General features: G+C 72.0%; 46 protein-coding genes (1 of these 46 running past the window's edge). 21 read left to right on the top strand and 25 right to left on the bottom strand.

Features of this window, described 5'->3' with window-relative positions; translation table 11 throughout:
• Positions 1-467 precede the first annotated feature (467 nt).
• Entirely contained in the window at positions 468-1394 is a 927-nt protein-coding gene (gene hemC, locus ACFC1T_RS23295) for a hydroxymethylbilane synthase (protein WP_375891476.1), read from the top strand.
• On the opposite strand, the gene ACFC1T_RS23300 is transcribed toward hemC, so the two are convergent.
• The 3 genes from ACFC1T_RS23300 to ACFC1T_RS23310 all read right to left on the bottom strand — a co-directional run bounded on the left by ACFC1T_RS23300 (position 1391) and on the right by ACFC1T_RS23310 (position 3353).
• A complete protein-coding gene (locus tag ACFC1T_RS23300) occupies positions 1391-2359 on the bottom strand; it encodes a hypothetical protein (protein ID WP_375891477.1) in 969 nt (322 codons plus the stop codon). The two genes, hemC and ACFC1T_RS23300, sit on opposite strands and share 4 nt — an antisense overlap.
• A gap of 78 nt (positions 2360-2437) precedes the next feature.
• A complete protein-coding gene (locus ACFC1T_RS23305) occupies positions 2438-3007 on the bottom strand; it encodes a hypothetical protein (protein ID WP_375891478.1) in 570 nt (189 codons plus the stop codon).
• A 13-nt stretch (positions 3008-3020) separates the two neighbouring features.
• Positions 3021-3353, bottom strand: a complete 333-nt coding sequence (locus ACFC1T_RS23310; RefSeq protein ID WP_375891479.1) for an ATP-binding protein — start codon at positions 3351-3353, stop codon at positions 3021-3023.
• A 124-nt stretch (positions 3354-3477) separates the two neighbouring features.
• On the opposite strand from ACFC1T_RS23310, the gene ACFC1T_RS23315 reads away from it, so the two are divergent.
• Positions 3478-4776 (top strand): tetratricopeptide repeat protein, encoded by a 1299-nt coding sequence (locus ACFC1T_RS23315; protein WP_375891554.1) that lies wholly within the window; start codon positions 3478-3480, stop codon positions 4774-4776.
• A 274-nt stretch (positions 4777-5050) separates the two neighbouring features.
• Positions 5051-5719, top strand: a complete 669-nt coding sequence (locus ACFC1T_RS23320; RefSeq protein WP_375891480.1) for a hypothetical protein — start codon at positions 5051-5053, stop codon at positions 5717-5719.
• Between the two features lie 15 nt (positions 5720-5734).
• Here the strand turns inward: ACFC1T_RS23320 and ACFC1T_RS23325 are convergent, their stop codons facing one another.
• The 5 genes from ACFC1T_RS23325 to ACFC1T_RS23345 form a co-directional block, all read right to left on the bottom strand.
• Entirely contained in the window at positions 5735-6250 is a 516-nt protein-coding gene (locus ACFC1T_RS23325; RefSeq protein ID WP_375891481.1) for a MarR family winged helix-turn-helix transcriptional regulator, read from the bottom strand.
• Positions 6251-6290: 40 nt separating this feature from the next.
• Positions 6291-7091, bottom strand: a complete 801-nt coding sequence (locus ACFC1T_RS23330; RefSeq protein WP_375891555.1) for an AIM24 family protein — start codon at positions 7089-7091, stop codon at positions 6291-6293.
• Positions 7092-7300: 209 nt separating this feature from the next.
• On the bottom strand, positions 7301-7951 hold the full coding sequence (locus tag ACFC1T_RS23335; protein WP_375891482.1) for an AIM24 family protein: 651 nt from the start codon (positions 7949-7951) through the stop codon (positions 7301-7303).
• Positions 7951-8589: an AIM24 family protein gene (locus tag ACFC1T_RS23340; RefSeq protein WP_375891483.1), complete on the bottom strand. Its 639-nt coding sequence runs from the start codon at positions 8587-8589 to the stop codon at positions 7951-7953. The genes ACFC1T_RS23335 and ACFC1T_RS23340 overlap by 1 nt, the downstream gene beginning before the upstream one ends.
• An 80-nt stretch (positions 8590-8669) precedes the next feature.
• Complete coding sequence (locus tag ACFC1T_RS23345; protein WP_375891484.1) at positions 8670-9473, bottom strand: DUF2127 domain-containing protein; 804 nt, start codon at positions 9471-9473, stop codon at positions 8670-8672.
• A 247-nt stretch (positions 9474-9720) separates the two neighbouring features.
• Here ACFC1T_RS23345 and ACFC1T_RS23350 point away from each other — a divergent pair, with 247 nt between their 5' ends.
• Positions 9721-10032 carry a DUF3817 domain-containing protein gene (locus tag ACFC1T_RS23350; protein ID WP_375891485.1) on the top strand — a complete coding sequence of 104 codons (312 nt, stop codon included), beginning with the start codon at positions 9721-9723 and terminating at the stop codon, positions 10030-10032.
• 105 nt (positions 10033-10137) lie between these two features.
• Here the strand turns inward: ACFC1T_RS23350 and ACFC1T_RS23355 are convergent, their stop codons facing one another.
• Together ACFC1T_RS23355 and ACFC1T_RS23360 are read right to left on the bottom strand one after the other, a co-directional pair.
• On the bottom strand, positions 10138-11757 hold the full coding sequence (locus tag ACFC1T_RS23355; protein ID WP_375891486.1) for a M4 family metallopeptidase: 1620 nt from the start codon (positions 11755-11757) through the stop codon (positions 10138-10140).
• Between the two features lie 433 nt (positions 11758-12190).
• Complete coding sequence (locus ACFC1T_RS23360; protein ID WP_375891487.1) at positions 12191-13819, bottom strand: M4 family metallopeptidase; 1629 nt, start codon at positions 13817-13819, stop codon at positions 12191-12193.
• 497 nt (positions 13820-14316) lie between these two features.
• On the opposite strand from ACFC1T_RS23360, the gene ACFC1T_RS23365 reads away from it, so the two are divergent.
• The 3 genes from ACFC1T_RS23365 (at position 14317) to ACFC1T_RS23375 (ending at position 17180) form a co-directional block, all read left to right on the top strand.
• Positions 14317-14853, top strand: coding sequence for a MarR family winged helix-turn-helix transcriptional regulator (locus ACFC1T_RS23365; protein ID WP_375891488.1), 537 nt, complete (start codon positions 14317-14319; stop codon positions 14851-14853).
• Positions 14854-14929: 76 nt separating this feature from the next.
• Positions 14930-15268 carry a DUF3817 domain-containing protein gene (locus ACFC1T_RS23370; RefSeq protein ID WP_375891489.1) on the top strand — a complete coding sequence of 113 codons (339 nt, stop codon included), beginning with the start codon at positions 14930-14932 and terminating at the stop codon, positions 15266-15268.
• A 226-nt stretch (positions 15269-15494) separates the two neighbouring features.
• Positions 15495-17180: a methylmalonyl-CoA mutase gene (locus tag ACFC1T_RS23375; RefSeq protein ID WP_375891490.1), complete on the top strand. Its 1686-nt coding sequence runs from the start codon at positions 15495-15497 to the stop codon at positions 17178-17180.
• Between the two features lie 56 nt (positions 17181-17236).
• On the opposite strand, the gene ACFC1T_RS23380 is transcribed toward ACFC1T_RS23375, so the two are convergent.
• A complete protein-coding gene (locus tag ACFC1T_RS23380; protein ID WP_375891556.1) occupies positions 17237-17788 on the bottom strand; it encodes a TetR/AcrR family transcriptional regulator in 552 nt (183 codons plus the stop codon).
• 507 nt (positions 17789-18295) lie between these two features.
• Between ACFC1T_RS23380 and ACFC1T_RS23385 the strand changes: the two genes are divergently transcribed.
• The 4 genes from ACFC1T_RS23385 to ACFC1T_RS23400 all read left to right on the top strand — a co-directional run bounded on the left by ACFC1T_RS23385 (position 18296) and on the right by ACFC1T_RS23400 (position 23013).
• Positions 18296-19288: a tetratricopeptide repeat protein gene (locus tag ACFC1T_RS23385; protein WP_375891491.1), complete on the top strand. Its 993-nt coding sequence runs from the start codon at positions 18296-18298 to the stop codon at positions 19286-19288.
• 755 nt (positions 19289-20043) lie between these two features.
• Complete coding sequence (locus tag ACFC1T_RS23390; RefSeq protein WP_375891492.1) at positions 20044-20715, top strand: DUF6230 family protein; 672 nt, start codon at positions 20044-20046, stop codon at positions 20713-20715.
• 133 nt (positions 20716-20848) lie between these two features.
• Entirely contained in the window at positions 20849-21556 is a 708-nt protein-coding gene (locus ACFC1T_RS23395) for a DUF6114 domain-containing protein (protein ID WP_375891493.1), read from the top strand.
• Positions 21553-23013 (top strand): hypothetical protein, encoded by a 1461-nt coding sequence (locus tag ACFC1T_RS23400; protein ID WP_375891494.1) that lies wholly within the window; start codon positions 21553-21555, stop codon positions 23011-23013. The genes ACFC1T_RS23395 and ACFC1T_RS23400 overlap by 4 nt, the downstream gene beginning before the upstream one ends.
• 107 nt (positions 23014-23120) lie before the next feature.
• Here ACFC1T_RS23400 and pyk read toward each other — a convergent pair whose 3' ends face one another.
• The 3 genes from pyk to pta all read right to left on the bottom strand — a co-directional run bounded on the left by pyk (position 23121) and on the right by pta (position 27992).
• Positions 23121-24548, bottom strand: coding sequence for a pyruvate kinase (pyk, locus tag ACFC1T_RS23405; RefSeq protein WP_375891495.1), 1428 nt, complete (start codon positions 24546-24548; stop codon positions 23121-23123).
• 94 nt (positions 24549-24642) lie between these two features.
• Positions 24643-25866, bottom strand: coding sequence for an acetate kinase (locus ACFC1T_RS23410; RefSeq protein ID WP_375891496.1), 1224 nt, complete (start codon positions 25864-25866; stop codon positions 24643-24645).
• Positions 25863-27992 carry a phosphate acetyltransferase gene (pta, locus tag ACFC1T_RS23415; RefSeq protein WP_375891497.1) on the bottom strand — a complete coding sequence of 710 codons (2130 nt, stop codon included), beginning with the start codon at positions 27990-27992 and terminating at the stop codon, positions 25863-25865. Before pta ends, ACFC1T_RS23410 begins: the two co-directional genes overlap by 4 nt.
• A 178-nt stretch (positions 27993-28170) precedes the next feature.
• On the opposite strand from pta, the gene ACFC1T_RS23420 reads away from it, so the two are divergent.
• Together ACFC1T_RS23420 and ACFC1T_RS23425 are read left to right on the top strand one after the other, a co-directional pair.
• Entirely contained in the window at positions 28171-28452 is a 282-nt protein-coding gene (locus ACFC1T_RS23420; RefSeq protein WP_375891498.1) for a type II toxin-antitoxin system Phd/YefM family antitoxin, read from the top strand.
• A complete protein-coding gene (locus ACFC1T_RS23425) occupies positions 28449-28853 on the top strand; it encodes a type II toxin-antitoxin system VapC family toxin (RefSeq protein ID WP_375891499.1) in 405 nt (134 codons plus the stop codon). Before ACFC1T_RS23420 ends, ACFC1T_RS23425 begins: the two co-directional genes overlap by 4 nt.
• Positions 28854-28868: 15 nt before the next feature.
• On the opposite strand, the gene ACFC1T_RS23430 is transcribed toward ACFC1T_RS23425, so the two are convergent.
• The 5 genes from ACFC1T_RS23430 to ACFC1T_RS23450 form a co-directional block, all read right to left on the bottom strand.
• Positions 28869-29534, bottom strand: a complete 666-nt coding sequence (locus ACFC1T_RS23430) for a hypothetical protein (RefSeq protein WP_375891500.1) — start codon at positions 29532-29534, stop codon at positions 28869-28871.
• A 52-nt stretch (positions 29535-29586) separates the two neighbouring features.
• Positions 29587-32004, bottom strand: coding sequence for a 1,4-alpha-glucan branching protein GlgB (gene glgB / locus ACFC1T_RS23435; RefSeq protein WP_375891501.1), 2418 nt, complete (start codon positions 32002-32004; stop codon positions 29587-29589).
• Between the two features lie 65 nt (positions 32005-32069).
• Positions 32070-33560: a phosphotransferase gene (locus ACFC1T_RS23440; RefSeq protein WP_375891502.1), complete on the bottom strand. Its 1491-nt coding sequence runs from the start codon at positions 33558-33560 to the stop codon at positions 32070-32072.
• A gap of 253 nt (positions 33561-33813) precedes the next feature.
• Positions 33814-35538: a maltose alpha-D-glucosyltransferase gene (gene treS / locus ACFC1T_RS23445; protein WP_375891503.1), complete on the bottom strand. Its 1725-nt coding sequence runs from the start codon at positions 35536-35538 to the stop codon at positions 33814-33816.
• Positions 35535-37490: an alpha-1,4-glucan--maltose-1-phosphate maltosyltransferase gene (locus ACFC1T_RS23450; protein ID WP_375891557.1), complete on the bottom strand. Its 1956-nt coding sequence runs from the start codon at positions 37488-37490 to the stop codon at positions 35535-35537. The genes treS and ACFC1T_RS23450 overlap by 4 nt, the downstream gene beginning before the upstream one ends.
• Positions 37491-38548: 1058 nt before the next feature.
• Here ACFC1T_RS23450 and glgP point away from each other — a divergent pair.
• Together glgP and ACFC1T_RS23460 are read left to right on the top strand one after the other, a co-directional pair.
• Positions 38549-41212, top strand: a complete 2664-nt coding sequence (gene glgP / locus ACFC1T_RS23455) for an alpha-glucan family phosphorylase (protein WP_375891504.1) — start codon at positions 38549-38551, stop codon at positions 41210-41212.
• 90 nt (positions 41213-41302) lie between these two features.
• The gene (locus tag ACFC1T_RS23460) at positions 41303-42202 is read left to right on the top strand and encodes a hypothetical protein (protein ID WP_375891505.1); all 900 of its coding nucleotides are present in this window, start codon (positions 41303-41305) and stop codon (positions 42200-42202) included.
• Positions 42203-42305: 103 nt separating this feature from the next.
• Here ACFC1T_RS23460 and ACFC1T_RS23465 read toward each other — a convergent pair whose 3' ends face one another.
• Together ACFC1T_RS23465 and ACFC1T_RS23470 are read right to left on the bottom strand one after the other, a co-directional pair.
• Positions 42306-44303, bottom strand: coding sequence for an ABC transporter ATP-binding protein (locus tag ACFC1T_RS23465; RefSeq protein ID WP_375891506.1), 1998 nt, complete (start codon positions 44301-44303; stop codon positions 42306-42308).
• Positions 44300-46159, bottom strand: coding sequence for an ABC transporter ATP-binding protein (locus ACFC1T_RS23470; RefSeq protein WP_375891507.1), 1860 nt, complete (start codon positions 46157-46159; stop codon positions 44300-44302). The genes ACFC1T_RS23465 and ACFC1T_RS23470 overlap by 4 nt, the downstream gene beginning before the upstream one ends.
• A 235-nt stretch (positions 46160-46394) precedes the next feature.
• On the opposite strand from ACFC1T_RS23470, the gene ACFC1T_RS23475 reads away from it, so the two are divergent.
• Positions 46395-47822, top strand: coding sequence for a family 2B encapsulin nanocompartment shell protein (locus ACFC1T_RS23475; RefSeq protein WP_375891508.1), 1428 nt, complete (start codon positions 46395-46397; stop codon positions 47820-47822).
• On the opposite strand, the gene glgX is transcribed toward ACFC1T_RS23475, so the two are convergent.
• Positions 47815-50007 carry a glycogen debranching protein GlgX gene (gene glgX, locus ACFC1T_RS23480; RefSeq protein ID WP_375891509.1) on the bottom strand — a complete coding sequence of 731 codons (2193 nt, stop codon included), beginning with the start codon at positions 50005-50007 and terminating at the stop codon, positions 47815-47817. The two genes, ACFC1T_RS23475 and glgX, sit on opposite strands and share 8 nt — an antisense overlap.
• A gap of 252 nt (positions 50008-50259) precedes the next feature.
• Between glgX and ACFC1T_RS23485 the strand changes: the two genes are divergently transcribed.
• The 4 genes from ACFC1T_RS23485 to ACFC1T_RS23500 all read left to right on the top strand — a co-directional run bounded on the left by ACFC1T_RS23485 (position 50260) and on the right by ACFC1T_RS23500 (position 54999).
• Positions 50260-51486 (top strand): Ig-like domain-containing protein, encoded by a 1227-nt coding sequence (locus ACFC1T_RS23485; RefSeq protein WP_375891510.1) that lies wholly within the window; start codon positions 50260-50262, stop codon positions 51484-51486.
• Positions 51487-51704: 218 nt separating this feature from the next.
• The gene (locus tag ACFC1T_RS23490; RefSeq protein WP_375891511.1) at positions 51705-52898 is read left to right on the top strand and encodes an Ig-like domain-containing protein; all 1194 of its coding nucleotides are present in this window, start codon (positions 51705-51707) and stop codon (positions 52896-52898) included.
• Positions 52899-53065: 167 nt separating this feature from the next.
• Complete coding sequence (locus tag ACFC1T_RS23495; protein ID WP_375891512.1) at positions 53066-54292, top strand: Ig-like domain-containing protein; 1227 nt, start codon at positions 53066-53068, stop codon at positions 54290-54292.
• A 200-nt stretch (positions 54293-54492) separates the two neighbouring features.
• On the top strand, positions 54493-54999 hold the full coding sequence (locus tag ACFC1T_RS23500; RefSeq protein WP_375891513.1) for an ATP-binding protein: 507 nt from the start codon (positions 54493-54495) through the stop codon (positions 54997-54999).
• 296 nt (positions 55000-55295) lie between these two features.
• On the opposite strand, the gene ACFC1T_RS23505 is transcribed toward ACFC1T_RS23500, so the two are convergent.
• The 3 genes from ACFC1T_RS23505 to ACFC1T_RS23515 all read right to left on the bottom strand — a co-directional run bounded on the left by ACFC1T_RS23505 (position 55296) and on the right by ACFC1T_RS23515 (position 57354).
• Positions 55296-56141 carry a hypothetical protein gene (locus ACFC1T_RS23505; RefSeq protein ID WP_375891514.1) on the bottom strand — a complete coding sequence of 282 codons (846 nt, stop codon included), beginning with the start codon at positions 56139-56141 and terminating at the stop codon, positions 55296-55298.
• A 212-nt stretch (positions 56142-56353) separates the two neighbouring features.
• On the bottom strand, positions 56354-56545 hold the full coding sequence (locus ACFC1T_RS23510) for a DUF397 domain-containing protein (RefSeq protein ID WP_375891515.1): 192 nt from the start codon (positions 56543-56545) through the stop codon (positions 56354-56356).
• Positions 56542-57354, bottom strand: a complete 813-nt coding sequence (locus ACFC1T_RS23515) for a helix-turn-helix domain-containing protein (RefSeq protein WP_375891516.1) — start codon at positions 57352-57354, stop codon at positions 56542-56544. The genes ACFC1T_RS23510 and ACFC1T_RS23515 overlap by 4 nt, the downstream gene beginning before the upstream one ends.
• Before the next feature lie 162 nt (positions 57355-57516).
• Here ACFC1T_RS23515 and ACFC1T_RS23520 point away from each other — a divergent pair, with 162 nt between their 5' ends.
• Positions 57517-57671: the start of an ATP-binding protein gene (locus ACFC1T_RS23520; protein WP_375891517.1), read on the top strand. The gene runs 301 nt beyond the window's last position; the window shows 155 of its 456 coding nt (coding positions 1-155); its start codon is at positions 57517-57519; its stop codon lies beyond the right edge, outside the window.

Below are 57671 nucleotides of genomic sequence, written 5' to 3' on the forward strand. Positions count from 1 at the left end.
CCCACCCACCCACCCACCCACCCACCCACCCACCCACTTCCAGGGCACGTAAAGGCGACGGCGGCCCCGGCCAAGCATTGGCCGGGGCCGCCGAAACCAGAAGCGAGCCCCGCCTCCTCGTCGTGCATATCTTGTTCTGCATAGGAAGTCGGCGATGCCGACTTCCTATGCAGAACAAGGGGGGACTGTAGAAATGATGGATTTCGTGAGGAGTTGGCGAGTTTCGTTCCGCTGCCCCGTCGGACATGTCCGGCAGGGCAGCGGACAAGGAGCTCCGAGTACCCAGCAGGCCCGGAAAGCTCTGGCGCATGGCGGTGCAGAGGTCGGTGCGGGCGCCGATGCGGATGATCCTGGTGGTGTCCAGCACGGAGGGCTCCTTTCATGATTCCGACATAAGGTCGGAAAATGGGTGTGTTCGATGCAGGTAGCATGCGGTCAACGTCTCGTCAGGCAACGGGAGTTGGCGTATGAGCACACTGGTGGTGGGGTCGCGGGCCAGTCACCTGGCGCGGGCCCAGGTCAGGGAGTTCCTGGCGCCGCTGCGGGAGCGCTTTCCCGACGTGGTCTTCCGGCAGCGGGTGATCACGGAAGCGGGCGACCAGGACCGTAAATCGGCTCTGCGGGACGTGTCGGAGCGAGGCGGCGGCTCGGCATTCTCCGTGAACCAGGTGGACGCGCTGGTGTCCGGCGAGGTCGACGTGATCGTGCACTCGCTCAAGGACCTGCCGACCGCGAACCCGCCGGGCCTGATCCTCCTGCCCCCGCCCACCCGCGCGGACGTGCACGACGCGTTGTGCGGCTCGACGTTGGCCGGCCTTCCGCTCGGCGGCAGGATCGGCACGTCGGCGTCGCGCCGGATCGCCCAGTTGCTGCACCTGCGCCCGGACCTGGTGCCGGTGGAGATCCGGGGGAACGTCCCGACCCGGCTCGGCAAGCTCAGGACTCAGCGGTTGGACGCGGTGGTCCTGGCAGCTGCCGGGATCAAGCGGCTCGGCCGCGGCGAGGAGATCAGCGAGATCCTCCCGATCGAGCAGTTCCCACCGTCACCCGGCCAGGGCGCCCTGGGCATCCAGATCAGGGACGACAACGAGCTGGCCCGCCGGATCCTGGCCGGCTCCGGTGACCCGGTGACCGACGCCGAGGTACGGGCCGAGCGGGCGATGCTGGCCGAGCTGCACGGTGGGTGCTCGGTGCCGGTCGGCGCATTCGGCAGGGCCTTCGGTGACGTGCTGACGCTGCACGGGCAGGTCACCTCCGTGGGCGGCAGGCGGCAGGTGGAGGCCTGGCTCTCCGGCCCGCTGGGCGAGCCGGAGAAGCTGGGCATGCAGGTGGCCGGGCTCCTGCTGGACCAGGGCGCGGAGGGGATCCTGGCGGAGGTCCGGCCCGCCGCTTAGGCGCGAAGGCGGGCCAGGTCCAGTGCCGCGTAGGTGATGATCCGCTCGGCCCCGGCCCGCTTGAGCATGATGAACAGCTCCGCCAGTGGGCGGAGATCCCGCTTCCCGGTGGCCGGGTCGAGCGGCGCGAGGCGCGTGTACTCGCCGGAGACGGAGAACGGCATCAGCGGCGCCGGGGTGCGGCGCTTGAGGGCCGTGAGGATGTCCACCGACAGCATCCCGGGCTCCAGCAACAGCATGTCCGCCCCCTCGTCGAGAAATGCGAGGCCGGTGTCCACGGCGCTGTCGGGGCTGCGGGGGCTGATCTGGAACGGGCGGCGGGCGCCGGAGGCGGGGGTGGCCCGCATGGGGGTGCGGTAGCCCTCGTAGAGGGCGGAGTCGAAGATCAGGTGCGGCATGGTCGCCACGTCGCGGTGGCCGGCTTCGTCCAGGGCCTGGCGCACGGTCCGGGTCGTGCCCCTGGTCATCGCGGCAGGGCCGACGATGTCGGCTCCGGCCTCGGCCTGGATGACGGCCTGGGCGGCGGTCAGCGCGGCCGTCGCGTCCAGGTCGATCCGGCCATCGACGGTCAGGTGGCATTCGCCGGTGTCGGTGTGGCCGCACAGGCAGTTCTCCGTCATCACGGCCATGCCGGGCTCGGTGTCCTTGACGGCTCGGATGGCCCGCACCATCAGGGAGTCCGACGCGACGGCGCCGGAGGCCTGCGGATTCCGCTCCAGGCCGTTGGCGAACACCTTCACCGAGCGGATACCGACGGCGGCCAGGTCCCGTACAGCCTGCGGGATCTCGGCGACGGTGACGGTCGGCATCGGCCGGTCGACCTCCTCACCGTCCTCTCGGACCAGCAGGACCATGCTCAGGTCGGACGCGCTGAGCTCGGGGCCCTCCAGGAAGCTGCGGACGGCCGGGCGGCCGTGGAGTCGGCCGGTGGTGGCATGTGCGGCGGTGTGCTGGGTGGTGGTCATCTCGTCCTCTCGATCCATGGCATGCGGCGTCGGGCGGGTGTTGCTGCGCAGGAAGTCGGCGCGGTCGACTTCTGGTAACTACGGGTGAGCTGCCCGGGTGGCTTGGGTGCGGCAGTGGGTGAGGGCGGGTTTGATGCGGGGGTCGGGGGTGGGGGTGGTGTCGAGGAGGAGTTCGCCGGCGGTGACGAGGGTGGTCCAGTACTGGGTGGGGTCGCCGGTGGTGGGGCGGGGGTGGGCGGCGGTGAGGGAGAGGTAGGCGGCGGTGAGGTTGCCGGTGGTGAACCAGCGGGCGAGGCCGTGTTGGTGGCCGGGGCGGATGCCGCCGAGGGCGTCGATGGCGGTGAGGAAGTGGTCGACGACGGCGAGTTCGGTGGCGGTGAGGTCCTTGGGGACGTCGAAGACGCCGAGGGCTTCGAGGAGTTCGCCGGTGTCGGCCTCGGTGCCGGGGTGGGGGGCGGCGAGGAGGGCGTCGTGGCACTCGTTGAGGCGGATGGTGGTCTCGGCGAGGGGGATGTGGAGGGCGAGGCAGACGGCGCGGGCGGCGGGGAGGGGTTCGCCGGTGCGGCGGGCCAGGAGGGCGTAGGTCTCGGCGGGGGTGTGGCCTCGGTCGAGGGCGTGCCGGGCGAGGGCAGGGAGGGGAGGGAGCATCAGGGACGCGCTTTCAGGCGAGGGTGAAGGCGGGGGCGACCAGGGCCCAGACGAACTTGCCGATGCCGCCGGCGCGGGGGCAGCAACCCCAGCGCTCGGCCAGCTCGTTGACGAGGAAGAGGCCGCGTCCGTGCTCGTCGGAGAGGGCGGGGGTCCGCAGGGAGGGGCGTCCGGTTCCGGCGTCGTGGACTTCGAGGCGGAGGAGGTGGTTGGTGAGGGCGGAGCGGATCTCGATGAGGCGGTCGTCGGGAGCGTCGGAGTGCTGGACGGCGTTGGCGAAGAGCTCGCCGAGGAGGAGCTCGGCGACATCGCCACTGCTGGTGATTGGCCGATGACGAACAGTCAACATTCCTGCCCTGTCGTCGGCTATGGTCGAGCCGAGTCGGGAAGTTGAAACCCTTGAAACTTGCCCGCAAGGGGGAACTGTCGTGCGATCCGACCGTGAACCGAACCGCAAGCTCGCTTCGCTGATGGCCGAATCCGCCTGGGGCAACAGCGAGTTGGCGCGGGCGGTCAATCGCACTGGCACTGAGACCGGGCAGCGACTCAAGTACGACGCCTCGGCCGTCTCGCACTGGCTCGGCGGCACTTCGCCGGCCGCGAAGGCCCTCCCAGTGGTCCTGGAGGCGCTGGCACGGAGACTCAAGCGGCCGATCACCGCCGTCGAGGCGGGATTTCGAAACATGCCTACCACCGTTGACGAGTCGACGGATACGGTGTCAGGGCTGATCGATCTGGGGAGCCTCGATATGGACCCATCCCGGCGCGGAGTTCTCACAGCCAGCTTGTACTCGGTGGCCCTCACCATCCCGGGCTGGCCCGACCTGGTGGGCCGCCTCGAGAAGTTGAGGACCGACCCGCACCTGCGGATCGGCATGGCGGAGGTCCAGTCGGTCGCCGCGATGACCGAACGGATCAGCGACCTGGACGACCAGTTCGGCGGTCGGACGGCCCGCCCGATGGCCGCCTCGTTCCTGGTCAACACGATCGCCCCGTACCTCCAGGCAGAGGCGTCCGAGGGAGTCCGCAAGGCCATGCTGTCGGCCGCCGCCGACCACTGCTACCTGACCGGCTACATGGCCATGGACGAACGCCACGACTCCTTGGCACAGCGTTACTACCTGAAGGCTCTGGAGCTGGCAGGGCACGCGGGCGACCACCTCACGTACTGCACCACCCTGCGGGGCATGAGCGTGCAAGCCGTCGACCTCGGCCATGGCAGCACCGCCCTGCGACTCGCGGACGCCGCCTCGGCCGCCTCCCCGCAGGCCGGTCCCCGCATGAGGGCCTTCCTCGCCGGCCAACAGGCCCACGCAACCGCCCAGACCGGAGGCAAGGCCGGAGCCCTGTATCACCTCCGGATAGCGGAAGTCGCGATGGAGCAGGCCGAGTCCAAGGCCAAGGCGTTCGGCTCCTACGACCCGTCGTCCCTCGCCTACCACGAGGCCAAGGTCCGCTGGGAGCTTGGGGACAAGGCCGGCGCCATTGCCGCGATGGAAGCGTCCGACCGCCTGCGGTACTCGGTGTACGTGCGCAACCGCGTACGGATGACCGGCATGCTCGCAGAGTGGAAGTTGCAGGCCGGACGCCTCGAAGAAGCCTGCGCGTACTGGCATCGGGCCCTGGACGACTACCCGGCAGTCCAGTCCGGCCGTGCCGACGACCGATTCCGCACGATGCTCGCCGCAACCCGGCCGCACCGTCGCAACCCTCACGTGCGCGAACTCCTCGAACGCGCCCGCCCCATGGCGACCGGCCGCTCGATCTGACTGCGGTTTCCCCAATGCTTCGCACTCAGCGTAGTGATTGTGCTACGTTCCGCATCATCAACAGAACATAGAAGACCCCGGCGGTGGTGGAACACCCCGGGGTCTGGCACAGGAGCAGCAACTCCCAATGCAGATTCATCGTAGCGCCCAGACGCGCTGTTTCACCGTTCTTCCAAACGGCCTCCTCCAGGACCGTCGCCTCAGCTACACCGCCCGAGGCCTCCTCGCGGACCTCCTCTCCCGCCCCGACGGGTGGCGCGAGGACGGTCGGCAGATGGCGGACAGCAGTCCGCAGGGGCGGGGTGCCGTTCGGCGGGCGCTCAAGGAGTTGAAGGACGCCGGGTACTACCGGGTCGACACCGTCCGGATGTCCAACGGGACGGTCCGTTCCGAGGCCCATGTCTTCGACACCCCTCAGTCGGCACCGGTTGTCCCGCGTCCGGCTGCCGGTGAACGGGGTATCGGCGGCGCTGTCGCCCCTCCCGTAAAGGACCCGGGGCAAGAACCCACCCTCCCGGATGAACGGACGCGCGCAGCCGTGGCCACGCTGTTCCGGGTGATCCGGCCCGAACCGCGTCTGCGCCTCGGCGAGGTCGAGGCGCAGGCGCTGGCTCCCCTCGTCGCCCGGTGGCTGGAGCGGGGCAGCAGCGAGGCCGAGCTGGCGCTGGCGCTGCTTCCCGGGCTTCCGCAGCCGATGCACTCCCCGGCGGCGATCCTCCGCGATCGCCTGCAACGCAAGCTGCCACCCGTCCGAGCGCCTCAGGCCGTACCCGCAGAGTGCGCCAAGTGCCACGATCCGGTGCCCTGGCCCGGGATCTGCCGTGCGTGTGCGGGCTTGGGTGCGAGAACCGTTGCTGTCGGCACCGGGGCTGTCGTCACGCCCAGCGGCGTTGCCCGCGCCCGCGCGGCCTTGCGCGGGCACGGCCTGGTGGTGGCGACGTAGGGGCCGCCGGTCGGGCTACGAGCGGCCGCGCAGGCCGCGGAGGTGGTCGGCGACCGGGGCCAGGGCCTCGTAGAGGGCGTCGAGCTGCTCCGGGGTGAAGCGGTCGATGAAGTGGGCCCGGACGCTGCGCACGTGGTCGGGGGCGACCCGCTGCATGGTCTCCCAGCCCTGCTCGGTGAGGTGGGCGAAGAGGCCGCGGCGGTCACCGGGACACTCCTGGCGCAGCACCAGCCCGGCGTTCTCCATCCGGGTGATCTGGTGGGAGAGCCGGCTCTTGGACTGGAGGGTGGCGGTGGCGAGGTCCGTCATCCGCATCCGGTGGTCCGGGGCCTCGGAGAGCACGACCAGGATCTCGTAGTCGTTGATCGCCAGGCTGTGGGGCTGGAGCTCGCGGCTGAGCTGGTAGTCCAGCAGCTTGGCGACCTCCAGATGGGCGCGCCACATCCGCTGCTCCCTGGCGGTCAGCCAGGGAGTCTCCTCCTCGGGCTGCGACGGAGGAGTGTCCGCAGTGTCGGTCGTGTGCGTATCCATGGGGTCCAGCATAGCTGATTTAGTTCAATCTTGTACGAGTTTACAGGCCGAAACGCCGCCCGAGTTCGCCCAGGTTACCGAGGCCGGGGGTGTTGGGGTGGTCGCCGGCGTGGCCCGGCTGGTTCGGCACCCCGCCGACCGGGACCCCGGCCTCGGCGTCCACCCGGCCGACCGACCGCTCGGCCAGCAGCGTCTCGCTGGACTGCACCAGCACCTGCCCGGCCCCGATGAACTCGAACTGGTGCTCCTCGCCGGAGGCGCCGCCGATGCCGGTCAGCCGGCGCAGGCCGCCGACCACCCCGTGCAGGTAGTCGTGGTCGTAGTGGTGGCAGGGTGCCGGGCAGTCCGCCCAGCCCACCAGCGCCTGCGGGTCCACCCGGACCGGCGGCTCCACGAAGTGCACCGGCCCGTTGGAGGCGGCGACGAAGCGGCCGGTGCCGATCAGGGTCAGGAAACCCGGGATGATCGACTGCTTGAGCCGCAGCGTCGGGTCGAAGGCGAGCAGGTTGCCGGAGCGGACGGTCAGGTTGCCGTCGTCCAGGTCGTAGGAGTTGAGGTCGAAGGCCCGGTCGGCCAGCAGCAGCCGGCCGGAGCCCTGGGCGACCACCCAGTCCGAGGCGTGCAGCGGCGAGTTGAAGTGCTGGCCGAGCACCCGGTCGACCATCCCGGCGCCGACGCCGCGGAAGGAGATGTCGCCGTAGTAGGCGACCATCTTGCCCTTCTGCAGGAAGTAGGAGCCGTTCAGCTCGACCGCGAAGGCGTACGGGTTGACGTTGTCGTTGGACGGCAGGGTGTGCGCGTCGTACACCACCGGGCCGGAGCCGCCGTGGGCGGTCGGCAGCGGGGCCTGCGCGCCGCCGAACTGCTCCTGGGCGTAGGACTGCTGGGGCTGCTGCGGCTGGGCCTGCGGCTGGTAGGACGGGGGCGGGGGCGGCGGGTACCCGGCGGCGCGGCCGTAGTCCGGCGGCACCGTGAAACCCGGCTGGGTCGGCTGGTCGTGCGGGGAGCCTCCCCCGTACGGCGGCTGCGGAGGCTGCGGCGGGTGGGACATCAGAGCTTCTCCTCGCTCGCCTGGACGTACGCCGTGCCCTGCCCGGACAGCTCCAGCTGGAACGCCTCGCCCGAGCCGCGGCCGATCATCTCGCGCCAGCCGATCGCCGTGGACAGCTTGTTGCGCACCTCGCCGCGGTGCCCCACGTACGCCTGGGGGTCGACGTGCACCGACTGGCCGGGGGTGATCGGCAGTTCGAAGACGCCGCCGTGGGCCATCACCGCGACCGAGCCGTGGCCCTCCAGCCGGGTGGTGAACAGGCCCTGCCCGCTGACCTGGCCGCGGACCATGCCCATCACCCCGCCCTGCGAGCCGAGGAAGACGGTGGACTGGCGCAGGGTGCCCTCGAAGGCGAGCAGCCGGTCCGCCTCGACGAACAGGGTGTCGCCGACCAGGTCGATCACGTGCACGTGGTGGCCGCCGTGGCCGAACATCACCCGGCCGTGGCCCTCGACCGTCATCAGCGGGGTGTCCTCGTTGGCGACCCGCCGGCCGATCATCGACATCACCCCGCCCTGGCCGCCGGTGATGTTCGGGGTGAAGCGGACGTCCCCGGTGTACCCGAGCATCGCCCCGCGCTGGCTGAACAGCCGCTGGCCGGGCACCACCTGGGCCTCGACCATCTTGCCGTTGATCCGGGTGAAGCCCATCAGACGTCACCCCCGAGGGTGACCTTCTCCGAGGGCTGGACGTACACCAGGCCCTCGCCGGTGAACTCGACCTGCACGGCCTCGCCGCCGCCCTCGCCGATCACCGTGGTCCAGCCCGCGCCCGACTTCACGCTGCGGTGCAGGTTGCCGGTGTGCGCGACGTACGCGCCCGGGTCGACCCGCAGCGGCATGTCCTTGCCGACCCGCAGGATGACGGCCGGCCCGTTGGAGGTGACGGCCGCCCAGCCGTGCCCCTCCACCTTGGTGGTGAAGAGGCCGTTGCCCGAGGAGACGCCGTTCAGCCCGGTGAAGCTGGTGCCGGTGTGCAGCCCGGCCTCGGTGCAGAGCAGGTTGTCCGCCTCGACGTAGAGCGTCTCGCCGTCGAGGCGGACCAGGTTGATCTCGGTGGCCCGGTCGGCGAAGTAGCAGGTGCCCTGCCCCTTCACCTCCATGACCGTCATCCGCTCGCCGGTGAGTCTGCGGGCGACCATGCCGCGCAGCCCGTCCCCGCCGCCGGTCAGTTTCTTGAAGGTCATCTGGCCGGTGTACGCGACCATCGAGCCGTGCCGGGCCTTGACGGCGTCCCCGCCCAACTCGACGGCGAGGACCCTTGATCCCTGGAGTCTGAACTGTGCCACGGCCGCAATCTAGCCGCCGCGGGGGCGGCCGGGCGAGAGGGCCGGGGCGGACCGGTACGGACTCGGGACAATCGTTCGCGTCAGGAGCGTGCGTGCGCCCCGTGGCCGTGGCCCGGGTGCGGGACGGTCCCGGCGGCCTCCTCGACCTCCAGCAGCGAGGCCGAGTGGCGCTCCGCCTCGAAGGCCACCACGCCGCCGCGCAGGCCGAACAGCCGCTTGGAAAGCATGATCCAGAGCACCGCGGCGATGTTCAGCAGCAGGGTGCAGACCTTCACGGCGCTGACGTGCTCGTGCAGCTCGTAGCCCTCCAGCGGGAGGAAGGCGGCGGTGGCGACCACGGTCAGGTACTCGGCCCAGCGCCGGCCCAGCCAGAGGCCGACCGCCTCGACGATCTCGATCAGCGCGTAGGCGATCATCGCGCCCGCGACGACCAGCAGGGTCTTCTTCTGGTAGCCGAAGGTCTTGCGGATGGTCTCGACGATCGGGGCGTGGTCGAGGTCCCAGTGGAAGTGGTCGGTGACCGGCTTGAAGATCGTGAGGTCGTCCTCGAAGATCCGCTGCACGGCCTCCTGGCTGTTGGAGAACTTCCAGACGCCCCAGGCCATCAGGATGATGATCACGCCGCGCAGCACCCGCTCGACGGCCAGGAAGCGCAGGATGAAGAGGTCCCGCAGCGCCTTGCCGCGGGGCACCAGCGGGGCGTCCGCCGCCGGGCCGGAGCCGTGCGGGGCGCCGAGCGCGAAGTCGCCGCAGCGCAGGCAGCGCCAGGCGTCGCCGACGACGGTGGCGGTGTGCAGCCGGGCGGCCAGCTCGGGCTCGGTCGGCGCGTAGGTGATGTGGCCGCGCTTGGCGCAGGTCCTGCGGTCCCAGTCACGCTTGAACATGTGGTGCTACCCCCGTGGTGCGATGCCGGTGGCGCCCGGTTCCGTTGGGCGCGCGGGCAGCAGGATAGGGGGTACGGGCGACGCCCTGCTGCGGCCGGCGGGGTTCTGGTGTGTGGCTGTGACATCCGGCACGGTGGCCACCCCCGGCCCGGGGCCCGTACGTGTGCTCGGTGATAATGGCCGGAAGGCTTGTGAGTCGCTTCACAAGCGTGCCCACGCCTCCGACCCCCGTATTGAGGTATCCAACGTGAACAGCAGCGCCGTCCACCGCCTGCGCCTGGTCTCCGCCCCCGAGGCGATCTCCTTCGTCCTGCTGCTGATCTGCTCGGTGCTGAAGCGGACCACGTCCTTCGACGCCGTGCCGGTGATGGGCATGGTCCACGGGGTCCTGTTCGTCCTGTACGTGGTCTTCTGGATCCAGGCCTGGCAGGCGCAGAAGTGGGACGTCAAGCGCGGCGCCCTGCTCTTCGTGCTCTCGGTGCTGCCCTTCGGCGGCTTCTTCGCCGAGCGGATGCTCGGCCGCGAGGAGCGCGGCGAGCTGGAGCCCGCCACCGCCTGATCCCGCTCCGGGTGGACGGCCGACAGGCTGCCACGGCCTCCTCTCCCAAAGGGCCGCGGCAGCCTGTCGCCGTTTCTTACCGGGGATGGCTCGTGCGGGGCGCGGTCAGTTGACGTTGACCCCGCTCCAGGCCGCCGCCACCGCCTTGTACTCGGCGCCGTTGGCGCCGTAGAGGTCGGCCGCGGCCTTGAGGCTCGCGGTGCGGGCGGCCTTGTAGTTGGTGGTGGAGGTGAAGTACACGGTCAGCGAGCGGTACCAGATCGCGGCCGCCTTGTCCCGGCCGATGCCGGTGACCTTCGAGCCGTTGGAGGTCGGGCTGTTGTAGTTGTAGCCGTTGATGCTCTTGGCGCCGCTGCCCTCGGAGAGCAGGTAGAAGAAGTGGTTGGCGATGCCGGACGAGTAGTGGACGTCCAGGTTGCCGACGCCGGAGTACCAGGAGTCCGCGGACTTGCCGTCCAGCGAGGGCTTGTCCATGTAGCGCAGCGGCTTGCCGTTGCCGAAGATGTTGATCTTCTCGCCGATCCAGTAGTTCGGCGGGTTCGCCGGCAGGTTGGCGTACCACTCGACCATGGTGCCGAAGATGTCCGAGGTGGCCTCGTTGAGGCCGCCGGACTCGCCGGAGTAGTTGAGGCCCGCGGTGGCGGAGGTGACGCCGTGGGTCATCTCGTGGCCGGAGACGTCGATCGCGGTGAGCGGGTTGGTGTTGCCGTTGCCGTCGCCGTAGGTCATGCAGAAGCAGGAGTCGTTCCAGAACGCGTTGACGTAGTTCGAGCCGTAGTGCACCCGGCTGAGGGCGCCCACGCCGTTGTTCTTGATGCCGTTGCGGCCGAAGGTCTTCTTGTAGAAGTCCCAGGTGGCCGAGGCGCCGAACTGGGCGTCCACGGCGGCCGACTGGCGGTTGGAGGTGAGGCCGTTGCCCCAGGTGTTGCTGGTGGCGGTGAACAGCGAGCCGTTGCCCGAGGTGCCGCCCTTGAGGTCGGTGGTCGACTGGTTGCCCCGGGTGGCGTCCTTGAGCGAGTAGGTCGAACCGCTCTGGGTGGTGGTCAGCGGGACGGTGCCGACGTGGACGCCCTTGCCGCTGCCGGCCGCGGTCTGGACCTCCTCGTGGGTGGAGAGCAGGTCGCCGGTGGCCGCGTCGGTGACCACCTGCTGGCTGCTCGGGGTGCCGTCGGAGCGCTCGCCGCGCACCACCGTGCGGTGGGCCAGCCGCGGGTTGCCGTCGGCGGCCCAGACCACCAGGTCCGTCCGGTCGGTGCCGTCCACCCGGCTGAGCGCGGCCTCGTCGTCGTCGGCGGCCAGGCCGACGGTCGCCCGCACCGCGTCGGTGGCCCGTGCGGCGGCCTGGTCGGCGGACAGGCCGGGGGCCAGGCCGTTCGGCAGGGCGATCCGGCCGTCGAAGGCGCGGTCCACCGAGGCCACCGAGCCGTTCGGGCGCTGGTGGACGACCAGGTCGCCGCCCAGCACCGGCAGGCCGGCGTAGGTGCGCTCGTACCGGAGGTGGCGGGTGCCGTCGGCGTCCACCACGGCGTCCTTGGCGACCAGCCGCTCCTGGGTGCCCAGGGCGAGCGCGCCGGCGAGCGGGGCGCTCTGGCCGGCGGCGATCGCGAGCGGCGCGGACTGCGACAGGTCGGCGGCCTGGGCGGCGGGGAGGGCGGCGATCTGGACGACGCCGGCCAGCAGTGCGGTGGCGGAGAGCACCGCCGGGAGGGTCAACTTTCGCTTCACGTGGGGCAGTTCCTTCCACGGGACCCGCGCGTGCGTGCGGGTGCGCCGCGTACCGGGGCGCCGGGGGTGGCGCCGTTGGGGCGGTAGGGCGCGAACGTGCTGCTCCCGTGCGGCCGCTGACGGTCCGTCGGTCGGGTGGGGGCGACGGACCGTCGGGCGGGAGCTTGGTCATAAGCATGACAATCCGTGGCAGGAAAGGACAGGGCGCCTCCCGGGATTGGCCAGGAGTCGCCAGGGGCGGTGCGGATGGTTCGGTTGCCGTCCACTGTCCGGAATCGTCGGTTCGTCCCGGCTGGCGGGACTCCGCCAACCGGGACCGCTTGACGCGCCGCGGGGGCGCGGGGGCGCGGCGGGCCGGCGGCGGACATGGACGGACGCCCGGGGCCTGCCCTCCAACGGGGCCCCGGGCGTCCAGCTCACCTTCCGCCGGGCGTCACTTCACGTTGACGGCGGTCCAGGTCGCGGCGACGGCGCTGTACTCGGCGCTGGTGGCGCCGTACAGGTCCGCCGCGGCCTTGAGGGTGCCGGTGCGGGCCGCCGCGTAGTTGGTGGTGGAGGTGAAGTAGGTGGTCAGCGCGCGGTACCAGATCTTCGCCGCCTTGTCCCGGCCGATGCCGGAGAGGCTGGAGCCGTTGTACGTCGGGCTGTTGTAGTTGACGCCGTTGATGGTCTTGGCGCCGCTGCCCTCGGACAGCAGGTAGAAGAAGTGGTTGGCGACGCCGGAGGAGTAGTGGACGTCCTTGTTGCCGACCGTGGAGGACCAGTAGTCCGCCGAGGCGCCGTCCTTGGACGGCTGGTCCATGTAGCGCAGCGGCTTGCCGTCACCGTTGATGTTGATCTGCTCGCCGATGAGGTAGTCCGGCTTGTCGGAGGGCAGGTTGGCGTACCACTCGACCATGGTGCCGAAGATGTCCGAGGTGGCCTCGTTGAGGCCGCCGGACTCACCGGAGTAGTTGAGGCCGGCGGTGGCGGAGGTGACGCCGTGGCTCATCTCGTGGCCGGCCACGTCCAGCGCGGTGAGCGGGTGGGTGTTGCCCGAGCCGTCGCCGTACGTCATGCAGAAGCAGGAGTCGTCCCAGAACGCGTTCACGTAGTTGGAGCCGTAGTGGACCCGGCTGGCGGCGCCGACACCGTTGTTCTTGATGCCGTTGCGGCCGAAGGTGTTCTTGTAGAAGTCCCAGGTGACCGCGGCGCCGTACTGGGCGTCCACGGCGGCGGACTCCGCGTTGGAGGCCAGGCCGTTGCCGAAGCTGTTGGTGGTGTTGGCGACCAGGGTGCCGGAGCCGGAGGTCTTGCCCTTGAGGGTGTAGGTCGCCTGGCCGCCGCGGGTGGCGTCCTTGAGCTGGTAGGAGCTGCCGCTCTGGGTGGTGGTCAGCGGGACGGTGCCGACGAAGACGCCCTTGCCGGTGCCGGCGGCGGTCTGCACCTCCTCGTGGGTGGACAGCACCTGGCCGCTCGCCGCGTCGGTGACCAGCAGCTGGCGGCTCGGGGTGCCGTCGGCGCGCTCGCCCTCGACCGTGGTGCGGTACGCCAGGCGCGGGCTGCCGTCGGTGGCCCAGACCACCAGCTCGGCCTTGCCGGTCTGGTGCACCGCCGTCAGCGGCGCCTCGTCCTCGTCGACGGTGATGCCGACGGTGGACTGCACGGCGCCGGTGGCCTGGGCGGCCGCCTTGTCCGCGGGGATCTGCGGGGTGAGGCTGGGCAGCGCGAGCTTGGCGCCGATGGCCTTGTCCACGGCGGTGGTGGTGCCGTCCGCCTTCTGGTGCACGACCAGGTCGCCGCCGAGGACGGGGAGCCCGGCGAGGGTGCGCTCGTAGCGGAGGTGGCGGGTGCCGTCGGCGTCCACCACGACGTCCTTGGCCACCAGCTGCTCCTGGCCGCCGAGGGCCAGGGCGTGGGCGACCTTGCCGGACTGGCCGTTCGCCTGGGCGAGCAGGGCGGCGAGCTGCTGGGAGCTGCCGGCCTGCGGGGCGGGGTCGGCCTGGGCCGCGCCGGCCTGGACGACACCGGTGAGCAGAGCGGTGGCGGAGAGTACGGCGACTGCGGCGAGCTTTCGCTTCACGGACGAGTCCTTCCGGGAAACCGCGTGTGGGCGCGGTCGCGCCGCGTCCCGGGGGCCGGGTTCGGCACCTTCGGGGCGGGACGGGCGCTGACGTGCGAGGACCCCGAACGGTCGTGCGGCTGCCACCGGTTGGGTGGGGGTGGTGGCGGTCGAACGGGGTTGGCGGAAAGCATGACAATCGAGCAAATCAAATGACAGGTCTTCCTCATGAATTGGCCAAGTCCCGCCAAGACGAAGGAATGTGAACGGGCGGACAAAGGGGGCGTTCCGCCCCGACTTTCAGCGGGTTCCGGTCCGAACCGAGGCCTGCTAGCGGGGCGTTCGGGCGTTCGATGGCCAACCCCGTTGTGCCGGGCGGCTGTTGCCCGCAGTTCACACCGACGCAATGTCCAGGTATGGACCTGGCCGTCCGATTGGCGGGATCCCGCCACGCGTCGCGCTTGTCCACCATCAGGACGGCTGGTAGCACACGTCCCGTCCGCCGGTACGGTAAGGAGGTGGCCAAGCCCCTCGCACTCGACTTCGACCCGATCGCCCGCGCCGACGAACTGTGGGCCCGCCGCTGGGGCACCGTGCCCTCGATGGCGGCGATCACCTCGATCATGCGCGCCCACCAGATCCTGCTGTCCCGGGTCGACGCGGTGCTCAAGCCGTACGGACTGACCTTCGCCCGGTACGAGGCGCTGGTGCTGCTGACCTTCAGCCGGACCGGCGAGCTCTCGCTCTCCAAGATCGGCGAGCGGCTGATGGTCCACCCGACCAGCGTCACCAACACCGTCGACCGCCTGGAGCGGGCCGGCCTGGTCGCCCGCCGCCCCAACCCGCTGGACGGCCGCGGGGTGCTCGCCGCGATCACCGGGCGCGGCCGCGAGGTGGTCGAGGAGGCCACCCGGGAGCTGATGTCGATGGAGTTCGGGCTGGAGGAGTACGGCCCCGAGCAGTGCCGGCAGGTCTTCGAACTGCTCAAGCCGCTGCGGATCGCGGCGGGCGACTTCGCCGAGCCGGACGAGGGGGCTGCGGAAGGGCGGCCGTGAGGGCGGCTACCCTCGTGGGAGCGGTGCGCGGATCCGGGCGTACCGGCCGAAAAAGCCGAGCGAGGCGAGGAAGAGTATGAAGGCGACCCCCCTGCTGGGCTGGTACCGCGGCCTGGCCATTGCGACCGGTGTGGCACTCCTGGTGTTCTGCGGCTTCATGGTCGCGAAGTACGGGTTCAGCACCGCCGAGGACCTGACCACCTACGTCGCGATGCTGCACGGCTACCTGTACATCGGGTACTTCGTGGTGACCTTCCTGCTCGGGCAGAAGCTCAAGTGGCCGCTCGGCCGCCTGGTGCTGACCCTGGCGGCGGGCTGCATCCCGTTCCTCTCCTTCGTCTTCGAGCGCCGGGTGGCCCGCGAGGCCGCCGAGCAGCTGCCGGCGGGCGGCGCCCGTCAGCCGGCCGGCGTCTGAGCCGCCCGCGCCACGAGCGCGCGCCACGAGGGCGCCCCTTCCCCGAGCGGGGGAGGGGCGCCCTCGGCGCATCCGGGTCCGACCGGGCCGGGTCGTTCCCGGCCGCTGCCGTTTCCGCGGGCGGGGCTCCATCGACAAGTACTAGGACGTCCGAGTAAATTAGTAGGACGTCCTAATAGCTGTGCCGCCCGGTGCCGTGGCGGCCGTACGGAGCGGAGTTCGGCCCATGGACGCCGAGGAGATCGAGCGCGGACGGCAGCGCTGGCAGCAGCGGTACGACAAGGCCCGCAAGCGCGACGCGGACTTCACCACCCTCTCCGGCGACGAGGTCGAGCCGGTCTACGGCCCGGCGCCCGGGCAGCCCGTCGAGGGCTTCGAGCGGATCGGCTGGCCCGGCGAGTACCCGTTCACCCGCGGCCTGCACCCCACCGGCTACCGCGGCCGCACCTGGACCATCCGGCAGTTCGCCGGCTTCGGCAACGCCCAGCAGACCAACGAGCGCTACCGGATGATCCTGGACGCGGGTGGCGGCGGCCTCTCGGTCGCCTTCGACATGCCCACCCTGATGGGGTACGACTCGGACGACCCCAAGTCGCTCGGCGAGGTCGGCCACTGCGGCGTCGCCATCGACACGGCCGCCGACATGGAGGTGCTGTTCGCCGGCATCCCGCTCGGCGAGGTCACCACCTCGATGACGATCAGCGGCCCGGCCGTCCCGATCTTCTGCATGTACCTGGTCGCCGCCGAGCGCCAGGGCGTGGACCCGGCGGTGCTCAACGGCACCCTGCAGACCGACATCTTCAAGGAGTACATCGCCCAGAAGGAGTGGCTCTTCGCCCCCGAGCCGCACCTGCGCCTGATCGGCGACCTGATGGAGCACTGCGCCCGGGGCATCCCGGCGTACAAGCCGCTCTCCGTCTCGGGCTACCACATCCGCGAGGCCGGGGCGACGGCCGCGCAGGAGCTGGCGTACACCCTCGCGGACGGCTTCGCCTACGTCGAACTGGGCCTGTCCCGCGGCCTGGACGTGGACGTCTTCGCGCCCGGCCTGTCCTTCTTCTTCGACGCCCACCTGGACTTCTTCGAGGAGATCGCCAAGTTCCGCGCCGCGCGCCGGATCTGGGCCCGCTGGATGCGCGACCGCTTCGGCGCGAAGACCGACAAGGCGCAGTGGCTGCGCTTCCACACCCAGACCGCCGGCGTCTCGCTCACCGCGCAGCAGCCGTACAACAACGTGGTGCGCACCGCGGTCGAGGCGCTCTCCGCGGTGCTCGGCGGCACCAACTCGCTGCACACCAACGCGCTGGACGAGACCCTGGCGCTGCCCTCCGAGCAGGCCGCCGAGATCGCGCTGCGCACCCAGCAGGTGCTGATGGAGGAGACCGGCGTCACCAACGTGGCCGACCCGCTGGGCGGCTCCTGGTACGTCGAGGCGCTGACCGACCGGATCGAGCAGCAGGCCGAGGCGATCTTCCGGCGGATCCTGGACAAGGGCCGGGAGGACCACGAGATCGGCCCGATCACCTCCGGCATCCTGCGCGGCATCGAGGAGGGCTGGTTCACCGGCGAGATCGCCGAGGCGGCCTTCCAGTACCAGCAGTCGGTGGAGAAGGGGGACAAGCGCGTGGTCGGCGTCAACTGCCACCCGCGCAGCGTCACCCCCGACCTGGAGATCCTGCGGGTCAGCCACGAGGTCGAGCGCGAGCAGGTGCGGGTGCTCGGCGAGCGCAAGGCGGCCCGGGACGAGGCGGCGGTGCGGGCCGGGCTGGACGCCATGCTGGCGGCGGCCCGCTCGGGCGAGTCGATGATCCCGCCGATGCTGGACGCGGTGCGCGCCGAGGCGACCCTGGGCGAGATCTGCAACGCGCTGCGGCAGGAGTGGGGGACGTACCAGGAGAACGCGGCCTTCTGACCCGCTGAGCACCCGAGCCGCCGTACGGAGGTCCGTACGGCGGCTCCGGCGTGCCGTCAGCCGATGATCAGCGGTCCGAGCAGCAGGTCGATGAAGCGGCGGGTCCACGCGGGGGTGATCGGCTCGCCGCTGACCAGCACGCGGTGCTCGACGGTGCCGGCGATGGTGTCGAAGATGATGTCGACCTCCTCGCAGGCCGAGGCGGTGTCGGTGTCCGCCTCCAGTTCGCCGCGCGCCTGGGCGGCCGCCCGGCCCTGCCGGACCAGCCGCTTCTGCGGGTCCACGATGGCCTCCCGGATCCGGCGGCGCAGCTGGGGGTCCCGGGTGCCCTCGGCGAACAGGGCGAGCAGCGCGGCCTGGGTCTCCGGGCGGGCCAGCAGGTCGGCGAACTGGCCGACCACGGCCTCGATGTCGGCCCGCAGGCTGCCGAGGTCGGGCATCACCAGCTCGTCGAAGAGGCTGGCGACGGCGTCGACCACCAGCTCGTTCTTGGAGGGCCAGCGCCGGTAGAGCGTGGTCTTGGCGACCCCGGCCCGGCTCGCGACGTGGCCCATGGTCAGTCCGCCCCAGCCGTGTTCGGCGAGGGCCTCGCGGGTGGCGTCGAGGATCGCGAGGTCGGCGGCGGCGCTGCGCGGGCGGCCCTTGGCCCGGACGGCGCCCTCCCGGGCGGTGCCCTCCCGAGCGGAGCCCTCCCGAGCGGAGCCGTCCCGGACGGTGTCGTCCGGTCTCACGGAGGGCTGGGCGGCCGGCACCGGGCCTCCTTGCGATCTACTGGTAAGTAACCTGGGTGGGGCTGGTAACGGTAGCGACTGTTCGCCGATTCGGGCAGCCGGGCGGACCGTGAAAGTGGGGCAGCTCACGTCCCCGAACCGCCGGTGGGGCTTGCGGCCGGGGCACCGGCTCCAGTTACGCTACGACCTGTAGCGAAAGCAGTGACAACCAGGCGCCGACCCCGTGGGACGGGGCGGCGCGGGTGCGGGTGGGGATCCGCGCCGAACGGTTCAGGCTACCGGGGGAAGGGCGCACCGACCGGGAACCCGCACCGCGCAGCCCGCGCGAGGCGACTTTCCGGAGGTTGGTGCCCGCGAGCAGTACGGACGGGGGAGGATGGTGCCATGCAGCCACGGAATTCGCGTCTCAACAGCTCCTCCCTGCGCGGTGCGGTCGACCTCGCCGCGGTGAAGGCGGCCGGTGAGGCCGCCCAGAAGGCCGAGCAGGCCCGGGCCGAGCGGGCCCGTCAGGCGGCCGCCGCCGAAGCGGACGGAGTCGCCGCCCCCCAGCCCGCCTACCCGCTCGTCATCGACGTCACCGAGGACACCTTCGAGACCGAGGTCGTCCAGCGCTCCGCCGAGGTGCCGGTCGTCATCGACTTCTGGGCCGAGTGGTGCGGGCCCTGCAAGCAGCTCAGCCCGATCCTGGAGGGCCTGGCCGAGGAGTACGCCGGCCGCTTCGTGCTCGCCAAGATCGACGTGGACGCCAACCAGCTGATCGCCCAGCAGTTCGGCATCCAGGGCATCCCGGCCGTGATGGCCGTGGTGGCCGGTCAGCTGGTGCCGCTGTTCCAGGGCGCGGAGAGCGCCGCCAACGTCCGCAAGGTGCTGGACCAGCTGATCCTGGTCGCCGAGCAGCGCTTCGGCATCTCCGGCGGCGCGGTCGTCCCGGGCGAGGCCGACGACGCCGCGGTGCAGCGGCCGGAGGACCCGGCGCTGGCCGCCGCGCACGACGCGCTGGACGCCGGCGACCTGAGCGGCGCCGTCCAGGCGTACCGGAACGTGCTGGTCGACCAGCCGGGCAACACCGAGGCCAAGCTGGGCCTGGCGCAGGCCGAGCTGCTCCACCGGGTCGAGGGCCTGGACCTCCAGTCGGTCCGGGCGGCCGCCGCCGCCGACCCGAAGGACGTCGCCGTCCAGCTGCAGGCCGCTGACCTGGACCTGGTGGGCGGTCACGTCGAGGACGCCTTCGGGCGTCTGGTGGACACCGTCGGCCGGACCTTCGGCGAGGACCGGGACACCGCCCGGCTGCGCCTGCTGGAGCTGTTCGAGGTGATCGGCCCGGAGGACCCGCGGGTGGTCGTGGCCCGTGCGGCGCTGGCCCGCGTGCTGTTCTGAGCCGCGTGCTGTTCTGAGCCCGCCGTTCCGAGCCGCTCCCGCGGCGGCCCGGCCCCGGTGCTGGCACCGGGTGCCTGGCACCTCGGATGACCTGCGGTGTCGCCTGGTGATTTGGCGACAATCCGGTCAACCGGACAGAGGTTTACCAAATCTTGATTTCACCCGTGGGTGGTCACTTTCCGTGACCACCCACGGGTGTTTCGCTCCTGTTTCCGGCAGATTTCGCCGTCACGTTTCCTTCAACGCGTCACGCACGGTGCAACTCGGGTCAATTCCATGATCAATGCCACCTGGTGTTGCATTACCCGTCAGTAAGGCACCCCTTGTGCTTCGCCCGGGATTCAAGCACGATCGGCCACGCCCGGTCCCAGACTCCACACCCTCCGACAGCCCGTCGGCCACGCGGAGCGCGGGATCCCCACCGGGTGATCCGCCGGCTCCGGTCGGCGGTAGGGAGGGCAGGGGGGTATCCGCGGTCCCACGGCGGTTCCTGTCCTCGACCGGCCGCGCGGCCCTGCGCGGTCGCTGGTTGTCGCTCGGGGGTGATCGCCGATGTCGTCGGTCCGACCCGTCGTCCCGCAAGGACGGCCGGTTTCGGGACGGGAGTGCCGCAGTACGCAGGCCGCTCCCGCGTCCGACGACGCCCAAGGCGCTCTCCGCTACCGAGGACGTAGCTCTCTCCCATCCCAGGCTCCCACCGGCGCGGGACGCGCCGCCGGGAAGCCGGAGATGTACGTCCTAGAAGGAGGACTCGCATGTCCAAGACCTACGGCAAGACCCGCTGGAAGCGCTTCGCCCTGGTGATGGTGCCGAGCGTCGCGGCCACCGCGATGGTCGGCGTCTCGATCGCCAACAGTGCGCTCGCCGCCTCGTTCAGCATTTCCGGCCAGCAGTTCAAGGTCAGCACCGACCAGCTGCACGGCACCAACTTCTCCCAGTTCGGCTCGGTCGACATCGAGGCGAACGGCAAGCCCCACCCGGTCGCGGTCTCGGCCTTCGACCACGCCGACATCACCAACCTGTGCCAGTCGGTGGTGACGGACCTGTCCGGCTTCGGGCTGGGCAAGATCACCCTCCAGCTGCACGCCGGTACCGAGGCGGGCAAGCCGGTCCAGGCCGACAACCTGCTGATCGACCTGGAGCAGCTGAAGGCGGACGCGACCTTCACCCAGATGAACATCGGCCAGGACGCCTCCACCCTCTCGGGTACGGCCACCCAGGGCTGGGCCCCGCACGCGGGTGTCACCAAGGCGGGCGGCGGCGCCGGCCTGCCGACCGGCGCGACCGGCTTCGCCCAGTCCGCCAAGACCGCCGACCTGAGCGGCGTCCAGCAGACCGCGCGGGCCACCTCGGCCGGCACGTTCAAGCTGAACGGCCTCAACCTCGCGCTCAAGAGCGGCGACGGCGCCGGCAACGAGTGCTTCTGAGCCACGTCTGACGGCACGCCGACCGGCGTGCCCGGATGACTGGGCAACCCGGGGCCGGGGGCGGCGGGCGACCGCCACCCCCGGCACCCACCTTTTTCGTTCTTCCCTCGTAGCGACGTCGAGGAGCTGCACCATGTCCAGCGCAACGGTCGAGACGCGGCCCCGTCAGCAGAACCCCGTCGGGTGGCTCTGGCGGCACTTCCGTGAATTCCGCCGCTCCAGGCCCTTCTGGGGCGGCCTGCTGGCCATGATCGCCGGCGTCCCGATCCTCTACTTCCCGTACGCCCACCTCACCTTCGGCGGGCTGACCATCGCGATGTCCACCACGGCCGGTGCCGGGTCGCTGATCATCGGGGTATTGATGATCATCCTCGGGCTGACCGCCTGGTTCCAGCCCGCCGTCCGGGTCTTCGCGGGCATCGCGACCATCCTGCTGACGCTGGTCTCGATCCCGGTCTCCAACCTCGCGGGCTTCGGCCTCGCCCTGCTGCCCGGTCTGATCGGCGGCGGACTGATGGTCTCCTGGGCGCCGCTGCCGGAGCCGTCCACCGCGCCGGCCAAGGGGCGGCGCGCACGGCGCGGCCGGCCGGCGGACGGTGCGGTGGCGGAGAGCGTCGCCACCGAGAGCGCCGCTGCCGAGGCCACCACCGCCGAGGCTGCCACCGCTGAGGCCACCACCGCTGAGGCTGCCACCGAGACCGCCGCCGTCGAGGCGCCCACCGCGAAGCTGCCCGCCCAGGCCGGGCCCGTGGAGCAGGCCGCCGAGCCCGCGGCCGAGCCCGCCGCCGAGGCCGCCGTTCCGAAGCAGGGCACCGCCGGGGAGCAGGAGGGGGCGCGGTGACCGGGCCGGCCGAGCAAGCAGAGGGCACGGCCGTCCCCGCGCAGCGCTCCGGCCGGCACGCCGCGCCGCGCACGCCGGTCCGGGTCCGGCTGAGAGGCCGCGCCCTGGCGATGGCCGCGGTGCCGACCGCGCTGCTGATGGCGGCCGCCTACACGCCCAACCCGGCGGTCGCCGAGTCCGCCGCGGGCAAGCCGTGCGGCAACGCGCCGGTGGCCGTGCCGGACGTGGCGCCGGTCGAGGAGACGCCCGTCCCCAAGAGCGAGCTGCCCGAGCCGCCGCCCGCGCCGACCGGTACGCCGGGGGCGACCGGGAGCCCGACGACGACACCCTCGTCCGGTCCGAGCTCGCTGCCGACCACCGCGCCGACCACCACGCCGACCCAGATACCGACCACGGCGCCGACCACCGCGCCGGTGAAGCCCCCGGCGACGGCGGCCCCCCAGTCGGCCGTCCGCTCCGCCACCACCGGCGGCTCCGGCGCGGTCAGCGCCGTCTACCCGGGCACCGGGAGCGGCACGGCCACCGCGAGCCGGGCCGGGCTGATCGACGACCTGGTCGGCGGCATCAACCACCTGCTGAACCCGGGCGGTTCGGCCACTCCTTCGCCGAGCGCGACACCGAGTGCCACCCCCCAGGGCCCGGCCGCCCCCGCCCCGCGGGTCGGCACCCCGGCGCAGCCCGCCCAGCCGCAGGCCCCGGCCGCCGGCACCCAGCAGGCCGCGCCGCCCGCCGCCCAGTCCCCGGACGGGAAGCCCGCCGCCGACCAGCCCTCGGGCGGGCAGCCCTCGCCGGCCGCCACCGCCTCGGGCGCCAAGGCGGGCGGCAAGGCGAGTGGCAAGGCGGCTCCGTCCACGACCCCGTCGGCGGGCTCCTCGGCCGCCGTCACCCCGTCCGGCTCGCCCACCGCGAACCCCAACTGCGACGTGGACGCCCGGAACCTGACCGCCGGTGCGGCCACCGCCGAGCACGTCGTCCCGGAGCAGAACTGGACGCTGCAGACCAGCCGGCTCGGCCTGCACGGCGCGGCCTTCCACGGCGTCTACGACGTGAAGACCCCGACCGGCACCAAGCGGGTGCTGAAGTTCGTGGTCGACAGCGTCGACATCGAGAACCTCGACATGTCGACCCTGGAGGGCAACGGCGTCACCTTCCACGTCCAGAGCGCCCCGGGTTCGACCTCGACCATGCGCAACGGCCCGGTCACCATGTACGTGGAGCGGCTGTCCGGCCACCTGTCCAAGCTGCTCGGCCTGCCGATCCCGATCGACCTGGGCGAGATCACCCTCACCCCGGACACCCTGCCGCGCTGGCTGTACGACCTGATCGGCGCCATCCCGATCCCGCTGGACATCGAGCTGACCGGGGTGACGGCCAAGCAGGCCGGCCAGTTCGGCGGCACCCTGCACATCCCGGGGATGCACCTGTTCAACGACGACGCGCCCTACAGCGACAAGTGACCGCCGAGCGGCGGACGCACGGCGCCGGGTAGCGGACGCGAAACGCCGGTGGGGCGGCCCTCCCGTTTACGGAGGACCGCCCCACCGGCGTTCGTACTACCGGGGCGTCACTCGCCGTGGCCGCCCACGCGGTGCACCTGCACCATGTTGGTGGTGCCGGGGATGCCGACCGGGACACCGGCGGTGACGATCACGGTGTCGCCCTCGCCCAGCTCGCCCAGCTTCAGCAGCTCGCGGTCGACCTGCGCGACCATCGCGTCGGTGGTGGCCACCTGCTCGGTGACGTACGACTCGACGCCCCAGCTCAGCGAGAGCTGGTTGCGGGTGGCCGAGTCCGGGGTGAACGCGATCACCGGGATCGGCGAACGGTAGCGGGACAGCCGACGCGCGGTGTCACCGGACTTGGTGAACGCGATCAGCGCCTTGCCGTTCAGGAAGTCGCCCAGCTCGCACGCGGCGCGGGCGACGGAGCCGCCCTGGGTGCGCGGCTTGCGGCCCGGGTTGAGCGGCTGGAGGCCCTGGGAGACCAGCTCCTCCTCGGCCTTCTCGCAGATCCGGCTCATGGTGCGGACGGTCTCGACCGGATACTTGCCGACGCTGGACTCGGCGGAGAGCATCACCGCGTCGGTGCCGTCCAGGATGGCGTTGGCGACGTCGGAGACCTCGGCGCGGGTCGGGCGCGAGGCGTGGATCATCGACTCCATCATCTGGGTGGCGACGATGACCGGCTTGGCGTTGCGGCGGGCCAGGGTGATCAGCTGCTTCTGGACCAGCGGCACCCGCTCCAGCGGGTACTCGACGGCCAGGTCGCCGCGGGCGACCATGATGGCGTCGAAGGCGAGGACGATCTCCTCCATGGCCTCGACGGCCTGCGGCTTCTCGATCTTGGCGATGACCGGCACCCGGATGCCGACCTCGTCCATGACCTCGTGGACGTCCTTGATGTCCTCCGCGTTGCGGACGAAGGACAGCGCGACCATGTCGACGCCCAGACGCAGCGCGAAGCGCAGGTCGTCCTTGTCCTTCTCGGACAGCGCGGGGACGTTCACGGCCGCACCGGGCAGGTTGATGCCCTTGTTGTTCGAGAGCACGCCGCCCTCGACCACCACGGTCTTCACCCGCGGGCCGTCGACGCTGACGACCTCCAGGGCGATGACGCCGTCGTTGATCAGGATCGGGTCGCCGGGCTTCACGTCGCCGGGCAGGCCCTTGTAGGTGGTGCCGCAGATGTGCTGGTCACCGGGGACGTCCTCGGTGGTGATGGTGAACTCGTCGCCGTTGTCGACGGTCACCGGGCCGTTGGCGAAGGTCGCCAGACGGATCTTGGGACCCTGGAGGTCGGCCAGGACGCCGATGGCCTTGCCGGTGTCCTCCGAGACCTGGCGGACCTTGCGGTACCGCTCCTCGTGGTCCGCGTGGTTGCCGTGGCTCATGTTCAGTCGGGCGACGTTCATGCCCGCCTCGACGATGGCCTTCAGCTGTTCGTAGGAGTCCGTGGCCGGACCCAGGGTGCAGACAATTTTCGCTCGGCGCATATGGATCAGTCTATCCGTTCGTGTTATAGGTGCATTCGGCACGGACCGGGAGGAATCGCCGACGAATGATCCCGAGGAACGAGACGATTCCGTGTCAGTCCTCGGACAGCTCGCTCTCGCGGTGCACCAGGGCGAAGGCCTGCCGGGCGATCTCCAGCTCCTCGTCGGTCGGCACCACCGCGACCGCCACCCGGGAGAACCCGGGCGAGATGATCCGGGCGTCGCCCGAGCGCACCGAGTTCAGCTCCGGGTCCACGGCGATGCCCAGCTCCTCCAGTCCCGCGGTGGCCGCCGCGCGCACCGGCGCGGCGTTCTCCCCGACGCCCGCGGTGAACGCGATCGCGTCCACCCGGCCGAGCACCGCGTAGTAGCCGCCGATGTACTTGCGCAGCCGGTGGACGTACGCGTCGAAGGCGAGCTGCGCGTCCGCGTCCCCCTCGTCGGCGCGACGCATGATCTCCCGCATGTCGTTCTCGCCGCACAGGCCGCGCAGCCCGCTGCGGCGGTTGAGCAGGTCGTCGATCTGGTCGACGGACAGGCCGCCGACCCGGTGCAGGTGGAACACCACGCCCGCGTCGATGTCACCCGAACGGGTGCCCATGACCAGGCCCTCCAGGGGGGTGAGGCCCATCGAGGTGTCCACGCAGCGGCCGCCGCTGACCGCCGAGGCGGAGGCGCCGTTGCCCAGGTGCAGCACGATCACGTTGACCTCGGCCGGGTCCTTGCCGAGCAGCCGGGCGGTGGCCCGTGAGACGTACTGGTGCGAGGTGCCGTGGAAGCCGTAGCGGCGCACCCGGTGCTCGTCGGCGACGGCCTTGTCGATCGCGTAGCGGGCCGCGTACTCGGGCATCGAGGCGTGGAAGGCGGTGTCGAACACGGCCACCTGCGGCAGGTCCGGCCGGAGCGCCCGGGCCACCTCGATGCCGGTGATGTTCGCCGGGTTGTGCAGCGGCGCGACCGGGATCAGCCGGCGGATCTCCCTGAGCACCTCGTCGGTGATCACCGTCGGCTCGGTGAACCGCTTGCCGCCGTGCACCACCCGGTGGCCGATCGCGGCCAGCTCGGGGGAGTCCAGCCCGATGCCGTCGGCGGCCAGTTCCTCGGCGACGGCCTTCAGCGCGGCCGAGTGGTCCGGGAAGGCCTGCACCAGCTCGCGCCGCTCGCCGGCCCGCGGGGTGTGCACCAGCCGGCCGCCCGCCTCGCCGATCCGCTCCACCAGCCCGGAGGCGAGCCGGGCGCCGTCCAGCATGTCGATCAGCTGGTACTTCACCGACGAGGAGCCGGCGTTGAGTACGAGGACGCGCGTCCCTGCGGTCATGCCTGCGGCTCCTTGTCGTCCTGGGCCTGGATGGCGGTGATCGCCACGGTGTTGACGATGTCCTCCACCAGCGCGCCGCGGGAGAGGTCGTTGACGGGCTTGCGCAGCCCCTGGAGCACCGGGCCGACCGCGACCGCGCCGGCCGAGCGCTGGACGGCCTTGTAGGTGTTGTTGCCGGTGTTGAGGTCCGGGAAGATCAGCACGGTCGCCCGCCCGGCCACCGGCGAGCCCGGCAGCTTGGTGGCAGCGACGTGCTCGTCCACCGCCGCGTCGTACTGGATCGGGCCCTCCACCAGGATGTCCGGCCGCAGCGCGCGGACCAGCTCGGTGGCCTTGCGGACCTTGTCGACGTCCGCGCCCGAGCCGGAGGTGCCGGTCGAGTACGAGAGCATCGCGACCCGCGGCTCCACCCCGAACTGGGCGGCGGTGGCGGCCGACTGGATCGCGATGTCGGCCAGCTGCTGGGCGTCCGGGTCCGGGTTGACCGCGCAGTCGCCGTACACCAGCACCTTGTCGGCCAGGCACATGAAGAAGACGCTCGACACGATGGACGCGCCCGGCGAGGTCTTGATCACCTCGAAGGCGGGGCGGATGGTCGCCGCGGTGGAGTGCACCGCGCCGGAGACCATGCCGTCGGCGATGCCCTCCTGGACCATCAGGGTGCCGAAGTAGGAGACGTCGGTGACCACGTCCAGGGCCAGCTCGACGGTCATCCCCTTGTGGGCGCGCAGCCGGGCGTACAGCTCGGCGAACTGGCGGCGCAGCGGGCTGGTGCTCGGGTCCACGACCCGGAGCTGGGCGCGGTCGGCGCCCGGGTCGTCCTGCGGGAGGACGATGCCCAGGCTCGCGGCCTTGCGGCGCACCGCGTCGACCTCGCCGAGCAGGGTGAGGTCGCAGATGTTGCGGCGCAGCAGGATCTCCGCCGCCCGCAGCACCCGCTCCTCGGTGCCCTCGGGCAGCACCACGTGCCGGCGGCCGGCCCGGGCGCGCTCCAGCAGCTCGTGCTCGAACATCATCGGGGTCACCCGCTCGGACCGGCCGACCTCGATCCGGTTGGTCAACTCGGCGGTGTCCACGTGCAGTTCGAACAGTCCGAGGGCGATCTCGGCCTTCCGGGGGCTGGCCGCGGTGAGCTTGCCCTCCAGGTGGGTCAGGGTGGCGGCGGTGGGCCAGCTGCCCTCCGGAACGACCGCGACGGGGGTGCCGGGGGCGAGCCGGGCGGCCAGCGCCATCACGTTCGGGCCGGGGTGCTGGCCGAGGGTCAGCAGCACGCCGGCGATCGGCGGGGCGCCGGCCGCGTGCGCGGCCAGCGAGCCGATCACCAGGTCGGCGCGGTCCCCGGGGGTGACGACCAGGGCGCCCTCGGTCAGCGCGTCCAGGAAGGTGGGCAGCATGGCGCCGCCGAAGACGAAGCCGCGGACGTCCCGGGCCAGCCCGGCCGCGTCACCGAGCAGCACCTCGGCGCCGGTCGCCTCCACCAGCTGGGCGACCGTCGGCGCGGCCAGCGCCGGCTCCTCCGGGATCACGTACGCCGGGATCGGCAGCTTCTCGGTGAGCGCGCGCTGGATCCGCTGCTTGGCGCCCGGGGAGGTCCGGTTGGCGATCATCGCCAGGGTCTCGCAGCCGAGGTCGGTGTACGCCCGGTGGGCGTTGCGCACCTCGGCGATCACGGCCTCCGGGTCCTTGCCCTGGCCGCCGACCACCGGCAGCACGGCGGCGCCGAACTCGTTGGCGAGCCGGGCGTTGAAGGCCAACTCGTCCGGGATGTTGGTGTCGGCGAAGTCGGTGCCGAGCACCAGCACCGCCTGGCAGCGCCGCTCCAGCGCCCGGAAGCGGTCGACCAGCGCGGAGACCAGCTCGTCCTGCCCCTGGGCGGCCTGGAGCGCGGCGGCCTCCTCGTAGGTGAGCCCGTACAGCTCCGTGCCCGGCAGGTCGATCCGGTACCGCCCGCGCAGCAGCTCGACGACGTGGTCGGAGCCGGACTCGCCGGGCGCGGCCGCGTGCACCAGCGGACGGAACACCCCGACCCGGTCCACCTGGCGGGTGAGCAGTTCCATGACCCCGAGTTCGACGGCCTGCCGGCCGTCCCCCCGGTCGATCCCGGTCACGTACACGCTGCGCGCCACGCGGATGTCTCCGTCCCGTCGCCTCGGAAGCTGGTCATCTCGACCATACCTTCGCACCACGAACGCCCGTCCGCGAGCAGAGGCAGGGGGGAGGGGCAAGGGACCAAGGGCCCGGACCGGGGACTTGCGCCGACGCCTGCCCTTGATGTACCTACCTCATGTAGTTACATTGGCTGGTATGGAGACCATGGGACTGCGTGAGCTGAACCAGAACCCGTCCAAGGCGGTCGCGCGGGTCCGGGCCGGCGCGACGATCGTCGTGACCGACCGCGGGCGGCCCGTGCTGAGACTGGTGCCGGAGACGGCCCCGGAGTCGACCCTCGAACGCCTGGTCGCGGCCGGCGAGGTCACTCCGCCCACCGAGCAGGGCATGCCCGAGCTCGCCCTCGACCTGCTGCCGGACGTCGGCAGCCTGTCGGACCTGCTGATCGAGGACCGGAACCGGGAGCGCGACCGTTGATCTACCTGGACTCCTGCGCGCTGCTGAAGTTCATCAAGCCGGAGCCGGAGACGGCCGCGCTGCGCGCCTGGCGGGAGGCGCTCCCTGTCGGCACCGAACTGATCACCAGCGAACTGGCCCGGCTGGAGATCACCCGCACGCTGCTCCGCGCGGGCCTGTCGCACCAGCTGGTCCCGTACCACGTGGACCAGGCGCTCCGGGGGGCCTACCGGGTCGACCTCAGCAGCGCGGTGCTGGCCAGGGCGCTCGCCTACCGCACCCCGCGGCTGGGATCGCTGGACGCGCTGCACCTGGCCAGCGCGGAGCCCTTCCGGGCCGAACTCACCGACTTCGTCACCTACGACCGCGAGCTCGGCCGGGCCGCCGAGGAGCTCGGGTTCCCGGTCACGGCTCCCCGGTGACGCCGACCGGGGCGGTCAGCGGGTGGCGGCGGCCGATTCGGAGCCGGACAGTTCCAGTTCCGTGCCGTGGAGGTAGGCCGTCGAGAGGCGCGGGTCCAGCAGCCAGCCGTGCGGGCGGAGCAGGGCGCCGTCGCGGCCCGGGGTCCAGCCGTCGGCGGTGAGGGCGGCGCGCATGCGGGCCTCCACCTCGGCGGCGGGGAGGCCGGCGGTGCTGCCGAGGGTGAGGGTGCGGGAGCAGAAGTTGGAGCCGCAGTAGCCCCCGTCGGCGTGGGTGACGGTCAGCCCGGGGGGCGGTGAGACCTCCGCGGCGCTCGGGATGAAGGCGTCGAAGGCGAACAGGCCGTAGGCGAGGGCGACGACCGTGCCGACCAGGGCGTGGGCGGTGAGCGCGACGGCCGATCCGGCGACCGGGTGGTCGTACGGCCGCTCCGGTCGGGGGCCGCGCAGCCGCCGCTCGACCAGCGCGCCCGCGAGCACCACCAGGCCGGCCGCGACCGGGTATCCGGCCTCGATCTCGGCGGTGGCGCGGGTGTAGTACCACTCCTGCTCCAGGCCGACCGGCGCCAGGGCCAGTGCGGCGAGGACGGCGAGGACCGCCGCTCCGACGGCCCGGGTGCGGGCCAGGAAGGCCCAGCAGATCAGCGGCGGCAGGAGGTAGGCCAGTGCCAAGGCCGTGAACACGTGCGAGCCCCCCGCCCGTTGACGATCAGTCCCGGGCGGGGAGCCTACGGGGTCAGGCGGGCCGGAGCCAGAGGGTGGCGAGCGGGGGCAGGACCAGTTCGGCGGAGCGCGGCTGGCCGTTCCACTCGACCGGATCGGCCTTGATCGGGCGGGAGTTGCCGGTGCCGCTGCCGCCGTAGGCCTCGGCGTCGGTGTTCAGCAGCTCCTCCCAGAGCTGCTCGCGGCCGTCCAGGGCGGGCAGGCCGACCCGGTGGCCGTGGCGGACGACGGGGGAGAAGTTGCAGACGGCGACCAGCGGGGTGCCGTCGGCGGCGAAGCGGACGAAGGAGAGCAGGTTGTCCTCGGCGGAGCCGCCGTCGAGCCAGCGGAAGCCGTCCGGGGTGGTGTCCAGCTCCCAGAGGGCGGGGGTGTCCCGGTAGGCCCGGTTGAGGTCGCGGACGAGGCGGCGCACGCCCCGGTGGTCCTGGTGGGCGGGCCACTGCTCGTCGAGCACCCACCACTGCGGGCCCTGCTCGTGGTCCCATTCCGCGCCCTGGGCGAACTCCTGCCCCATGAAGAGCAGTTGCTTGCCGGGGTGGGACCACATGAAGCCCAGGTAGGCGCGGTGGTTGGCGCGCTGCTGCCACCAGTCGCCGGGCATCTTGGAGACCAGGGCCTGCTTGCCGTGGACGACCTCGTCGTGGGAGATCGGCAGGACGTAGTTCTCGGAGTAGGCGTACACCATCGAGAAGGTGATGTCGTTGTGGTGGTACTTGCGGTGCACCGGCTCCTTGGACATGTAGACCAGCGAGTCGTGCATCCAGCCCATGTTCCACTTGAGCCCGAAGCCGAGGCCGCCGGCGTCGGTGGGCCGGGTGACGCCGTCCCAGGCGGTGGACTCCTCGGCGATGGTGATCACGCCGGGGCAGCGCCGGTAGACGGTGGCGTTCATCTCCTGGAGGAAGGCGGCCGCGTCCAGGTTCTCCCGGCCGCCGTACTGGTTGGGCGTCCAGCCGCCGCCCTCGCGGGAGTAGTCGAGGTAGAGCATCGAGGCGACCGCGTCGACCCGCAGGCCGTCGATGTGGAACTCCTCGCACCAGTACACGGCGTTGGCGACCAGGAAGTTGCGCACCTCGGTGCGGCCGTAGTCGAACTCCAGCGTCCCCCAGTCGGGGTGCTCGGCGCGCTGCGGGTCGGCGGGCTCGTACAGCGGTTCGCCGTCGAAGCGGGCGAGGGCGAAGTCGTCCTTGGGGAAGTGCGCGGGCACCCAGTCGACGATCACGCCGATGCCGTGCCGGTGCAGGGTGTCGACCAGGTACCGGAAGTCGTCGGGGCTGCCGAGCCGGGCGGTGGGGGCGAAGTAGCCGGAGACCTGGTACCCCCAGGAGCCGCCGAAGGGGTGCTCCATCACCGGCATGAACTCCACGTGGGTGAAGTTCAACTCCTTGAGGTAGCGCGGCAGTTCCTCGGCGATGGCGCGGTAGGTGGTGAGCTCGGGCCGCCAGGAGGCGAGGTGCAGCTCGTACACCGACATCGGGGCCCGGTGGTGCGCGGTGCGGGCCCGGCGGGCCATCCACTCGTCGTCCTGCCACCGGTGGGTGGAGGAGGTGACGACGGAGGCGGTGCCGGGCGGGCACTGGGCGGCCCGGGCGAGCGGGTCGGCCTTGTCGAGGACCCAGCCCTGCCGGGTGTGGATCTCGTACTTGTAGGTGGCGCCCTCGGCGACGCCCGGGACGAACAGCTCCCAGACGCCGGAGGAGCCGAGCGAGCGCATCGGGTGGCCGCTGCCGTTCCAGTGGTTGAAGTCGCCGATCAGCCGTACTCCGGCGGCGTTGGGCGCCCAGACCGCGAAGGCGGTGCCGGCCACGCCGTCGACGGTGCGCACGTGCGAGCCGAGCGCCTGCCACAGCTGTTCGTGCCGGCCCTCGGAGATCAGGTGCAGGTCGAGTTCGCCGAGGGTGGGCGGGGTGCGGTAGCCGTCGTGCTGGCGCTGGGGTTCGCCGTCGGGGTAGTCCACCAGCAGGGTGTAGTCCGGTTGTTCGCCGCCCGCCAGCAGGCCGGTGAACAACCCGCCCTGCTGGTGGGTGAGTTCGGCGGGGCCGTGGGCGGTCTCCACCACCACCCGGTCGGCGAACGGGCGCAGCACCCGGATCGCCGTCCCGCCGTGCACCGGGTGGGCGCCAAGCAGGGCGTGCGGGTCGTGGTGCTGCCCGTTCACCAGTCGGTCCACCTCGGCCGGCGGCAGCGGCGCCTCGGGCAGGCGCAGGGCACCGACCGGGGCGTCCGCGGCGGGACCGGCCGGGGCGGCGGCCCTGCGGTCGGTCCCGCGTTCGGAGCCCCCGCGTTCGGAGCCCCCGCGTTCGGAGCCCCCGCGTTCGGCGGTCCCGCGTTCGGAGCCCCCGCGGTCGGCGGCCCCGGGTTCGGCGGCCCCGGCCAGGAAGGTGGCCGGAACGGGGCGGGTGGGGCGGCCGGTCGGGTCGAGCGGCGTCACGGCGTGGTCCTCCAGCGGCGGGGATGGGCGAACTCGTGGCGGGCGGGCGGGACGGGAGCGCGGGGTCAGACGGACAGGGCGAGCCGGTTGATCGCGGCGAGCGGGATCGGCAGCCAGCTGGGCCGGTGCCGGGCCTCGTACACCACCTCGTACACCGCCTTGTCGATCTCCAGCGCCCGCATCAGCTCGGGTGAGGCGGCCGGGTCGGCGCCGCCCCCGGCGGTGTAGCCGGCGCAGAAGGCGGTGCGGTTGCGCTGGGCCCAGGCGGCGGCGAGGTGGGCCAGCTCGGGGTCGACCGGGCCGCCGGCCAGCAGGTGGGCGGCCGCGTAGTCGAAGGAGCGCAGCATCGCGGCGACGTCGCGCAGGGCGGGCTGGGGTTCGCGGCGCTCGTTGACGGATTTGGCGGGCTCGCCCTCGAAGTCCAGCAGCACCCAGCCGTGCGGGGTGCGCATGGCCTGGCCGAGGTGGAGGTCGCCGTGGATGCGCTGGACCGGCAGGCCGTCCGGGTGGGCGTCGGCGAGCTGCTGGAAGGCGGCGCGCAGGGCGGCGCGGAAGCGCAGCAGGCCGGGGACGGCGGCGACGGCGCTGTCCAGCCGGTCGGCCATCGCGGTGGCGAGCCGGCCGGTCTCGGTGCGGTCGAGCCGGGCGACGGGCATGGAGCGGGCGAGCACCCGGTGCACCTCGGCGGTGGCCCGGCCGAGCCGGTGCGCCTCGATGGCGAAGTTGCCGGGGGAGCGGTCGCCCTTGAGCCGGCCGACCTGGTCGAGGGCGAGTTCCCAGCCGTCCTCGGCGTCCGGCAGGTAGCGCTGGAGCAGTCCGAGGGTGGCGGGTTCGGCGCGTTCCATCCGGCTCTCGAACCAGGCGGCGACCCGGGGGATGCGGGTGGAGCCGGCCCGGGAGAGGGCGAGGGAGAGTTCCAGGTCGGGGTTGGTGCCGGGGTGGACGCGTCGGAACAGTTTGAGGATGTACGAGGTGCCGTAGATGACCGAGCTGTTGGACTGTTCGGCGGTGGAGGCGCGGCCGGGGAGGTTGGCGGGCAGTCCGGAGCCGGGGGTGCGGCGGAAGGAGAGCGAGCCGAACCGGTCGCCGGTGGCCAGGTGTTCCAGGAGGCGTCCGGTGAGTTCGGGGTCGTGCACGGCGTCGTAGAGGGCGGCGCCGTCGTACGGGCCCTGGGTGAGCCGGCCGAGTACGGCGCCGGGTTCGATCCCGGCGGGCCCCTGGGAGCGGATGCCGAGCAGCAGTTGGTAGGTGTCGCCGTGCGGGAGGCCGGCCGTGGTGGCGTGTTCGACCCGCAGCAGCAGGTGCAGCAGGGCCGGGTCGCCGACCTGCAGCGGGGTGCCGACCACCGGGACGAGGCCGGTGATGGGGCGCCCCTTCCCGGCGTACCAGCGCTGGGTGGGGAGCCAGTCGGCGATCAGCGGCAGGGCCGCCTGGACGAGCTCGCTGACCCCCAGGGCCGTTCTCCGGACCCCGGTGCCCCGCGCGCCCGGGTGCGGCGCGGAGCCGGCCGGGGCGTCGTGCTGCACATGGGCTTGCGAACGGGAGGTTTCGGACATGACTCCCTTTCCCCGGAAGCACGCGGACGGCCCGACGGGTCGTGGCCGGGGTCCGTCAGTCTTCCGGATTTCGGCGGCGCGGCGGTCGCGGCACGCGAGCACGGCTCGGGTGTCACGCCTTCGTGTGGGTGGCCGTTGGGCTGTTCTCCGTACGCGGTGGTGCAGAGAACTCCGGGGGCGCGGGGGTCAACTCGCGCCCCCGGAGGGTCTGGTGGTGCTGTGCGGGCCGCTGGTGGCAGGGCTCGGCGGATCGTTACTTCGACCGCCCGGTTCCGCTGGTGCGCGGGGGCTGCCGGAGTTGGAACCAGTAGAAGCCGTGGCCGGCCAGCGTGAGCAGGTAGGGCCACTCGCCGATCGACGGGAAGCGCACTCCGCCGATCAGTTCGACCGGGTACCGCCCGCCGTACTGCCGGAGGTCCAGCTCGGTCGGCTGCGCGAACCGCGAGAAGTTGTTCACGCACATGACCAGGTCCCCCTCGTGCTCGCGCACGAAGGCCAGCACGGCGGGGTTGCTGGACGGCAGTTCGGTGTAGGTGCCCAGGCCGAACGCCGGGTTGAGCTTGCGGATCTCGATCATGCGACGCGTCCAGTGCAGCAGGGAACTCGAACTGCTCTGCTGCGCTTCGACGTTGGTCACCTGGTAGCCGTACACCGGGTCCATGATGGGCGGCAGACTGAGCCTGCCCGGGTCGGCGGAGGAGAAACCCGCGTTGCGGTCCGGGGTCCACTGCATCGGCGTGCGCACGCCGTCCCGGTCGCCCAGCCAGATGTTGTCGCCCATGCCGATCTCGTCCCCGTAGTAGAGCACCGGCGAGCCGGGCAGGGAGAGCAGCAGGGCGGTGAACAGCTCGATCTGGTTGCGGTCGTTCTCCAGCAGCGGGGCGAGCCGGCGGCGGATGCCCACGTTGGCGCGCATCCGCGGGTCCTTGGCGTACTCCGCGTACATGTAGTCGCGCTCCTCGTCGGTGACCATCTCCAGGGTCAGCTCGTCGTGGTTGCGCAGGAAGATGCCCCACTGGCAGCCGCCCGGGATCGCCGGGGTCTTGGCCAGGATCTCCGACACCGGGTACCGGGACTCCCGGCGCACGGCCATGAAGATCCGCGGCATCACCGGGAAGTGGAACGCCATGTGGCACTCGTCGCCGCCGGCCGTGAAGTCGCCGAAGTAGTCGACCACGTCCTCCGGCCACTGGTTGGCCTCGGCGAGCAGCACGGTGTCCGGGTAGTCGGCGTCGATCTCCTTGCGGACCCGCCGGAGGAACTCGTGGGTCTCCGGCAGGTTCTCGCAGTTGGTGCCCTCGCGGGCGAACAGGTACGGCACCGCGTCCAGCCGGAAGCCGTCGATGCCGAGGTCGAGCCAGAACCGCAGCCCGGCGATCATCTCGTCCTGGACGCGGGGGTTGTCGTAGTTGAGGTCCGGCTGGTGGGAGAAGAACCGGTGCCAGTAGTACTGCTTGCGCACCGGGTCGTAGGTCCAGTTGGAGGTCTCGGTGTCGACGAAGATGATCCGGGCGTCCGGGTACTGCTTGTCGTCGTCGGCCCACATGTAGAAGTCGCCGTACGGCCCGTCCGGGTCCGCCCGGGAGGCCTGGAACCACGGGTGCTGGTCGCTGGTGTGGTTCATCACGAAGTCGATGACCACGCGCATGCCGCGGGCGTGTGCGGCGTCGGTGAACTCCATGAAGTCGGCGAGGTCGCCGAACTCCGGCAGCACCGACTTGTAGTCGGCGACGTCGTACCCGCCGTCGCGCAGCGGCGAGGCGAAGAACGGCGGGAGCCAGAGGCAGTCGACGCCGAGCCACTGCAGGTAGTCGAGCTTGGTCGTGAGCCCCTTGAGGTCCCCGACCCCGTCGCCGTTGCTGTCCTGGAAGGACCGCACCAGCACCTCGTAGAAGACCGCACGTTTGAACCACTCCGGGTCCAGGTTCTTCTTCGAGGTCTCCGGAAAGGTGTCGGGGACGGGCTCGTTCACTGTCACGCTGGGTTCCTCCGAACCGTGAGGAGGTGAGCCGGCTCGGCTGAGGGATCGAGCCGGACGTAGTTGTGCCGGCCCCAGGTGTAGGCGGCGCCGGTGAGCTCGTCGTGCACCGCGTGGGGCCCGTCGCCGTCGAGCGTGACGGTGGCCTCCTGGACGTGGTGCGGGTCGAGGTTGACCACGGTGATGACCCGGTCGGTCAGGCCGTCGGCGGTGGTCGCGGTCTTGGAGTAGGCGAGCACCTGCTCGTTGTCGGTCGGGTGGAAGCGCAGGTCGCGCAGCTGCTGCAGGGCCGGGTGGCGCCGGCGCAGCCGGTTCAGCACGGTGAGCAGCGGGGCGAGGGTGTCGGTGCGGTTCCAGTCGCGGGGGCGGAGCTCGTACTTCTCCGAGTGCAAGTACTCCTCGGAGCCGGGCTGGGCCGGCTCGTTCTCGAACAGCTCGTAGCCGGCGTAGACGCCGTAGCTGGGGGAGAGGGTGGCGGCCAGCACGGCGCGGATCGCGAAGGCGGCGCGGCCGCCGTGCTGGAGGTAGGCGTGCAGGATGTCCGGGGTGTTGGCGAAGAAGTTGGGGCGCATGTAGGCGGCCGCGTCGCCGGTGAGTTCGGTGAGGTACTCGGTGAGTTCGCGCTTGGTGGTGCGCCAGGTGAAGTACGTGTACGACTGGTGGAAACCGATCTTCGCCAGGGTGTGCATCATCGCGGGGCGGGTGAACGCCTCCGCCAGGAACACCACGTCCGGGTCGGTCCGGGCGATGTCGCCGAGCACCTTCTCCCAGAACACCACCGGTTTGGTGTGGGGGTTGTCGACCCGGAAGATCCGGACGCCGTGCGACATCCAGAACCGGAGGGTCCGGACGGTTTCCTTGACGATTCCGTCCATGTCCTGGTCGAAGTTGACCGGATAGATGTCCTGGTACTTCTTCGGCGGGTTCTCGGCGTACGCGATGGTGCCGTCGGCGCGGTGGCTGAACCATTCCGGGTGCTTGTTCACCCACGGGTGGTCGGGGGAGCACTGGAGGGCGAAGTCCAGCGCCACCTCCAGGTGCAGCGCCCTGGCCTCGGCGACGAAGTGGTCGAAGTCCTCGATGGTGCCGAGGTCCGGGTGGACGGCGTCGTGGCCGCCCTCCGGCGAGCCGATCGCCCAGGGCGAGCCGACGTCGTGCGGACCGGCCGTCAGGGTGTTGTCCGGGCCCTTGCGGAAGGCTCGCCCGATCGGGTGCACCGGCGGCAGGTAGACCACGTCGAAGTCCATCGCGGCGACCGCCGGCAGCCGTTCGGCGGCGGTGCGCAGGGTGCCGGAGCGCGGCGGCTCGACCCCGTTCGGGTCCACCACCGCGCCCTCCGAGCGCGGGAAGAACTCGTACCAGGAGCCGAACAGCGCGCGCTCGCGGTCCACCTGGAGCGGCAGCGGGCGGGAGGCGCTGAGCAGCTCCCGCAGCGGGTGGCGGGCCAGCAGCTCCAGCACCTCGGGGGCGAGCGCGGCGGCCAGCCGGGACAGCGGCGGCAGGCCCGGGTCGCGCAGCGCGTCCGCGGCGGCCAGCACGTGCGCCCGGCCGTCCTTCTTCGGCACCCCGGCGGCGGCCTGCTCCAGCAGCCGGGCGCCCTCCTCCAGGACCAGCGCGGTGTCGATCCCGGCCGGCAGCTTCACCGCGGCGGTCTTCCGCCAGGTGGCGACCGGGTCGCTCCACGCCTCCACCAGGTACGACCAGCGGCCCGGGCCGGTCGGGGTGACGTGCGCCCCCCAGCGGTCGGTGCCCTCGGCGAGCTCGCGCATCGGCGTCCACGGGCCGCTGCGCCCGCGCGGGTCGCGCAGCACCACGTTGGCGTTGACGGCGTCGTGGCCCTCGCGGAAGACGGTCGCGGTGACCGGGAAGGTCTCGCCGACGACGGCCTTGGCCGGGCGGCGGCCGGCGTCGATCTGGGGGCTGACGTCCAGGACGGGGATGCGGCCGATCACGGTGTCGCTCTCTGTCGTCTTGCGGGCGGAGGGCTTGGTGGCGGTCTTGGTGGCGGTCTTGCGGGCGGGGGCCTTGCGCGCGGGCGTCCTCGCGGCGGTTCCCGAGGGCTCCGGCGGGGTGGCCCCGGAGCCGGCCCCCGCGGTGGCGGTGCTGCGGCGCGTGGTGGTGGTGCGCCTGCGCGGTGCCGCCGGGCTCTCCTCGGCCCCGGGTTGGGGGGCCGTTGCGGAGGGCTGCGCCGTGGGAGCCTGTGCTGCGGAGGATTCGGTACGGACCGCCCCGGACACCCGGGGCGACGGCATCGCCGGGTCTGTCCGAGTGTCAGAATCCATCCGTCCGGCGGATTCCGCGACCGCTGCGTCGACGGTGTCGGCCACCGGTGTGGACTGGTCCCGCGTGTCGCCGTGCATGCCAAACTCCTGCCCGAGATCAGCGGCAGCTCCCGCGCGGGCCGGGGGTGGGCCGGGGGGAGTACCGGGAGGACTGCTGGGTGGGGTGGACGTGCGACCGGAAGCCTGCCCGCGCCGCTGTCCCCGGCAACCTGCCCGGCGCCCGCCGAACCGGTGGCGGGGCGCCCCGGAACCGGTGCGCGTTCCGGCGCACGCCTCCGCGGGCACGCCCCCGGGCGGGCCGGTCGACCCGTGAACGAGCCGACCGTGCGCGAGGACACGCGCCGGTGCGCGGCGAGCGCCGAACGGGCTAAGGGAGAAGGGGAAGGATCAACGCGAAAAGGATTCGGACGTGCTGCTCCACGGGGGACGCCACCCGTCGTCGTTGTCCCCGCAGCATCAACGACCTTCGGCCATCCTCGCACCGGCGACACGGTTTTCGCAGCGGTACGACAGTAGTTTCGGGATTTGTCCGGGGCCGTGGATCAGCCGGAAATGGATCTGTTCCGCAGAGTTCACGCATTGGTAGCGCGACGACCGGAAATGTGCGCCTCGCGCGCCCCCCGTGCAGACCAATGCGCCGAATGCGATCTCATCAATAGCCCGAACGGATGCCCAATAGTCCACTTGACCCGTAGTCGGACCGGGCGTCGAGGCTACGCTTCACCGCTGTGAAGGCAATCCGCAGATTCACCGTCCGCACCGTCCTGCCCGAACAACTCCAGCCGTTGCACGAGCTGGCCCTCAACCTGCGCTGGTCCTGGCACCCCGAGACCAGGGACCTCTTCCGGTCCGTGGACCCGGAGGTCTGGGCCGCGACCGGCGAGGACCCGGTGCGGCTGCTCGGGGAGGTCCCGGCCGCCCGGCTGGCCGCGCTCGCCGCCGACCGGCGCTTCCTGCGCAGACTCGGCGACCTCGCCGACGACCTGCGCGAGTACCTCACCGGCCCGCGCTGGTACCAGGCCCAACAGGACGGCGGCGCCACCCCGCCGCCCACCGCCATCGCCTACTTCTCGCCCGAGTACGGCATCGCCGCCGCGCTGCCCCAGTACTCCGGCGGCCTCGGCATCCTGGCCGGCGACCACCTCAAGGCCGCCAGCGACCTCGGCGTCCCGATCATCGGCGTGGGGCTGTTCTACCGGCACGGCTACTTCCGCCAGTCCCTCGACCGGAGCGGCTGGCAGCAGGAGCGCTACCCCCTGCTGGACCCGGACGAACTGGCCGTCAGCCTGTTCCGGGAGGCCGACGGCACCCCCTGCCGGGTCGACCTCGCCCTGCCCGGCGGCCGCACCCTCGCCGCGCACATCTGGAAGGCCCAGGTCGGGCGGGTCCCGCTGCTGCTGCTCGACTCCGACATCGAGGCCAACTCGCCCGCCGAGCGCGACGTCACCGACCGGCTCTACGGCGGCGGCAGCGAGCACCGGCTGCTCCAGGAGATGCTGCTCGGCATCGGCGGCGTCCGGGCCGTGCGGGCCTACTGCCGGCTCACCGGGCACCCCGCCCCCGAGGTCTTCCACACCAACGAGGGCCACGCCGGCTTCCTCGGCGTCGAGCGGATCCGCGAACTGGTCGCCGCAGGGGCCGGGCTGGACTTCGCCGCCGCCCTGGAGTCCGTCCGGGCCGGCACCCTGTTCACCACCCACACGCCCGTCCCGGCCGGCATCGACCGCTTCGACCGGGAGCTGGTCGCCCGTCACTTCGACGGCGACGCCGCGCTGCCCGGCGTCCCGGTCGAGCCGGTGCTCGCGCTCGGCGCCGAGACCTGGGCCGGCGGGGACCCGAAGCTCTTCAACATGGCCGCCATGGGCCTGCGGCTCGCCCAGCGCGCCAACGGGGTCTCCACCCTGCACGGCGAGGTCAGCCGCTCGATGTTCAACGGCCTCTGGCCCGGCTTCGACCCCGCCGAGGTGCCGATCACCTCGGTCACCAACGGGGTGCACGCCGCCACCTGGATCGACCCGGCCGTGGTCCGCCTGGGCGCCGCCGAGATCGGCGCCGAACGCGCCGAGGAGGCGATGACCACCGGCGAGACCCAGCGCTGGACCGGCCTGGAGCGGATCGGCAACACCGAGGTCTGGGACCTGCGCCGCAGCCTGCGCGCCCAGCTGGTGGACGAGGCCCGCCGCCGGCTGCGCGCCTCCTGGCGCCAGCGCGGGGCCGGCGAGGCCGAGCTCGGCTGGGTCTCCTCGGTGCTCGACCCCGACGTGCTCACCATCGGCTTCGCCCGCCGGGTGCCCTCGTACAAGCGGCTCACCCTGATGCTGCGCGACCCGGTCCGGCTGCGCGCCCTGCTGCTGCACCCCACCCGGCCGGTGCAGATCGTGGTCGCCGGGAAGGCCCACCCGGCCGACGACGGGGGCAAGCGGCTGATCCAGCAGATGGTCGCCTTCGCGGACGACCCGACGGTGCGCCACCGGATCGTCTTCCTGCCGGACTACGACATGGCGATGGCCCAGCACCTCTACCCGGGCTGCGACGTCTGGCTGAACAACCCGCTGCGGCCGCTGGAGGCCTGCGGCACCTCCGGGATGAAGGCCGCGCTCAACGGCTGCCTCAACCTGTCCGTCCTGGACGGCTGGTGGGACGAGTGGTACGACGGCCAGAACGGCTGGGCGATCCCCACCGCCGACGAGGACGCCGGCGTGCTCGACCCGGAGAGCAGCGAGGCCGAGCGGCGCGACGACATCGAGGCCGCCGCGCTGTACGACCTGATCGAGGAGCAGGTCGCCGGCCGGTTCTACGACCGGGGCTCCGACGGGCTGCCGCACCGCTGGATCGCCATGGTCCGGCACACCCTGGTCACCCTCGGTCCCAAGGTGCTGGCCGGGCGGATGGTCCGCGAGTACGTCGAGCGGCTGTACACCCCGGCGGCGCTGGCCCAGCGCGAGCTGGCGGTCCGCGACCACGCCTGTGCCCGGGAGCTGGCCGGCTGGAAGGCGAAGGTCCGGGAGGGCTGGCCGGGCGTGCGGGTCGAGCACGTCGAGGCGGACTGTCCGGCCGAGGCCCAGGAGCTGGGCAGCTCGCTGGCGCTGCGGGTGCAGGTCGCGCTCGGCGCGCTGGAGCCGGGCGACGTCGAGGTGCAGGCGGTCTCCGGCCGGGTCGACGAGACGGACGGCATCTCGGACGCCGAGGTGCTCGCCCTCAAGCCGGTCGGCGGGCCCGACCTGGACGGCCGCACCCGCTACGAGGGCGCGCTGGAGCTCGGCCGCACCGGCCCGTTCGGGTACACCGTGCGGGTGCTGCCCGCGCACCCCCGGCTGGCCTCGCCGGCCGAGTTGGGGCTGGTCGCCCTCCCGGCCGAGTCGACGGGGATGGACGCCGGGCTGCTGCGCTGAGGCCCCGGACCGGGTGGCTGCCGTCCACCGTTGCTACGGACGGCAGTCACCCGCTTGCCCCGGGTGACGGGCGGGGGGAGCGTGAAGGCCATGATGCGAACCCTGCGCGCCGCCGCCCTGGCCGCGCTCTCCGTGCTCCTCGTGGCGTGGCCGGCCCAGGCCGCCACCGCCCCCCTCCCGGCGCCACCGGCGACCGCGCGGCTGTCCCTGGAGGTCTGCCCGCCGCAGGACCCGGTGGTCCCGGGCGGGACCGGGACGCTGGAGGTGAAGGTCACCAACCAGGGGCCGGCCGCCACCACCGACGACACCCTGGTGGTGGTGCACCTCCCCGCGCCGGGCGTGGTGCGGTCGGCCGACCCGGCCGTCACCCTGACCTACTTCGGCACCGGCAGCTCCTACACGATCCCGGCCGGGCTGGCACCGGGGGCGGCCTCGGTCGAGCGGCTGGCGCTGTACGTCGCGCCGATCACCGAGTCCTTCCTCACCGTCGACGGCGACGTCCAGGCCTTCTACCCGGGGGACCCGGACCGGTCCGGCCACACCACCGCGTACCGCCTGACCACCGCCGACACCAGGGCCCACTTCATGGTCGGCGCCTCCTCGGCCTGGCAGGCCGGGCACCCCGTCCCGCAGCCCGGCGACCTCACCGGCAGGCCCGGGGCGACGATCGACCTGCCGCTGTGGGTGTACAACGCCGGCCCCTCGTACTCGCGGCACCCGATCGACCTGGCGATCACCGTGCCCGAGCACACCACGCTGACCGGCACGCCCCCGTACGGCTGCACCGCCACCGGGCCGCGCACGCTGACCTGTCACTACGCGAGCGGGCCGCGGTTCCAGGACGCGGTCTTCATCGACCCGGCCGTGGTGATCGACTCCTCGACCGTCGCCGGGCAGGTGCTGCCGGGCGGCACGCTGGACGTGGTGGCCGCGGTGGAGGACCGCCCCTCGCCGGACTGGCACACCGACTACGTGGTGACGGTGAACTGACGCGGCCGGGGCCCGCGGGGCCCGGACATGGAGCGGCCCGCCCGGGTGCGTGACGGCGCACCCGGACGGGCACAACTGTGGGGCCCTGCGGCCAGGGCCTTTCTTACACCAGACTGTCCCGCCAGGCACGATGCAGGGTGGCGAAACGGCCCTCCCCCTCGATCAGCTGCCGCGGCGAGCCGTCCTCGACGATCCGCCCCTGGTCCATCACCAGCACCCGGTCGGCGATCTCCACGGTGGAGAGCCGGTGGGCGATGATCACCGCCGTGCGGCCGGCCAGCACCGTGCGCATCGCCCGCTGCACGGCCTGCTCGCCCGGCACGTCCAGGGAACTGGTCGCCTCGTCGAGGATCAGCACGGCCGGGTCGGCCAGCAGGGCGCGGGCGAAGGCGACCAACTGGCGCTGCCCGGCGGAGATCCGGCCGCCACGCTTGCGCACGTCGGTGTCGAAGCCGTCCGGGAGCGCGGCGATGAACCCGTACGCGCCGATCTCCCGGGCGGCCTGCTCGACCTCGGCGCGGGTGGCGCCGGGGCGGCCGATCGCGATGTTCTCGGCGACGGTGCCGGAGAACAGGAAGGACTCCTGGGTCACCATCACCACCCCGCGCCGCAGCTCCGGGGTGGCGAGGTCGCGCAGGTCCACGCCGTCCAGCCGGATCCGGCCGTCCGTCGGGTCGTAGAAGCGGGCCAGCAGCTTGGCGACCGTCGACTTGCCGGCGCCGGTCGCCCCGACCACCGCGACCGTCTGCCCGGCCGGGATCAGCAGGTCGAAGGGCGGCAGCACCTCCTTGCCGGTGCGGTAGGCGAAGCGCGTCCCCTCGAAGGAGACCGTTCGTCCCTTGGCTGTGACTCGCCCGCTCGCCTCCGGGCGCTCCGACCCGGTGCCGACGTTCTTCGCTCCGGCACTCCCTCCTTCGTCGGTCGCTTGTCGCTCATCGCTTTCGGCACCGGCGCGCCCTTCGGCTCGGGGCGGGGGCGGCAGTTCGACCGGTTCGGCCGGCTCGGCGACGGTCGGCTCGTGGGCGAGCAGGCCGGCGATCTTCTCCAGGGCCGCGGCGGCGGCCTGGTAGCTGTTCAGGAACATCGCCAGCTGGTCGATCGGGTCGAACAGGCGGCGCAGGTAGAGCGCGAAGGCGGTCAGCACGCCCAGCTCCAGCGCGTCGTCGGCGACCAGGTAGGCGCCCATCAGCACGATGCCGGTGAACCAGACGTTGGCGGTGGCGCGGGAGAGGCCGACGTACCGGGCGAGCTCCATGAAGCCCTCCGCGTTGGCCGCCGAGGCCTGCCGGTTGACCACCCCGAAGGCGGCGTCGTTGGCCTTCTCGCGGCGGAAGGCCTGCACCGGGCGGATGCCGTTCATGGTCTCGGTGAAGCGCACGATCATCGAGGCGGCGGCCGTCCGCGAGCGGCGGTAGACCCGGCGCGAGCGGGTGCGGAAGGAGTGGGCGACCAGGGCCAGCGGCAGGAAGGCCGCCAGCGAGGCCAGGCCCAGCCGCCAGTCCAGCACCACCAGCAGCACCGAGATGTAGCAGACCGACAGGAAGACCGTCAGCAGCTCCTGGAGGCCCTCGGAGAGCAGTTCGCGCAGCGCGTCGATGTCGCTGGTGGCCCGGGAGATGATCCGGCCCGAGGTGTAGCGCTCGTGGAAGTCCAGGCTGAGCCGCTGGGCGTGCCGGAAGATCCGGCCGCGCAGGTCCAGCAGGACGTCCTGGTTCACCCGGGCGCTGATCTTGATGAACACCCACTGCAGCAGCGGGCTGAGCAGGGCGCAGAAGAGGTAGCCGGCCACCACCGCGACCAGCGGGCCGGAGTCGTGCGCGCGCAGCGCCGGGATGCCGCGGTCCATCGCCACCGCGACCAGCAGCGGGCCGGACTGCAGGGCGGCCTGCTGGACCAGGATCACCACCATGGCGACGGTGATCCGGGCCCGGTGCGGGGCGAGCAGCGAGCGCAGCAGTGCCCGGGGCGCGCCGGGCGGGACGGGGATGTCCTCCTCGTCCGCCGGGGGCGCGGGCAGCTCCTCCTCGGCCGGGACGGTCGGGTCGGTCTGGTCGCTCCGGTCGGCCGCGGCGGGCCCGGCGGGTTCGACGGTGGTGGTCATCGGGTGGAGCCCTCCTCAAGGACGAACGGGCCCTCGGGCACCGGGGCGGCCTCGCCCGACATCAGTTCGCGGTAGCGGGGGCAGTCCCGGAGCAGTTCCTGGTGGGTGCCGACGGCCTCGATCCGGCCGTCCGCGAGCACCGCGACCCGGTCGGCGAGCAGCACCGTGCTGGGGCGGTGGGCGACCACCAGGGCGGTGGTGGAGCCGAGCACCTCGCGCAGCGCCCGTTCGACCAGGGCCTCGGTGTGCACGTCGAGCGCGGAGAGCGGGTCGTCCAGCACCAGGAAGGGCGGGTCACCGACCACGGCGCGGGCCAGCGCGAGGCGCTGGCGCTGGCCGCCGGACAGGCTCAGGCCCTGCTCGCCGACCTCGGTCCCCACCCCGGCCGGGAGCTTCTCGACGAAGCCGGCCTGGGCGGTGGCCAGGGCGGAGGCCAGCTGCCGGTCGTCCGCGCCGGGGGCGCCCATCAGGACGTTCTCCCGGACGGTGGCGGAGAACAGGGTGGGCTCCTCGAAGGCGACCGCGACGAGCTCGCGCAGCTCCTGCCGGGGCAGCTCGGCGATGTCCCGGCCGTCCAGGGTGATCCGGCCGCCGGTGGCCTCGTACAGCCGGGGGAGCAGGGCGGTGAGCGTGGTCTTGCCGCTGCCGGTGGCGCCGACCAGGGCCATCGTCTCGCCGCTGCGGACGTGCAGGTCGATGCCGGCCAGCAGGTCGGGGGTGTCGTCGGGGGCGTCGGGGTAGCGGAAGCGGACGCCGGTGAAGCGGATGCCGTCCGGGGTGCCCGGGGTGCCCGGGGTGCCCGGCGTGCCGGGGGCGGCGGTCGCGGTGGCCGGGTCGGCGGGCTCGGCGGGTTCGGGCTCGTCGATGACCTCGAAGAACCGGTCGGTGGCGGTGGCGGCCTCGTTGGCGTAGGCGAGCAGCCAGCCGAGCGACTCGACCGGCCAGCGCAGCGCGAGCGCGGTGGAGAGGAAGGCGACCAGGGTGCCGGCGCTCAGCTCGTCGTGGGCGACCAGGTAGGCGCCGACGGCCAGGGCGCAGCCCAGGGCGATCTCCGGCAGGCCGACGATGACCGCCCACAGGTTGGCGAGCTGGTGCGCCTTGCTCAGCTCGGTGCGGCGCAGCCGGTGGGACTGGGCGCGGAAGTGCTCGGCCATCGCGCGGTGCCGGCCGAAGGCCTTGAGGATGCGGATGCCGAGCACCGACTCCTCGACCACGGTGGCGAGGTCGCCGTTCTGGTCCTGGGCGAGCCGGGCGGTGACGGAGTACTCGGACTCGAAGCGCCGGGTGAGCACCAGCAGCGGCGCGGCGGGCAGCAGGATGATCACGGCGAGCCGCCAGTCCTGGGCGAACATCAGCACCGTGCCGGCCAGGAAGGTCACCGAGTTGACGACCAGGAACACCAGCGGGAAGGCCAGGAAGAGCCGCATGGCGTTCATGTCGGTGGTGGCCCGGGAGAGCATCTGCCCGGAGCCCCAGCGGTCGTGGAAGGAGACCGGCAGCCGCTGGAGCTTGGCGTAGAGGTCGGCGCGCATGGCCGCCTCCAGCCGGCCCAGCGGGCGGGACAGCACCACCCGGCGGGTGTAGAACAGGGCGGCCTCGACCAGTCCGAGGAGCAGCAGCAGGCCGATCGGCGGCCACAGCGCGTCGAGGTCGTGCCGGGCGAGCGGGCCGTCGACGATCCGGCCGAGCACCACCGGGACGGCCAGGGTGCTCAGCATGGCGAGGGTGGCGGCCGACACCGAGACCAGGAGCCGGCCGCGGACGGCCCGGGCGTAGGGCCACAGGCGCAGCAGTGAGCGGACCGTGGAGCGGCGTCGCCCGGTCGTGCGGTCGGAGTCTTGTCGGTTCTCGGCCATCGCGGTGAGGGTAGGCAGAGTGCCCGTCATTTCTCATCCGGTTTTTCGCCCCTGTCGGTGAAGGCCGCCGAGAACCGGCCACCCGAACGGGTGAGGCAAGGGCGTGCTGAGGGGCGTGCGGAGCCGTTCGTGCAGGGAGGAGTGCGCCGTGCGCCTCTTGCGGGCGCCTGCCGAACGGCCGATTACATCTCCTGACGGATGCTCATTGGCAAGCGAGTGACAGGAGTGTGTGGACATGACGGTCGACACCGAGCCCACCCCCGGCCCAGGATCGGCAACCGTGCAGGTCAGGGCCCAGCTCAGCCTCAGCACCACGGCCGCCCGCAACCTGGCGACGACCACCAAGTCGAAGCCGCAGATGCAGGAGATCACCTCCCGCTGGCTGCTCAGGGTGCTGCCGTGGGTGCAGGTCAGCGCGGGTACGTACCGGGTCAACCGTCGCCTCAGCTACGCCCCCGGGCGCGGCCGGGTGGGCTTCGCCAAGGCCGGTTCCACGGTGACGGTGATCGCGCCCTCGCTGGCCGAGGTGCCGGCGTTGCGCGGGTTCGAGGACCAGGAGGTGCTGGCCGAGCTGGCCCGCCGCTTCGTGCAGCGGGACTTCGCGCCGGGCGACGTCCTGGTGCGGGAGGGGGCGCCGATCGAGGAGGTGTTCCTGATCGCCCACGGCAAGGTCGACCGGATCGGCACCGGCAAGTACGGCGAGGAGACGGTGCTCGGCACCCTCGCGGACGGCGACCACGTCGGCGACGAGGTGATCACCGAGCCCGGCGGCAGCTGGCCGTACACGGTACGGGCGGGCACCGCCGGCGTCGCCATGGCGCTGAACGCGGCCGGGCTGCAGGAGCTGGTCGACCGCTCCGCGCCGCTGCGCGAGCAGCTGCTGGGCTTCGCCGCCGACGCCGCCCAGGCGCAGAACGCCCACGGCGAGGCGGAGATCGACCTCTCGGCCGGTCACCAGGGCGAGTACGAGCTGCCCGGCGCCTTCGTGGACTACGAGTTGGAGCCGCGCGAGTACGAGTTGAGCGTCGCGCAGACCGTGCTCAGGGTGCACACCCGGGTCGCCGACCTCTACAGCAAGCCGATGAACCAGACCGAGGAACAGCTGCGGCTGACCATCGAGGCCCTGCGCGAGCGGCAGGAGTACGAGATGATCAACAACCCGGAGTTCGGCCTGCTCCACAACGCCGACTTCGACCAGCGGATCCAGACCCATGCGGGCGCGCCCACCCCGGACGACCTGGACGAACTGCTCTCCATGCGCCGCGACACCGACTTCCTGTTCGCCCACCCGAAGGCGATCGCCGCCTTCGAGCGGGAGTGCACCAAGCGCGGCATCGATCCGGGCACGGTCGACGTCCTGGGCAAGCGGCGGCCGGTCTGGCGCGGGGTGCCGATCCTCACCTGCGACAAGATCCCGGTGGCGGCCAACCGGACCACCTCCTTCCTGGCGCTGCGCGTCGGCGAGGACGACCAGGGCGTGGTCGGCCTCACCCAGGTCGGCATCCCGGACGAGGTCGAGCCCGGCCTGAACGTCCGCTTCATGGGCATCAACGAGCAGGCGCTCTCCTCCTACCTGGTCAGCGCCTACTTCTCGGCGGCGGTGCTGGTGCCGGACGCGCTCGGCGTCCTGGAGAACGTCGAGGTCAGCCACCCGTTCAACTGACCCGGGCGTCGCGGGCGGGTGCGCGCAGCAGTTGCAGCGAGCGCCCGCCCAGCGCCACCGCGCCCCGCGGCCGGGCCTCGCCGGTGCCTGCGGCGGCCGTGTCCAGCACCGTCTCGTAGGCGGCCTCCGGCTCCGCCCAGGGCTCGCCGGGCAGGGTGAACGCCACCGGTTCGGGGCCGGAGTTGAGCAGCAGCAGGAAGCTGTCGTCGGCCAGCAGGAGCCCGGTGTCGTCCCGTTCGGGCAGCGCGGCGCCGGAGAGCAGCATGCCGAGGCAGGCCGTGGGGCCGAACCAGTCGGCCTCGGTCATCTCCTTGCCCAGCGGGGTGAACCAGGCGAGGTCCGGCTGTCCGCCGGGGGTGGCGGCCCGGCCGGAGAAGAACGCCCGCCGGCGCAGCACCGGGTGGGCCCGGCGCAGCCGGACCAGCCGTCCGGTCAGTTCGCACAGCTCCTGCCAGCCGGGCTGCTCCAGCAGCGACCAGTCCAGCCAACTGACCTCGCCGTCCTGGCAGTAGGCGTTGTTGTTGCCGCCCTGGGTGCGGCCCAGCTCGTCCCCGGCGGTGATCATCGGGACGCCGGCGGAGAGCAGCAACGTGGCGGTCAGGTTGCGCAGTTGGCGCAGCCGCAGGGCGTTCACCTCCGGGTCGGTGGTCTCGCCCTCGGTGCCGTGGTTCCAGGAGCGGTTGTCGTCCGTGCCGTCCCGGTTGGCCTCGCCGTTGGCCTCGTTGTGCTTGCGGTCGTAGGAGACCAGGTCGCGCAGGGTGAAACCGTCGTGCGCCGTCACGTAGTTGACGGAGGCGTACGGGCGGCGGCCGGCGCGCTGGTAGAGGTCGGAGGAGCCGGCCAGCCGGTAGCCGAGCTCGCGCACGTCCGGGCGGGCGCCGCGCCAGAAGTCCCGTACGGTGTCGCGGTAGCGGTCGTTCCACTCGGCCCACAGCGGGGGGAAGCCGCCGACCTGGTAGCCGCCCGGGCCGACGTCCCACGGCTCGGCGATCAGCTTCACCCGGCTCAGCAGGGGGTCCTGGGCGATCGCGGCGAGGAAGGGGTGCTCCATGTCGACGCCGTCGCTCGCCCGGGCCAGGGCGGCCGCGAGGTCGAAGCGGAAGCCGTCCACGCCCATCTCGGAGACCCAGTAGCGCAGCGAGTCGGTGATCAGCCGGATCACCTGCGGGCGGCGGGTGTCCAGGGTGTTGCCGCAGCCGGTGTAGTCGGCGTAGCCGCGCGGGCGGTGCGGGGCCAGCCGGTAGTAGCCGGCGTTGTCGATGCCGCGCAGGGAGAGGGCGGGCCCCAGTTCGGCGCCCTCGGCGGTGTGGTTGAACACCACGTCCAGGATCACCTCGATCCCGGCGGCGTGCAGGGCGCGGACCATCCGCTTGAACTCGCCGACCTGGCCGCCGCGGGAGCCCGAGGCGGAGTAGCCGGCGTGCGGGGCGAAGTAGCCGACGGTGTTGTAGCCCCAGTAGTTGACCAGGCCGCGGGACTGGAGGTGGTCCTCGCTGGCGTACTGGTGCACCGGCAGCAGCTCGACGGCCGTCACCCCGAGGCGGGTGAGGTGGGCGAGGGCGGCCGGGTGGGCCAGGCCGGCGTAGGTGCCGCGCAGGTGCGGGGGGATGTCGGGGTGGCGCATGGTGAAGCCGCGGACGTGCAGCTCGTAGAGGACGGTCTCGGCCCAGGGTGTCTTCGGGCGGTGGTCGTCGTACCAGTCGTCGTCGTCGTGGACGACCACGGATCTGGGCACGTACGGGGCGGAGTCGCGGTTGTCCCGGACGGTGTCGGCGACGTCGGCCTCCGGCCAGTTGCGGACGGCGGAGCACGCGGCGTCGTGGGAGGTGTAGCAGCCGTCGACGGCGCGGGCGTACGGGTCGAGCAGCAGCTTCGCGGGGTTCCAGCGGGCGCCCGTCCACGGGTCCCAGCGGCCGTGCACCCGGAAGCCGTAGCGGGTGCCGGGGCGGACGCCGGGGAGGAAGGCGTGCCAGACCTGGAGGTCCTGCTCGGTGAGGCGGTGGCGGTGCTCCCGGCCGTCCTCGTCGAACAGGCACAGGTCGACGGCCTCGGCACCGGCCGCCCAGAGGGCGAAGTTGGTGCCGGGGCCGCCCGGCCGGTCCGTCCGGAAGCGGGCGCCCAGGGGCTGCCAGCTGCCCGGCCGTACCCCGGCCTCCTCGGCTTCCAGGTCCTGGCCTGAGGTCATGGTCGTGCCCTCCCTGAACGGGGGGTCCCGGGCCCCGTTCACCTTCTCTTTCCCGTTTACGCCCCTCTCCGCACCCACCCCTTCCACCGTCCCCTTCCGCAGCGTGTCCCGCTCGCCCCGGTCGGGGGGTGGGGGTGGTCGGTGGGGATGGGGTGGTGCGGGTGGTGGGCGCGTGTCCCGGGGTGGTTCGGGGTCGTTGTTCCCGGAGTCCGGTGTTCCAGGCGTCGGACCCGAGCAGTGGGAGGCCCCGGGATGCGGCGCCGAGGTGGGGTGTGGGCGCGCCGGGTGGCGGCGGCGGTGTGCTGTCTGGCCGTGGTCAGCGGCTGCGGCGGGTCGGCCGGGGCGCCGGCGGGGGACGCGGTGGGGGCCGGGGCGCCCACGCCTCCTCCGCCGCCGTCGCGGGCGGTGCTGGCGGCGGTGCCCGCGGACGGGGCGCAGGACGTGCCGCCGGAGGGGCCGGTGCGGGTGGGCGTGACGCAGGGGCGGCTGGTGTCGGTGCGGCTGGCCGACGCGAAGGGGGTCGAGCTGCCGGGGGCGATCGGCGCGGACGGTGCCAGCTGGGCGCCGGAGGGGGCGCTGCCGCTGGGGACGGCCTTCACCCTGGACGCGGTCGCGGAGGACGACCAGGGCCAGCGGGCGGCCCAGCACTCGGAGTTCTCCACGGCGGCCCGGGCGCACACCTTCGTGGCGTTCTTCACGCCGGAGGACGGGTCCACGGTCGGGGTCGGGATGCCGGTCTCGCTGCGGTTCAGCAGGCCGATCGCCGACCGGGCGGCGGTGGAGCGGGCCGTGCAGGTCACCGCGGACCCGCCGGTGCCGGTGGCGGCGCACTGGTTCGGCAACCAGCGCCTGGACGTCCGCCCGCAGCAGTACTGGGCGGCCGGCACCAAGGTGACGGTGGCGCTGCGGCTCAAGGACGTGCAGGGGGCGCCGGGGGCGTTCGGCAGCCAGAACCGGGACCTGCGCTTCACGGTGGGCCGGGCCCAGGTGTCCACGGTGGACCTGGACGCGCACACCCTGACGGTCCGGTCCGGGCCGGGCGGCAAGGTGGTGCGGGTGCTCAAGGTCTCCGGGGGCAGCCCCGAGCACTCCACCTACCGGGGGGTGATGGTGGTGTCGGAGAAGTACAAGCTGACCCGGATGAACTCGCAGACCGTCGGGATGGGCGACGAGTACGACATCAAGGACGTCCCGCACGCGATGCGGCTGACCACCTCCGGTACCTTCCTGCACGGCAACTACTGGGCGGACCAAGGGGTGTTCGGCACCGCGAACACCAGCCACGGCTGCATCGGGCTGGCGGACGCCAAGGGGGGCGCCGGCAAGGACACCCCGGCGGGGTGGCTGTTCGAGCACACCGTCCCGGGCGACGTGATCGAGGTGCGGGCCTCGGCCGGGGACTTCGTGCCGCCGTCGAACGGGCTGAACGGCTGGAACGTGCCGTGGGACCAGTGGGTGGCGGGCAGCGCGCTGCGGTAGCCACCTCCCCCCGGCCACCTCCCCGGGATCCGCTCGGACCGCACGGTTATCCTGCTCCGACGCGTCGGGCCCGATGCGAAAGATCGGGACCCGGTGCAACTCTTCCGGGCGCCCATCGCGTCAAGTGAGTGAATACCTGGAGGGGAGATTCCGTGAAGACGGGGAACACGGCCGGCGCTGCGATACGCACCGGTGGGCGCTACCGGCGCAGGGGCGCGATGGCACTGGTCATGGGGAGCGTGCTGCTGCTCACCGCGGCGTGCAACGACGACAAGGGCGCCACCTCGGGTGACGCGACGGCGGCGGCCCCGGCGGACGCCGGCGGGACGGCCGCCCCCGGCGGCGGTGCGGCCACGCCGAAGACCTCGGCGGCCGTGCTCTCGGTGTCGGCGAAGGACGGTGCCGAGGACGTCGCGCCGAACGCGCTCCAGGTCTCGGTCTCCAACGGCAAGTTGACCGCGGTCGAGGTGACCGACAAGAACGGCAAGCCGGTCGAGGGCGCGATCGCCCCGGACGGCGCCGGCTGGAAGCCCGCGGCGGCGCTCGCCGTCGGCATGGCGTACAAGGTGAACGCGCAGGCGAAGGACGACGCCGGGCTGGTGGCCGCGTCGACGACCTCGTTCACCACGCTGACGCCGGAGAAGAAGGCCTCCGTCAACGACAACATCGCCGACGGCGGCACCTACGGCGTCGGCATGATCGTCTCGGTGAGCTTCAACAAGGACGTCAAGAACAAGGACGCCGTCCTGAACGGCATCACCTTCGAGGCCAGCGACGGCACCAAGGTCAAGGGCCACTGGTTCGACAGTCGCCGGGTGGACTTCCGCCCGGAGGACTACTGGAAGCCGGGCACCAAGGTGACCATCAAGTACCGGTTGAAGAGCGTCGAGATCGCGCCGGGCGTCTACGGCGACGTGGACAAGGACGAGCCGTTCAACATCGGCCGCTCGATGGTCTCCACCGCCGACGCCAAGTCCCACAAGATGACGGTCGAGCGGGACGGCAAGAGCACCACCCTGCCGGTCACCATGGGCGCGGACGCGACGCCGTCCTGGAGCGGGACGATGGTGGTGATGGCCAAGGAGGGCATCACCCACATGGACTCGCGCACCGTCGGCCTGGGCGGCGAGTACGACATCAAGGACGTGCCGCACGCGATCCGGCTGACCACCTCCGGCACCTTCGTGCACGGCAACTACTGGTACAAGGGCATGCCGTTCGGCAACCTCAACGGCAGCCACGGCTGCATCTCGATGCAGGACGTGCAGGGCGGCAGCGACTCCTCGGTGGCCGGCAAGTTCTACAACGACTCGATGGTCGGCGACGTGGTGAAGGTCGTGAACAGCAAGGAGAAGACCGTCTCGCCCTCCAACGGGCTGGGCGGCTGGAACATCGCCTGGGCCAACTGGTAGGCCCGGTCGGATTTCTGTACGAGCGGCCCGGACTCACCCGTTGGGGTGGTCGGGCCGCTCGGTTTTCGGGGCAGAAAGCCCCTCGAACGGCGCAACCTTTCCGGTGGCCCGGCACATCTATGGGGCGGGTCCGTCGTGACCGCGGGGAGCAAGGGAGGGAATCGGCGATGAGGTCGATACGCAGAGTGGTGGCCGTCGGTTTGGTCGGCGGGGCGATGACGTTGACCGCGGCCTGTGGCGGCGGCAACGGGGGCGGCAGCGGGAGCGGCGCCGCCAAGGCCGATCTGGGGGCCGGTGCCGGGGCCTCGGCGTCCGCCTCGGCGCCCGGCAGTTCGGCGCCGAAGGTGTCCACGGCCGCGGTGAGCATCGAGCCGAAGAACGGCGCGGTGGACGTGGCGCCGGGCACGCTCAAGATCGGTGCGACGGGCGGCAAGCTGACCACCGTCAAGGTGAGCGACAAGGCCGGCAAGGAGGTTCCCGGCACGATCGCCGCGGACGGCGCCAGCTGGACCCCGTCCGCCGGGCTCTCGGTGGGCACCGCCTACCAGGTCAGCGCGATGGCGGCGGACGCCAACGGCGCGGTCGCCGAGGCGGACAGCAGCTTCACCACGCTGACCCCGGCGGCGCTGGCCAAGGCCTCCGACAACGTGGACGACAACGCGATGTACGGCGTCGGCATGATCGTCTCGGTGGACTTCAGCAAGGACGTCAAGAACAAGGACGCCGTCCTGAACGGCATCACCTTCGAGGCCAGCGACGGCACCAAGGTCAAGGGCCACTGGTTCGACGACCGCCGGGTGGACTTCCGCCCGGAGGAGTACTGGAAGCCGGGCACCAAGGTGACGGTGCACTACCGCCTCAAGAGCGTGGAGATCGCCCCCGGGGTGTACGGCAGCGACCGGGACGAGCCCTTCACGATCGGGCGATCCCAGGTCTCGACGGTTGACGCCGCCGCGCACACGATGACGGTGGTCCGGGACGGCCAGTCGAACTCCATCGACATCACCTCCGGCTCGGACGAACACCCCACCTGGAACGGCACGATGGTGGTCATGTCCAAGGAGGGCACGGTGCGGATGCAGTCCAGCACCCTGCCCGGGATGACCGGCGCGTCCTACGACCTCCAGGTGCCGCACTCGATGCGGCTGACCACCAGCGGGACGTACGTGCACGGCAACTACTGGAGCGGCTCCGCCTTCGGCGAGGACAACGTCAGCCACGGCTGCGTGGGCCTGCGCGACGTCAAGGGCGGCGGGGACTCCACCTCGATGGGCAAGTTCTACGCGGACACGCTGGTCGGGGACGTCGTCACCGTGAAGAACTCCATCAAGAAGGAGACGCTCGACCCGGCGAACGGGCTGAGCGGCTGGAACCTGCCGTGGAGCAAGTGGTAACCAGCAGGTCGGTGCGGTGAGACGTCAACCCGGGCTTGACTTCGGTCGGCCCGGGTCGACGCTTCTCCGGGGTCGGGTTGCTGGAGGCATATGCCGACTCGGGCGAGATCGTTTGCTCATTGTCCGTACGCGGCCGCTTGCGTTCCGCAATGATGGACGGCATGGCGGGTTGGGGCGAAGCAGATCAGTCATCGGTTCCCGTGGCCGGCAGGGTCGCGGAGGCGTCGTGGATCGACGTCCAGGGTGCGCTCTCGGCGTTGGAGCGGCTCAGCTCCGAGGAGCTGCAGGAGATGTACTCCGGCAGACTGTGCGACCAGTCCGCGCCCAACGAGGTGCGGCTGCCGTCCCGGCCGGAGTCGGGCCCGGTGGCCCGTCGGCTGGTCCTGAACGTCCTGGAGTCCTGGGAGCTCCACCAGCACCTGGAGGCCGGTGAGTTGCTCACCAGCGAGCTGGTGGCCAACGCGGTGCGGCACGCCGCCGGGCGCACCATCGGGCTGCACGTCAGCCGCAAGCCCGGGTGGCTGCGGATCGAGGTCCGCGATTCGTCGAGGGCGTTGCCCTGCATGATCCTCGCCGAGCCCCGGCCGGTGAACGAGCGCGGGCGCGGCTTGAAGATCGTCGACGACCTGGCGGACCGGTGGGGTGCGGACCTGCTGCCGCGGGGCAAGGGCGTCTGGTTCGAGTTGAAGGTCCGCGAGCGGGGCTGAGGGGCGGGCTTCCGGGGCCTGGTTTCCGGGCCCGGGTTTCTGGGTCCGGATACGCGCAGGGCCCCCGGATTCGCCGTGGTCGGCGGTGGGGGCCCGTGCAGGTCATCGCGCGGCCAAGGGGGTGCGTGTCGCGCGATGGGTGTCGGCAGTGCCAGGTCGGGCCCGCCGAAGTTCTCGATGTCTTGACTATCGCACGGATCTCAGCATGTGGGCAAACCGGGCGTCTTGGATTGCAAGGTTTGTAACCTACTTCACCTTGGGATTTTGCATAGGTTCACGCTCCGGCCTGTGAATATTCACGATCGCGCTGATGTGATCACCGCTCGGCGGACCCGTGCGGCATGTGCGCGCACGGCGGCCGGGGAGAGGTGCCGGTGCGACGGCGGCGGGGCCGTGGGGGTGCCGCGGCAGGTGCGGCAGAGGCCGCCGAGGAGGGCGTGCGGGCGGCACGGGGTGCGGCAGTCGGTGCACTCGGCGATGCGGGCGGCCTGCTGTTGGGGGAGTGGGCGTTCCGGGGGCAGTTTGTCGAGCAGGCGGCGGCGGGTGAAGGCCACCGGGCTGTGGATGCCGTCCGGCGGGAGGCCTGCGGTGAGGGCGGCCGTGAAGAGGGCCGGGGTGGTGCCCCGGGCGAACCACTCGGCGGCGAGCGGTTCGAGGGCCGCGCAGTCGGCGGCGGAGAGCGGGAGGCGGGCGTCCGTGAGGCCGAGGCCGGCGAGGGCGGCGTAAGCGGGGGAGGCGACGGCGCATCGCTCTTCCGGGGGATCGGGCGCCGAATCCGTTGACGCCTCCGGGGCCTGGAGTTCCTCCCCGGTGGCGATGAAGTGGTTCCACCAGGCGTCGGAGCGGGGCGTCCGGGAGAAGTAGGTGCGGAACACCCACTGCGGACGGTCGGCGTTCACGCGCTCGCGGACGCGACGCAGGTGACCTGCGGTGGAGAGGTTGTTGAGGGCCGTGCGGACGGCCATCTGCCCGAAGAGGGGGTTGATGGCGGCGAGGGTCTTGACGTCCATCGCGGCGCCGTCGGGGAGGTGGTCGACGAACGAGGCGAGGTACGCCTCGCGGGCCGGGAGGTGGCCGAAGTCGTCGGCGCCCCGGGGGAGTTCCCCCGGGGCGGACTGCTTGCCGTATCCGGGGGAGGCCATGGCGGTAGAGTCGTGGGTAGCCACAGGATCGAGCTCGCATTCGATCGGGGTGGTCAGACCCCCGTTCGGTGTTGGTAGCACCGGTCGGGGGTTGTTCTCGTTATGGGCACGCTACACGGCGCGACGGGTGGTGGTGAAGTCGTGACGATAAGTCATATGTGCTGCGTGCGGGGGTGGTTGGAAGGTGGTTACCCACCCATTCGACTAAAGGGTCACTCGGCGTCGGCGGCTTGAGCTTCGGCGATGAAGGCGGCCCACGCCTCCGGGGAGAACGTGAGGACAGGGCCGGCCTTGTCCTTGGAGTCCCGGACGTGGATGGCGGAGGGAGAGGAGGCCACCTCGATGCACTCGCCGCCGTCGTCGTTGCTGTAGCTGGACTTGAACCAATCGGCTCCAGCGCTCATAGCCCCTCCGAGACTTCCCCGATGAACTCTACGGACTCCTCGATGCTGAGGGCCTGCATGCGGATCATGCCATGTCGCTGTGCGAGTACGTTGACCTTGTCCGGATCGGAGTGCAGCACGCCGGTTCGGTGTCCTTCTACGTATGCCAGCTGCTCATGATCGGCCGTCTCCAGCAGAACGATGGGGCCGGTGAGTGCTGCGTACGCCGCGCGGTTCGCGGGGAGCACCTGGATTGCGACGTTTCGCAGGCTGCCCATTGCGACGATGTGCGCGAGCTGCCTCTTCATGAGGTCGGCGCTGCCGACCTTTGCGCGCAGAGCTGCTTCGTAGATCACGAAGCCGAACAGCACCCTCGGTGAGTTCGTCAGCTTCTCCTGGCGTTGCATTCGGCCTGCGACGCGAGCGTCAACCGTTTCGTTGTCCATGGGCGGACAGGCGTGGCCGATCAGCTCTCGGGCGTACTCCTCGGTCTGCAGCAATCCCGGGATGAGCAGGGCTGCGTATGTGTGGATCGCGATGGCATCGGCCTCGGCATCCGTGTAGCCCTGCAAGTAGGACGGAAACTTCTCCGGCGCCAGGAACTCCACCGCCCCCAGCAGCATCCCTCTTGCGTTGCACAACTCATCCGCCACCGTGAGCAACTTGTGCGAGGGCTTCCGCCTCCCCGCCTCCATCGACCGCACGCTCTCGTAGTCGTAGCTCGCGGCCTTGCACAACTGCTCGCGGGTGACCCCTGCTTGCTCCCGCCACCGCTTGATCTGATCGCCGCAGTACTTCCAGGCCATCGGGTTCTGCTTCGGCGTGGTCATCCCGAACCCCCTCATCGCCCCTGGTCATCCAGCGGTCGACTCTCACGCTGTACCGACGGTGTGACTACTGAGGGTATGCCTGGCTCCCGACTCTTGAGGGGTGAAATGGCCGAACTCAGCCCTTGCGAGTGACGCCCGGCAATCCATCCCCCAAGGATTCTGATGATCACTCAGCCTGGCGACGCCGTCGAGTGGACGCTCCCCCGCCACCCCCGCAGTGCGAGCCGTGCCCGGATCCGGCTCCTGCGGCAGGCCTTCGAGTGGCAGATCGACGTCGACTCCGCCGAGGTCTCCCTGCTCCTCCTCAGCGAGCTCGT

Origin of the sequence: Kitasatospora sp. NPDC056076, from assembly GCF_042266305.1 — a bacterium.
Lineage (GTDB): Bacteria > Actinomycetota > Actinomycetes > Streptomycetales > Streptomycetaceae > Kitasatospora.

Coding starts and splice junctions, on each gene's coding strand:
- hemC (WP_375891476.1), top strand. CDS start 468: ATGAGCACACTGGTGGTGGGGTCGCGGGCCAGTCACCTGGCGCGGGCC.
- ACFC1T_RS23300 (WP_375891477.1), bottom strand. CDS start 2,359: ATGACCACCACCCAGCACACCGCCGCACATGCCACCACCGGCCGACTC.
- ACFC1T_RS23305 (WP_375891478.1), bottom strand. CDS start 3,007: ATGCTCCCTCCCCTCCCTGCCCTCGCCCGGCACGCCCTCGACCGAGGC.
- ACFC1T_RS23315 (WP_375891554.1), top strand. CDS start 3,478: ATGGCCGAATCCGCCTGGGGCAACAGCGAGTTGGCGCGGGCGGTCAAT.
- ACFC1T_RS23320 (WP_375891480.1), top strand. CDS start 5,051: ATGGCGGACAGCAGTCCGCAGGGGCGGGGTGCCGTTCGGCGGGCGCTC.
- ACFC1T_RS23325 (WP_375891481.1), bottom strand. CDS start 6,250: ATGGATACGCACACGACCGACACTGCGGACACTCCTCCGTCGCAGCCC.
- ACFC1T_RS23335 (WP_375891482.1), bottom strand. CDS start 7,951: ATGGGCTTCACCCGGATCAACGGCAAGATGGTCGAGGCCCAGGTGGTG.
- ACFC1T_RS23345 (WP_375891484.1), bottom strand. CDS start 9,473: ATGTTCAAGCGTGACTGGGACCGCAGGACCTGCGCCAAGCGCGGCCAC.
- ACFC1T_RS23370 (WP_375891489.1), top strand. CDS start 14,930: ATGAAGGCGACCCCCCTGCTGGGCTGGTACCGCGGCCTGGCCATTGCG.
- ACFC1T_RS23375 (WP_375891490.1), top strand. CDS start 15,495: ATGGACGCCGAGGAGATCGAGCGCGGACGGCAGCGCTGGCAGCAGCGG.
- ACFC1T_RS23385 (WP_375891491.1), top strand. CDS start 18,296: ATGCAGCCACGGAATTCGCGTCTCAACAGCTCCTCCCTGCGCGGTGCG.
- ACFC1T_RS23390 (WP_375891492.1), top strand. CDS start 20,044: ATGTCCAAGACCTACGGCAAGACCCGCTGGAAGCGCTTCGCCCTGGTG.
- ACFC1T_RS23395 (WP_375891493.1), top strand. CDS start 20,849: ATGTCCAGCGCAACGGTCGAGACGCGGCCCCGTCAGCAGAACCCCGTC.
- pyk (WP_375891495.1), bottom strand. CDS start 24,548: ATGCGCCGAGCGAAAATTGTCTGCACCCTGGGTCCGGCCACGGACTCC.
- ACFC1T_RS23410 (WP_375891496.1), bottom strand. CDS start 25,866: ATGACCGCAGGGACGCGCGTCCTCGTACTCAACGCCGGCTCCTCGTCG.
- ACFC1T_RS23420 (WP_375891498.1), top strand. CDS start 28,171: ATGGAGACCATGGGACTGCGTGAGCTGAACCAGAACCCGTCCAAGGCG.
- ACFC1T_RS23440 (WP_375891502.1), bottom strand. CDS start 33,560: ATGTCCGAAACCTCCCGTTCGCAAGCCCATGTGCAGCACGACGCCCCG.
- ACFC1T_RS23460 (WP_375891505.1), top strand. CDS start 41,303: ATGATGCGAACCCTGCGCGCCGCCGCCCTGGCCGCGCTCTCCGTGCTC.
- ACFC1T_RS23465 (WP_375891506.1), bottom strand. CDS start 44,303: ATGACCACCACCGTCGAACCCGCCGGGCCCGCCGCGGCCGACCGGAGC.
- ACFC1T_RS23470 (WP_375891507.1), bottom strand. CDS start 46,159: ATGGCCGAGAACCGACAAGACTCCGACCGCACGACCGGGCGACGCCGC.
- ACFC1T_RS23475 (WP_375891508.1), top strand. CDS start 46,395: ATGACGGTCGACACCGAGCCCACCCCCGGCCCAGGATCGGCAACCGTG.
- glgX (WP_375891509.1), bottom strand. CDS start 50,007: ATGACCTCAGGCCAGGACCTGGAAGCCGAGGAGGCCGGGGTACGGCCG.
- ACFC1T_RS23485 (WP_375891510.1), top strand. CDS start 50,260: ATGCGGCGCCGAGGTGGGGTGTGGGCGCGCCGGGTGGCGGCGGCGGTG.
- ACFC1T_RS23490 (WP_375891511.1), top strand. CDS start 51,705: ATGGCACTGGTCATGGGGAGCGTGCTGCTGCTCACCGCGGCGTGCAAC.
- ACFC1T_RS23495 (WP_375891512.1), top strand. CDS start 53,066: ATGAGGTCGATACGCAGAGTGGTGGCCGTCGGTTTGGTCGGCGGGGCG.
- ACFC1T_RS23505 (WP_375891514.1), bottom strand. CDS start 56,141: ATGGCCTCCCCCGGATACGGCAAGCAGTCCGCCCCGGGGGAACTCCCC.
- ACFC1T_RS23510 (WP_375891515.1), bottom strand. CDS start 56,545: ATGAGCGCTGGAGCCGATTGGTTCAAGTCCAGCTACAGCAACGACGAC.
- ACFC1T_RS23515 (WP_375891516.1), bottom strand. CDS start 57,354: ATGACCACGCCGAAGCAGAACCCGATGGCCTGGAAGTACTGCGGCGAT.